The 57,671-nt window shown below is 36.7% G+C and carries 58 protein-coding genes, 1 tRNA gene and 2 pseudogenes; 34 read left to right on the top strand and 27 right to left on the bottom strand.

The annotated features are described in order from the left end of the window. The first annotated feature begins 6 nt into the window (after nt 1–6). From PN497_RS22045 to PN497_RS22005, 9 genes are all read left to right on the top strand, one after another. Nucleotides 7–684, top strand: coding sequence for a Uma2 family endonuclease (locus tag PN497_RS22045; protein ID WP_096570995.1), 678 nt, complete (start codon nt 7–9; stop codon nt 682–684). Between the two features lie 168 nt (nt 685–852). Continuing rightward, nucleotides 853–2,829, top strand: coding sequence for a DUF262 domain-containing protein (locus tag PN497_RS22040; protein WP_096570993.1), 1,977 nt, complete (start codon nt 853–855; stop codon nt 2,827–2,829). Nucleotides 2,830–2,993: 164 nt separating this feature from the next. After that, nucleotides 2,994–3,212: a hypothetical protein gene (locus PN497_RS22035; RefSeq protein WP_096570991.1), complete on the top strand. Its 219-nt coding sequence runs from the start codon at nt 2,994–2,996 to the stop codon at nt 3,210–3,212. Next, complete coding sequence (locus PN497_RS22030; RefSeq protein WP_272110864.1) at nt 3,209–3,412, top strand: ParE family toxin-like protein; 204 nt, start codon at nt 3,209–3,211, stop codon at nt 3,410–3,412. Before PN497_RS22035 ends, PN497_RS22030 begins: the two co-directional genes overlap by 4 nt. 181 nt (nt 3,413–3,593) lie before the next feature. Next, nucleotides 3,594–3,818: a DUF433 domain-containing protein gene (locus tag PN497_RS22025; RefSeq protein ID WP_096570989.1), complete on the top strand. Its 225-nt coding sequence runs from the start codon at nt 3,594–3,596 to the stop codon at nt 3,816–3,818. Beyond that, a complete protein-coding gene (locus tag PN497_RS22020; protein WP_096570987.1) occupies nt 3,815–4,147 on the top strand; it encodes a DUF5615 family PIN-like protein in 333 nt (110 codons plus the stop codon). Before PN497_RS22025 ends, PN497_RS22020 begins: the two co-directional genes overlap by 4 nt. A gap of 142 nt (nt 4,148–4,289) precedes the next feature. Beyond that, nucleotides 4,290–4,544, top strand: coding sequence for a BrnA antitoxin family protein (locus PN497_RS22015; RefSeq protein WP_096570985.1), 255 nt, complete (start codon nt 4,290–4,292; stop codon nt 4,542–4,544). A 35-nt stretch (nt 4,545–4,579) separates the two neighbouring features. Further along, nucleotides 4,580–4,906, top strand: coding sequence for a DUF433 domain-containing protein (locus PN497_RS22010; protein WP_096570983.1), 327 nt, complete (start codon nt 4,580–4,582; stop codon nt 4,904–4,906). A gap of 3 nt (nt 4,907–4,909) precedes the next feature. Then, complete coding sequence (locus PN497_RS22005) at nt 4,910–5,251, top strand: DUF5615 family PIN-like protein (RefSeq protein WP_096570981.1); 342 nt, start codon at nt 4,910–4,912, stop codon at nt 5,249–5,251. A 141-nt stretch (nt 5,252–5,392) separates the two neighbouring features. On the opposite strand, the gene ndhD1 is transcribed toward PN497_RS22005, so the two are convergent. The 4 genes from ndhD1 to ndhC form a co-directional block, all read right to left on the bottom strand. Continuing rightward, on the bottom strand, nt 5,393–6,967 hold the full coding sequence (gene ndhD1, locus PN497_RS22000; protein WP_096570979.1) for a photosynthetic/respiratory NAD(P)H-quinone oxidoreductase subunit D1: 1,575 nt from the start codon (nt 6,965–6,967) through the stop codon (nt 5,393–5,395). 1,020 nt (nt 6,968–7,987) lie between these two features. Continuing rightward, nucleotides 7,988–8,500 carry an NAD(P)H-quinone oxidoreductase subunit J gene (locus PN497_RS21995; RefSeq protein WP_096570977.1) on the bottom strand — a complete coding sequence of 171 codons (513 nt, stop codon included), beginning with the start codon at nt 8,498–8,500 and terminating at the stop codon, nt 7,988–7,990. Next, nucleotides 8,493–9,227: a photosynthetic/respiratory NAD(P)H-quinone oxidoreductase subunit K gene (gene ndhK / locus PN497_RS21990; RefSeq protein WP_096570975.1), complete on the bottom strand. Its 735-nt coding sequence runs from the start codon at nt 9,225–9,227 to the stop codon at nt 8,493–8,495. The genes PN497_RS21995 and ndhK overlap by 8 nt, the downstream gene beginning before the upstream one ends. Continuing rightward, entirely contained in the window at nt 9,218–9,580 is a 363-nt protein-coding gene (ndhC, locus tag PN497_RS21985; RefSeq protein WP_096570973.1) for a photosynthetic/respiratory NAD(P)H-quinone oxidoreductase subunit C, read from the bottom strand. The genes ndhK and ndhC overlap by 10 nt, the downstream gene beginning before the upstream one ends. A 201-nt stretch (nt 9,581–9,781) precedes the next feature. Here ndhC and PN497_RS21980 point away from each other — a divergent pair, with 201 nt between their 5' ends. The 6 genes from PN497_RS21980 (at nt 9,782) to PN497_RS21955 (ending at nt 12,185) form a co-directional block, all read left to right on the top strand. Then, on the top strand, nt 9,782–10,126 hold the full coding sequence (locus PN497_RS21980; protein ID WP_096570971.1) for a rubredoxin: 345 nt from the start codon (nt 9,782–9,784) through the stop codon (nt 10,124–10,126). 234 nt (nt 10,127–10,360) lie between these two features. After that, a complete protein-coding gene (locus PN497_RS21975; protein ID WP_096570969.1) occupies nt 10,361–11,386 on the top strand; it encodes a photosynthesis system II assembly factor Ycf48 in 1,026 nt (341 codons plus the stop codon). Between the two features lie 96 nt (nt 11,387–11,482). Further along, entirely contained in the window at nt 11,483–11,731 is a 249-nt protein-coding gene (gene psbE, locus PN497_RS21970) for a cytochrome b559 subunit alpha (protein ID WP_096570967.1), read from the top strand. Nucleotides 11,732–11,740: 9 nt separating this feature from the next. Then, nucleotides 11,741–11,878: a cytochrome b559 subunit beta gene (gene psbF / locus PN497_RS21965; protein WP_096570965.1), complete on the top strand. Its 138-nt coding sequence runs from the start codon at nt 11,741–11,743 to the stop codon at nt 11,876–11,878. A gap of 9 nt (nt 11,879–11,887) precedes the next feature. Next, a complete protein-coding gene (locus tag PN497_RS21960; RefSeq protein WP_197704893.1) occupies nt 11,888–12,007 on the top strand; it encodes a photosystem II reaction center protein L in 120 nt (39 codons plus the stop codon). A gap of 58 nt (nt 12,008–12,065) precedes the next feature. Continuing rightward, complete coding sequence (locus PN497_RS21955; RefSeq protein ID WP_013190555.1) at nt 12,066–12,185, top strand: photosystem II reaction center protein J; 120 nt, start codon at nt 12,066–12,068, stop codon at nt 12,183–12,185. Nucleotides 12,186–12,222: 37 nt separating this feature from the next. Here the strand turns inward: PN497_RS21955 and PN497_RS21950 are convergent, their stop codons facing one another. Continuing rightward, nucleotides 12,223–12,381 carry a hypothetical protein gene (locus tag PN497_RS21950; RefSeq protein WP_193944103.1) on the bottom strand — a complete coding sequence of 53 codons (159 nt, stop codon included), beginning with the start codon at nt 12,379–12,381 and terminating at the stop codon, nt 12,223–12,225. 88 nt (nt 12,382–12,469) lie between these two features. Here PN497_RS21950 and PN497_RS21945 point away from each other — a divergent pair, with 88 nt between their 5' ends. Continuing rightward, complete coding sequence (locus PN497_RS21945) at nt 12,470–13,648, top strand: MFS transporter (RefSeq protein ID WP_096570963.1); 1,179 nt, start codon at nt 12,470–12,472, stop codon at nt 13,646–13,648. A 99-nt stretch (nt 13,649–13,747) separates the two neighbouring features. Here PN497_RS21945 and PN497_RS21940 read toward each other — a convergent pair whose 3' ends face one another. The 3 genes from PN497_RS21940 to PN497_RS21930 form a co-directional block, all read right to left on the bottom strand. Continuing rightward, nucleotides 13,748–14,224 (bottom strand): YsnF/AvaK domain-containing protein, encoded by a 477-nt coding sequence (locus PN497_RS21940; protein WP_228051976.1) that lies wholly within the window; start codon nt 14,222–14,224, stop codon nt 13,748–13,750. 204 nt (nt 14,225–14,428) lie between these two features. After that, complete coding sequence (locus PN497_RS21935; RefSeq protein ID WP_096570959.1) at nt 14,429–15,337, bottom strand: DUF2382 domain-containing protein; 909 nt, start codon at nt 15,335–15,337, stop codon at nt 14,429–14,431. A gap of 225 nt (nt 15,338–15,562) precedes the next feature. Further along, complete coding sequence (locus PN497_RS21930) at nt 15,563–16,387, bottom strand: DUF2382 domain-containing protein (RefSeq protein ID WP_096570957.1); 825 nt, start codon at nt 16,385–16,387, stop codon at nt 15,563–15,565. A 544-nt stretch (nt 16,388–16,931) separates the two neighbouring features. On the opposite strand from PN497_RS21930, the gene PN497_RS21925 reads away from it, so the two are divergent. Both PN497_RS21925 and PN497_RS21920 read left to right on the top strand, forming a co-directional pair. Next, nucleotides 16,932–17,231, top strand: a complete 300-nt coding sequence (locus tag PN497_RS21925; protein ID WP_236104115.1) for a hypothetical protein — start codon at nt 16,932–16,934, stop codon at nt 17,229–17,231. A gap of 311 nt (nt 17,232–17,542) precedes the next feature. Next, a complete protein-coding gene (locus tag PN497_RS21920) occupies nt 17,543–18,307 on the top strand; it encodes a DUF4231 domain-containing protein (RefSeq protein ID WP_096570956.1) in 765 nt (254 codons plus the stop codon). 94 nt (nt 18,308–18,401) lie between these two features. Here PN497_RS21920 and PN497_RS21915 read toward each other — a convergent pair whose 3' ends face one another. The 6 genes from PN497_RS21915 to alr form a co-directional block, all read right to left on the bottom strand. Then, nucleotides 18,402–21,389 carry a hybrid sensor histidine kinase/response regulator gene (locus PN497_RS21915; RefSeq protein WP_096570954.1) on the bottom strand — a complete coding sequence of 996 codons (2,988 nt, stop codon included), beginning with the start codon at nt 21,387–21,389 and terminating at the stop codon, nt 18,402–18,404. Nucleotides 21,390–21,418: 29 nt separating this feature from the next. Beyond that, nucleotides 21,419–23,701, bottom strand: coding sequence for a methyl-accepting chemotaxis protein (locus tag PN497_RS21910; RefSeq protein ID WP_096570952.1), 2,283 nt, complete (start codon nt 23,699–23,701; stop codon nt 21,419–21,421). 78 nt (nt 23,702–23,779) lie between these two features. Continuing rightward, nucleotides 23,780–24,277, bottom strand: a complete 498-nt coding sequence (locus PN497_RS21905; RefSeq protein WP_096570950.1) for a chemotaxis protein CheW — start codon at nt 24,275–24,277, stop codon at nt 23,780–23,782. A 331-nt stretch (nt 24,278–24,608) separates the two neighbouring features. Beyond that, complete coding sequence (locus PN497_RS21900) at nt 24,609–25,658, bottom strand: response regulator (RefSeq protein WP_096570948.1); 1,050 nt, start codon at nt 25,656–25,658, stop codon at nt 24,609–24,611. Nucleotides 25,659–26,235: 577 nt separating this feature from the next. Then, nucleotides 26,236–26,317: transfer RNA gene (locus PN497_RS21895), tRNA-Leu, on the bottom strand. A 127-nt stretch (nt 26,318–26,444) separates the two neighbouring features. Then, nucleotides 26,445–27,632 (bottom strand): alanine racemase, encoded by a 1,188-nt coding sequence (gene alr / locus PN497_RS21890; protein ID WP_096570946.1) that lies wholly within the window; start codon nt 27,630–27,632, stop codon nt 26,445–26,447. Between the two features lie 355 nt (nt 27,633–27,987). Between alr and PN497_RS21885 the strand changes: the two genes are divergently transcribed. The 3 genes from PN497_RS21885 (at nt 27,988) to PN497_RS21875 (ending at nt 31,125) form a co-directional block, all read left to right on the top strand. Continuing rightward, nucleotides 27,988–28,485, top strand: a complete 498-nt coding sequence (locus PN497_RS21885) for an HNH endonuclease (RefSeq protein ID WP_096570942.1) — start codon at nt 27,988–27,990, stop codon at nt 28,483–28,485. Between the two features lie 713 nt (nt 28,486–29,198). Continuing rightward, nucleotides 29,199–30,497, top strand: a complete 1,299-nt coding sequence (locus PN497_RS21880) for a DHH family phosphoesterase (protein ID WP_096570940.1) — start codon at nt 29,199–29,201, stop codon at nt 30,495–30,497. 160 nt (nt 30,498–30,657) lie between these two features. Continuing rightward, the gene (locus PN497_RS21875) at nt 30,658–31,125 is read left to right on the top strand and encodes a DUF29 domain-containing protein (RefSeq protein WP_096570938.1); all 468 of its coding nucleotides are present in this window, start codon (nt 30,658–30,660) and stop codon (nt 31,123–31,125) included. 197 nt (nt 31,126–31,322) lie between these two features. Here the strand turns inward: PN497_RS21875 and arsS are convergent, their stop codons facing one another. Continuing rightward, nucleotides 31,323–32,312, bottom strand: coding sequence for an arsenosugar biosynthesis radical SAM (seleno)protein ArsS (gene arsS, locus PN497_RS21870; protein ID WP_096570936.1), 990 nt, complete (start codon nt 32,310–32,312; stop codon nt 31,323–31,325). Nucleotides 32,313–32,484: 172 nt separating this feature from the next. After that, nucleotides 32,485–33,453, bottom strand: coding sequence for an arsenosugar biosynthesis arsenite methyltransferase ArsM (gene arsM, locus PN497_RS21865; protein ID WP_096570934.1), 969 nt, complete (start codon nt 33,451–33,453; stop codon nt 32,485–32,487). A gap of 118 nt (nt 33,454–33,571) precedes the next feature. On the opposite strand from arsM, the gene sixA reads away from it, so the two are divergent. The 8 genes from sixA to PN497_RS21825 all read left to right on the top strand — a co-directional run bounded on the left by sixA (nt 33,572) and on the right by PN497_RS21825 (nt 40,913). Beyond that, nucleotides 33,572–34,066: a phosphohistidine phosphatase SixA gene (gene sixA / locus PN497_RS21860; protein ID WP_096570932.1), complete on the top strand. Its 495-nt coding sequence runs from the start codon at nt 33,572–33,574 to the stop codon at nt 34,064–34,066. A 112-nt stretch (nt 34,067–34,178) separates the two neighbouring features. Next, entirely contained in the window at nt 34,179–35,315 is a 1,137-nt protein-coding gene (locus PN497_RS21855; RefSeq protein WP_096570930.1) for a citrate synthase, read from the top strand. A 625-nt stretch (nt 35,316–35,940) separates the two neighbouring features. Then, nucleotides 35,941–37,059, top strand: a complete 1,119-nt coding sequence (nuoH, locus tag PN497_RS21850) for an NADH-quinone oxidoreductase subunit NuoH (RefSeq protein ID WP_096570928.1) — start codon at nt 35,941–35,943, stop codon at nt 37,057–37,059. 103 nt (nt 37,060–37,162) lie between these two features. After that, nucleotides 37,163–37,747, top strand: coding sequence for an NAD(P)H-quinone oxidoreductase subunit I (gene ndhI / locus PN497_RS21845; protein ID WP_096572790.1), 585 nt, complete (start codon nt 37,163–37,165; stop codon nt 37,745–37,747). A gap of 129 nt (nt 37,748–37,876) precedes the next feature. Then, nucleotides 37,877–38,482: an NADH-quinone oxidoreductase subunit J gene (locus PN497_RS21840; protein ID WP_096570926.1), complete on the top strand. Its 606-nt coding sequence runs from the start codon at nt 37,877–37,879 to the stop codon at nt 38,480–38,482. Between the two features lie 141 nt (nt 38,483–38,623). Continuing rightward, complete coding sequence (gene nuoK / locus PN497_RS21835) at nt 38,624–38,929, top strand: NADH-quinone oxidoreductase subunit NuoK (RefSeq protein ID WP_006199065.1); 306 nt, start codon at nt 38,624–38,626, stop codon at nt 38,927–38,929. Between the two features lie 6 nt (nt 38,930–38,935). Beyond that, entirely contained in the window at nt 38,936–39,859 is a 924-nt protein-coding gene (locus PN497_RS21830; protein WP_096570924.1) for an NAD(+) kinase, read from the top strand. A gap of 268 nt (nt 39,860–40,127) precedes the next feature. Continuing rightward, nucleotides 40,128–40,913: a GNAT family N-acetyltransferase gene (locus PN497_RS21825; RefSeq protein WP_096570922.1), complete on the top strand. Its 786-nt coding sequence runs from the start codon at nt 40,128–40,130 to the stop codon at nt 40,911–40,913. 183 nt (nt 40,914–41,096) lie between these two features. Here the strand turns inward: PN497_RS21825 and PN497_RS21820 are convergent, their stop codons facing one another. After that, nucleotides 41,097–41,855, bottom strand: coding sequence for a Uma2 family endonuclease (locus tag PN497_RS21820; protein WP_096570920.1), 759 nt, complete (start codon nt 41,853–41,855; stop codon nt 41,097–41,099). A 216-nt stretch (nt 41,856–42,071) separates the two neighbouring features. Next, entirely contained in the window at nt 42,072–42,797 is a 726-nt protein-coding gene (gene sfsA, locus PN497_RS21815; RefSeq protein WP_096570918.1) for a DNA/RNA nuclease SfsA, read from the bottom strand. Nucleotides 42,798–43,245: 448 nt separating this feature from the next. Between sfsA and PN497_RS21810 the strand changes: the two genes are divergently transcribed. Together PN497_RS21810 and PN497_RS21805 are read left to right on the top strand one after the other, a co-directional pair. Next, nucleotides 43,246–43,914 carry a 2OG-Fe dioxygenase family protein gene (locus PN497_RS21810; RefSeq protein ID WP_096570916.1) on the top strand — a complete coding sequence of 223 codons (669 nt, stop codon included), beginning with the start codon at nt 43,246–43,248 and terminating at the stop codon, nt 43,912–43,914. Nucleotides 43,915–44,132: 218 nt separating this feature from the next. Beyond that, on the top strand, nt 44,133–45,398 hold the full coding sequence (locus PN497_RS21805; protein ID WP_096570914.1) for a tetratricopeptide repeat protein: 1,266 nt from the start codon (nt 44,133–44,135) through the stop codon (nt 45,396–45,398). A 119-nt stretch (nt 45,399–45,517) separates the two neighbouring features. On the opposite strand, the gene PN497_RS21800 is transcribed toward PN497_RS21805, so the two are convergent. Beyond that, the gene (locus PN497_RS21800; protein WP_096570912.1) at nt 45,518–47,623 is read right to left on the bottom strand and encodes a serine/threonine-protein kinase; all 2,106 of its coding nucleotides are present in this window, start codon (nt 47,621–47,623) and stop codon (nt 45,518–45,520) included. Nucleotides 47,624–47,979: 356 nt separating this feature from the next. Further along, entirely contained in the window at nt 47,980–48,486 is a 507-nt protein-coding gene (locus PN497_RS21795) for a 2TM domain-containing protein (RefSeq protein WP_096572789.1), read from the bottom strand. Nucleotides 48,487–48,753: 267 nt separating this feature from the next. Here PN497_RS21795 and PN497_RS21790 point away from each other — a divergent pair, with 267 nt between their 5' ends. Next, nucleotides 48,754–49,140, top strand: coding sequence for a hypothetical protein (locus PN497_RS21790; protein WP_096570910.1), 387 nt, complete (start codon nt 48,754–48,756; stop codon nt 49,138–49,140). A 16-nt stretch (nt 49,141–49,156) separates the two neighbouring features. Here the strand turns inward: PN497_RS21790 and PN497_RS21785 are convergent, their stop codons facing one another. The 5 genes and pseudogenes from PN497_RS21785 to PN497_RS21760 all read right to left on the bottom strand — a co-directional run. Beyond that, nucleotides 49,157–49,822, bottom strand: coding sequence for a L,D-transpeptidase (locus PN497_RS21785; protein WP_272110858.1), 666 nt, complete (start codon nt 49,820–49,822; stop codon nt 49,157–49,159). A 346-nt stretch (nt 49,823–50,168) separates the two neighbouring features. Continuing rightward, nucleotides 50,169–50,498 (bottom strand): hypothetical protein, encoded by a 330-nt coding sequence (locus tag PN497_RS21780; protein ID WP_272110857.1) that lies wholly within the window; start codon nt 50,496–50,498, stop codon nt 50,169–50,171. Between the two features lie 84 nt (nt 50,499–50,582). Continuing rightward, a complete protein-coding gene (locus PN497_RS25810) occupies nt 50,583–52,016 on the bottom strand; it encodes a protein kinase domain-containing protein (protein ID WP_096570906.1) in 1,434 nt (477 codons plus the stop codon). Nucleotides 52,017–52,028: 12 nt separating this feature from the next. Next, nucleotides 52,029–53,252, bottom strand: coding sequence for an FHA domain-containing protein (locus tag PN497_RS21765; protein ID WP_096570904.1), 1,224 nt, complete (start codon nt 53,250–53,252; stop codon nt 52,029–52,031). A gap of 251 nt (nt 53,253–53,503) precedes the next feature. Then, nucleotides 53,504–54,604: pseudogene (locus PN497_RS21760) on the bottom strand (nickel-dependent hydrogenase large subunit); the annotation flags it as partial. A 141-nt stretch (nt 54,605–54,745) separates the two neighbouring features. Here PN497_RS21760 and PN497_RS21755 point away from each other — a divergent pair. Then, nucleotides 54,746–56,225, top strand: a pseudogene (locus tag PN497_RS21755) (site-specific integrase). 265 nt (nt 56,226–56,490) lie between these two features. Then, nucleotides 56,491–57,000, top strand: a complete 510-nt coding sequence (locus PN497_RS21750) for a hypothetical protein (protein WP_272110855.1) — start codon at nt 56,491–56,493, stop codon at nt 56,998–57,000. 74 nt (nt 57,001–57,074) lie between these two features. Here the strand turns inward: PN497_RS21750 and PN497_RS21745 are convergent, their stop codons facing one another. Both PN497_RS21745 and PN497_RS21740 read right to left on the bottom strand, forming a co-directional pair. Beyond that, on the bottom strand, nt 57,075–57,470 hold the full coding sequence (locus PN497_RS21745) for a pepsin/retropepsin-like aspartic protease family protein (RefSeq protein ID WP_096570902.1): 396 nt from the start codon (nt 57,468–57,470) through the stop codon (nt 57,075–57,077). Beyond that, the coding region (locus PN497_RS21740; RefSeq protein WP_272110854.1) for a hypothetical protein at nt 57,463–57,671 on the bottom strand (209 nt) is incomplete at its 5' end. The genes PN497_RS21740 and PN497_RS21745, both read right to left, overlap by 8 nt.

Below are 57,671 nucleotides of genomic sequence, written 5' to 3'. Positions count from 1 at the left end.
AAAGTTATGGTTACTCAACCTCTACCCTTAAATACATCAGAGGTAATCTACCCAGACAGTGATGGACAACCAATGGCTAATAATACAGAACAGTTTCGTTGGATATTAGTTATTCAACAAAATTTAGACTGGTTATTTGCAGATAACCCTGATGTTTTTGTGGCTGGTGATTTATTTTGGTATCCCATTGAAGGGAAAAATTATATAGTCAATGCACCTGATGTTATGGTTGTATTTGGACGACCAAAAGGTAAACGCGGTTCTTATTTACAATGGCAAGAAAATAATATTGCGCCCCAGGTAGTTTTTGAAATTCTTTCTCCTAGCAATTCTCAAACCGAAATGGAGAGGAAATTGATATTTTATGAAAGATATGGAGTAGAAGAATATTATATTTATAATCCTCAAAATAATCAGTTGAGAGGATGGTTAAGAACGGAAGATGGTTTAGATGTCATTTCAGAAATGGAAAATTGGGTTAGTCCCAAGTTAGGAATTAAGTTTGATTTATCAGGGGAAGAATTACAAATTTATCGTCCCGATGGTAATAAGTTTTCTTCATATCTGGAAATTTCTCAACTTTTGGAACAAGCAGAAACAGCATTAGCCGCAGAAAGGAGAAAAACGCAACTTTTAGCTGAAAAGTTAAGGGCTTTAGGTGTGAATCCTGATGAAATAGAGTGATAATGAAAAACAAACATAGTCGGTTTTAACCGACTTTTGTTTTTAGACAGGGAATTTAATTTATTCCCTGGCAGAAATGTTTAATTTTGTTACGCTATCTTGTGCTATTTATAGAGGATTATTTTATACTAAGAGGATAAATGTTGAGTAAGTTAGGTTACATTAACCATGCAAGCATCAGAAACCAAGCTACAAGAGATCATTGAAGGTAATAAACAGTATGTTGTCCCGTTGTTTCAGAGAGCTTATAGCTGGAAAAAATTTCAGTGGGAAGCTTTATGGAATGATATTTTAGAACTATATCGTAGTGATAATCGTCGTCCTCATTTTATGGGTTCTATCGTCACTATGCCAACTTCTACTATACCTGAAGGCGTAAGTAAATATTCATTAATTGATGGACAACAACGTTTAACTACTATTTTTATCTTATTGTGTGCTTTGCGAGATAAAGCTAAAAATATTAATGATGAGTTATCCGCAGAAATTCATAATACTATTATTGTTAATCCATATAAAAAAGGCTTAGATTATTATAAACTTCAACCCACACAGGTAGATAGAAAATCTTTTCATAGTTTAATTAATGGACAAGATCATGTAAATCATTCTGGTATTACGGAATGTTATGTATTTTTTGATAAGAAGATTAGACAAAGTAATTTAGATTTTTCTGATCTCAAAAAAGTAATTTGTAGTTATTTATCTGTCGTTAGTGTTGTTTTAAGTACAGAAGATAATCCTTATTTAGTCTTTGAAAGTCTCAATGCCAAAGGTGAACCTTTAACACAAGCTGATTTAATTCGTAATTATTTCTTCTTGAGAATTAATACGGAAAATCAAGACAATGCCTATAATAAATATTGGCTACCAATGCAAGAAACTCTAAATGATAATTTAACAGAGTTTATCAGGCATTATTTAACAAAAGATGGTGTAGAAATTAAGAAAGATGAAGTTTATTTTGAGATTAAAGATAGAATGAGTACGAGTGATGCTCTGTCTTATTTAAAAAATTTATATAAATTTTCAGAATATTATGCAAAACTTTTAGATCCAGTCAAGGAAAATAATTTAAAAATTCGTCGGTTGCTAGAAAAAATAAACCGTTTAGAAGTAGCTACTGTTTATCCTTTTTTACTTAATTGTTATCATGATTATGATGAAAATAAACTTTCAGAATTAGAATTTATTGATGTTTTGCAGATTTTAGAAAATTTCATTATTCGCCGATTTGTTTGTAATGTGCAAACAAGGGGATTAAATAGAATCTTTTCCGTGCTATATTCTCAAGTGAGCAAAGAAAGTAATTTAGCTCATGCTAATTTTGTGGAAAGATTAAAACTAGATTTACAAAATCGTGATTATCCCAAAGATACAGAATTTCAGAAAAGTTTATTGGATGTTAAATTATACGGTGCTGGGCGCTCTAAAAAAGGTAGATTAATTTTAGAATCTATTGAAGAATCTTTTAATCATAAAGAACAGGTCATTTTAGATGGTCTGGAGATTGAACATATTATGCCACAAACTATAAATAAATGGTGGCAAGAACATTTAGGAGAAGATTGGGGAATAACTCATGATTTACTACTTCATTCTTTGGGTAATCTAACTATTACCGCTTACAATGGTGAATTATATAATTTGGAATTTGCCGATAAAAAAGAAATATTGATTAATAGTCATTTAGAAATCAATAAATACTTTGAAAATAAAGAAAATTGGAAAAGAGAGGATATAGAAAAAAGAAGTTTAGATTTAGCTGAGATAGTTTTACAAATTTGGCCTTACTTTGGTAATGAAAATCTTATCATTCCATCCAAAAGTAAATTAACTGGCACAACTCCCAAACAACTAAAAATTTTTGGTAAAGAATATCCTGTTAAAAGTTGGCGTGATGTTTTAGAAACAACGTTAAATGTGATAGCTGATTTAGAAGCTGATAAATTTGAATATATTATTGAGCAATTTCCGCGTTTTATTAGTAAAGATGAAAAAGATTTTCGAGATACAAGAAAATTAGATAATGGGGTGTTTGTCAATGTGAACTTATCAGCTAGAGATATTAATACTTTTTGTATTAAAGCTATCGAAACGGCGGAAATTTCTACGGAAGAATGGCAAGTAGAAACTACTAATTAATTTATGTTATGTATCATTTTCGCCAACTCTTCCTTTCCTTCTTTACGTCTTTGCATGAGATAAAAAAAGAGCGATCTGCTTGCAGCAGCGCTTCGCTATCGCACCGACAACCTTTAACCAAGGTACAATAATTAACAACACTTATTGACACCAGCTTACTAGCTATGACTCAACTACTAGAAAAAGCCATTGCACAAATAAAACAACTTCCTGAAACCGAACAAGATAGAATTGCCTTACTCATCCTTGAAGAAATAGAAGACGAAAGCCGATGGGATCAAGCATTTGCAAAATCTCATGATGTACTTGCTCAACTTGCAGCAGTAGCATTAGCAGAAGATCAAGCAGGTAAAACTTTAGAATTAGATCCAGAAAACCTGTGAAGTCGAAAACAACAATTCAATTTCGTAACTTATACGCTGATCTTCCACCACAGGTTAGACAACCAGCACGTACAGCTTATAAACAATTTAGAGAAGATCCTTGGCATCCTAGCCTACGTTTCAAGTCAGTGCATCCCAACTTACCTATTTATTCTGCTCGTGTGAGTAAAAATTATCGTGCTGTAGGTGTACGAAACTAAAGCGGTATCATCTGGTTTTGGATTGGTACTCATGCAGATTATGACAAGCTATTATCTCAGTTATAATTCCCGTAAAAACCCTTATTTTCCTTCTTTGCGCCTTTGCGTCTTTGCGTGAGATAAAAAAGAGCGATCGCCTCTAACGCTAAAATAGAAAACAAAACCTACCCCTTTAAACAATATGCAGTATCAAAATATAATTACCATTGAACCAGGAAAACGAGGAGGTAAACCTTGTATTCGGGGGATGAGAATTACAGTATATGACGTTCTATCATACCTTGCATCTGGCATGACTTATGAGGAAATACTGCATGATTTTCCTTATTTAACACAAGAAGATATTTTAGCTTGTCTTAGCTATGCAGCAGATAGAGAAAGACAAATGTTGATGGTGCAAGCATGAAGTTATTATTTGATCATAATCTATCACCCCGGTTAGTAGATAAACTCGCTGCTATTTACCCCAACTCTCAGCACGTTTTTCTCTTAGGTTTAGATCAAGCGGATGATAGAATTCTGTGGGAATTTGCAAAACAAAATAAATTTATAATTGTTACCAGAGATGCAGATTTTAATGAATTAAGTATACTGCGTGGATATCCACCTAAAGTAATTTGGGTGAGACGTGGTAATTGTTCAACAAATCAAATAGAGGAAATTTTGCAATTACATTTAGAGGATATCCAAGCCTTTGCAGAAAATTCAGATTTAGGAGTTTTGACACTTTATTAAATTAAGTTAATATGATTTTGCGTGAAACAAAAAAAGAGCGAATCGCTAAAATTTTTCCATAACTTAAAATATCTCTCTTCTGACAATATGTAATAATGTGCATACAATAGAATTAGATAGCATAGCAGCGTAAAGATAAATTATGGAATCAGAATATGATTTTAGCCAAGGAAAAAGGGGAGCAATAGAACCAACAGCACCCGGAAAAACCAGAATTACTATTCGTTTAGATGATGAAATACTCGCATGGTTTCGAGATCAAGTTCATCAAGCAGGTGGTGGCAACTACCAAACATTAATTAACGATGCTTTAAAAGAATATATCCAACAGCGTCGTGAACCTTTAGAAGATACATTAAGGCGAGTATTACGAGAAGAATTAAAACGGATAGGCTAATGATTTCACAGCAATAAATTAATTACTTAAAAAATATGACAAACCAAGACTTAGAAACCCAACTCCTAGCACTAACCCCAACCGAAAAAGCACAAGCCATACAAATATTAACTAAAACCTTAAATCAAACTACATATCCCATTACCAAAACCCCTGGAGTTTGCGGTGGTGAAGCGTGTATTGCTAACACGCGTATTCCTATTTGGTTATTAGTAGAATCTCGACGTTTAGGTATTAGTGAAGCACAACTTTTAGATGATTATCCTCATTTAACTGCTGTTGATTTAGTCAATGCTTGGGCTTATGCAAATGCACATTCTGAAGAAATTGAAACAGCAATTCAAAAAAATGAGGCAGCGTAAATTGTGGTACGTCTTTATGCAGATGAACAATTTCCCCGCGTAGTCAGCGAATTATTACGCAATTTTGGTCATGATGTATTAACAGTGCAAGAAGCAGGGAAAGCTAATCAAAGTATTCCTGATGAAGAAGTTTTAAATTTTGCTATTCAAGAAGAAAGGGCGATTTTAACACTAAATCGCTATGATTTTATTCGACTACACCGCTTACAACCAAATCATTCAGGTATTATTGTTTGTACAAATGATAGTGATAGAAACAGAATGTCACAACGCCTTCATGAAGCTATTTCTCAAGCAGGAAATCTAGCAGGAAAACTAATTAGAGTAGTTCGTCCTTCTATATAAACCCTAACCTTTCCTTCTTTGCGTCTTTGCACCTTTGCGTGAGATAAAAAAATTAAGTATTTTCAATAATTTTCAATAGTAGAATTGACATAAAAAAGGGCAGGTCTTAAACCCACCCTAATGATAAATTGTAACTCAGAACTATTCACCAATCACAGGCGCACTTAAAGAAACCTGTTCCACCGCTTTCTTAGCAGCTAAAGTTGGAACAGAATCCCGTAATCTTGCCGTCAATTGTACAGTAGTAGAATCGTACATTTGAGTTAGCAGTTTGGGATAAAAACCAATCCCAATAATAGGAACTAACAAACAAGCAATGATAAACACTTCACGAGGTTCAGCATCAATTAAAGCTTGGTGAGAAACTAACTCTTCGTTTTCTTGTCCGTAGAAAATTTCTCGCAACATTGACAGCAAATAAATTGGGGTTAAAATCACACCAATTGCCATCAAGAAAATAACGATGACTTTAAATGTAGGGTTATAAGCATCGCTAGTGGCAAAACCCACAAACACCATTAATTCTGCTACAAAACCACTCATTCCCGGCAACGCTAAAGAAGCCATTGAACAAGTAGTAAACATCGCAAAAATCTTCTTCATCCGCTTACCAACACCACCCATTTCATCTAACATCAGGGTGTGTGTCCGGTCATAAGTTGCACCAACCAAGAAAAATAAACTTGCACCTATTAACCCGTGAGAAACCATTTGTAAAACTGCACCACTTAAACCTAAATCGGTAAAAGAGGCTATCCCAATGGTAACAAAGCCCATGTGAGATATTGAAGAGTAGGCAATTTTCCGCTTCAGGTTACGTTGGGCAAAAGACGTTAAAGCCGCATAGATAATATTGACTACCCCCAAAATTACCAACACCGGGGCAAAATAAGCATGGGCATCAGGCAACATTTGGGCATTCATGCGAATTAAGGCATAACCGCCCATTTTCAGCAGAATACCTGCTAATAACATATGCACAGGTGCGGTAGCTTCCCCGTGGGCATCTGGTAGCCAAGTGTGCAGAGGGATGATAGGTAACTTAACAGCGTAAGCAATTAAGAAACCAGCGTATAGTAAAAGTTGTAAATTGAGGGCGTAGTCTTTGAGGGCGAGTGACTGCATATCAAAGGTGACATTATCACCATAAAACGCCATCGTCAAAGAACCGAGAAGAATAAACAGCGAACCGCCGGCGGTGTAGAGAATAAACTTCGTCGCTGCATAATGGCGTTTTTTACCACCCCAAATAGCCAGCAGTAGGTAAACCGGAATTAACTCCAATTCCCACACCAGGAAGAATAAAAGCATATCCTGGACTGCAAACACGGCAATTTGGCCACCGTACATGGCTAAAAGTAAAAAGTAAAATAGCCTGGGTTTGAAGGTAACAGGCCATGCTGCCAAAGCCGCTAAAGTGGTAATAAAACCCGTCAAAATAATCAGAGGCATGGATAAACCATCAGCCCCCACGGACCACTTCAAATCTATTTGTGGTAGCCAAGAATAACTTTCTACCAATTGTAAGTCAGGGTTAGAGAAATCATAACCCAAGTAGAAAGCGGCAATGATGAGGGCAAAATCAATCAAACCGACAATTAAGGCATACCAACGGATGGTTTTACCTTCCTTATCGGGGATGATAGGAATGAGCAGTGACGCGGCTATTGGTAAAAGAATAATCGTCGTCAACCACGGGAAATTAGTTATATTCATCACAATTTGTCTAGGATTAAAATCATCTTTGGCAAAAAGTCCTAGTTATTAATTAACAGCTTTTTACCAAATTTCCCTTTATTGTTAGGTTGATTTAATTAAATTGGCAATTTCTCATGCTACCAGATGCCCCGGCAGAGGATATTTACCGGCTGGGTTGTATCTGGTAGGTAAATTGCCCGCCAATTGGCTCTGATTGAGCTATGATGGCATCTGTTTTACATTAAATGGCAATTTTCTCAAAAAGTCCAAATTCTTTACAATTCTCAAATTTATCAATGGGTATTGACAAGATGAGAGGATTTACAAAATTTTATTTTTATTTTTATTGCAATTTTTATTTTTTTAAGTTTATCTGTGTTAATAATCAGAGATTATTTGTCAGAATCAGGATATCCAGTATTACAGGATTTGCAGGATGTTTGATATATCAAGAATAATTGAACGCAGATGACCACAGATAAACGCAGATGATAGAAGATAAATTAATGGATTTCCTGCTTTTTTATGAACAATAAATTATGGTACAGGAGCTTGTTTAGGATGTTTCCCCGCATAATAGACAACAACCTTTAATTGTTCCTCATCAGGAACATAAAATACCCTATCACCACTTGTAACGTCATACTCCCAAGCACCTTGATAAAGTACCCTTTAAGAGGATGTTTGAAAAGTCTAACTTGGGCGATTAGAAATCACATCTACACAGACAAAACCTGCCTACGCAGGTTTCAAATCCTTAATTTTTCGTTAGTCCACGCAGGTGGACTTTGCTTGTGTAGTAGTGAATTATATTCGCCGAAAAATTTTAAGACAACCTCTTGTTTATTAGCCTCAAACCTTCAATATATCTAGCTTTTGTCTTTATTCAGCAACCCCTACCTAAGATTATTCATAGTTTCGCTAAGTCTCTGATTAACTTAAACTCCAGTTGATAGCACCTCATGATTTTTGCTAACCCCAAAAAAAACAATACCCCTCTCCACCATTGGAAAGGGGTAAACCACAGATTAGCACTACCTAATAAGCGTCTTGCAACTCATAGAAATCAGGCGAGATGTAATCCTTACGTAAAGGCCAACCTACCCAATCTTCCGGCATCAAAATCCGCTTCAAATTAGGATGACCTTCATAGATAATCCCAAACATATCGTAGGACTCGCGCTCTTGCCAGTCAGCAGTGCGCCAAATCCAATACACTGAAGGAACAACGGGATTTTCTCTAGGCAAAAACACCTTAATTCTTACCTCTGCTGGCTTATCAGCATTATCACTCACCTTGATCAAGTGATAAACACTAACTAAATCTTGTCCTGGTCCTAAATCAATACCGCCTTGAAATTGGAGACAATTAAACCCATAAGCATACAAAGCTGTAGCGGTAGGAAGTAAAAACTCAGGTGCAACCTTAATAATTTCTACACCATTGACATCAGCTGCCAAAGATTCGTGGTCAAAACCATTTTCTGTTAACCACTGGGAAACCTGACCCGCAGGAACTATTTTAGATTCTTGAGATTCTGCATCAGCCACGCTTTTCTTTCTCCTTCTGTTTAGATGTCAACAACGCAGGTGGTACAGGCATACCAATCGCTTCTGTTAATTCCTTGGGTGGGTTGTAGCGAGTTTCTGATTGTAAATACTTACCAGTTAAAATTTCGGGAACTGGCTTCATATTGTGGGTGGTACTGTAATAGCGGTGGGTTTGTTTGATTTGACCCCGTTCTTGCATCGAATCATTAGCAATTTTCTTCCGCAATTTAATAATTGCATCAATAATCGCTTCTGGACGGGGAGGACAACCAGGTAAGTACACATCTACAGGAATCAGCTTATCAACTCCGCGTACTGCACTGGGAGAGTCAACGCTGAACATACCCCCTGTAATGGTACAAGCACCCATAGCGATTACATACTTGGGTTCGGGCATTTGTTCATAAAGACGCACCAATTGAGGAGCCATCTTCATGGTAATTGTTCCAGCAGTGATGATTAAATCGGCTTGACGGGGGCTAGAACGGGGAATTAGACCAAAACGGTCAAAGTCAAAACGAGAGCCAATTAAAGCCGCAAATTCAATAAAGCAGCAAGCTGTACCAAACAACAAAGGCCACAAACTAGAAAGCCGCGCCCAGTTGTAAAGGTCATCAACTGTCGTTAAAATCACGTTTTCTGACAGTTCTTGAGTTACCGTAGGACGCTCAATGGGGTTAATAATTCGTTCTTTGTCCTGGGTGGTTAGATTAGAATTTACGACCATTCCAATGCTCCTTTACGCCATGCGTAAACTAACGCGATTACGAGAATCGCAATAAAAATCAATGCTTCAATAAATGCCAATAGTCCTAAACGGTGGAAGGCTACCGCCCAAGGGTATAGGAAAACAGTCTCCACGTCAAAGACAACAAAGACTAAGGCAAACATATAGTAGCGAATGTTGAACTGAATCCAGGCTCCGCCAAAGGGTTCCATACCGGATTCATAGGTGGTGCGCCGTTCAGGGCTGTAGCTACTAGGTCTCAGAAGTTTGGACGCTGATAGCGCCAGGGCTGGAACTAGGCTGCAAAGGATCAAGAAGCCTAGAAGATATTCGTAACCGCTAAGGACAAACACAATAAATATCTACTGATTACTGATTATGGTGGAAATCAAGCTGTAACTTCTTTTTACATTATATCTTTCCAGGTATTTTGAAATCTGGGAAACAGACAGAGTGGAGTATTTGATTCAGTTTGAGGATTGATAGAAAAGTTTAACAATTATGTCATAATTTGTAACGTATCTTTAAGATTTCCCCTCTAGGAGAATCTAGCCATGAGTGAACAAGCTGAAGAAGCTCTTGAGACTCAGGCGTTAGACCGCTATGAGTGTCGCGCCTGCGGTTATGTATATGAACCACAGAAGGGAGACGATAAATATGATATCCCAGCGGGAACAGCGTTTGCAGAACTGCCAATCAATTGGAAGTGTCCAGTTTGCACTGCCAAGAAGGTAGCTTTTGCTAATATCGGTCCTGCGGGTACGGCATCTGGTTTCAAAGAAAACTTAGGTTATGGCTTGGGTGTAAATAAACTGACACCAGCGCAAAAGAATATCTTAATATTTGGTGCTTTAGCCCTTGGCTTCTTGTTTTTTATCAGTCTTTACGGACTACAATAATATCCCTTTTGGGGACTGGTGATTGGGGACTGGTGATTGGTGATTGGTGACTGGTGACTGGTGAATGGGGAAGAAAATTTTAGATTTTAGACCCCAGATTTTAGATTGGAGTTAACAAAAACAATCCAAAATCCAAAATAAAAAACTCCTGCCTCCTACCTCCTGACTCCTAACTCCTGACTCCTAACTCCTGACTCCTGTTCCCTTGATTCACACAAACACTAAAAAATACTGATGCAATCAATTTTCAAAAGGTGGCAAGGTATATTTGCCGCGTTAATAGTAGTCTTAGCTTGTATAGGTTGTAGCAAAGTTCCCTCTACAACTTTTAATCCTTGGGAAGTTATCAGTGTACCAACCGAGGAAAAACTGTTTGATATTGCTTTTACTGATGACCCCAATCATGGTTATTTAGTAGGCAGTAATGCCACTCTGTTGGAAACTAAAGATGGTGGTAGAACTTGGCAACGTTTAGAACTGGCTGTAGATGAGCCAAGATCCCGTTTTGACTCAGTAAGTTTTGCCGGTCAAGAAGGTTGGATCGTGGGTGAACCTTCTTTGTTGCTGCATACCAGTGATGGTGGGAAATCTTGGTCTAGCTTACCTTTGAGTCAAAAATTACCCGGTAGTCCCATTTTGGTGACTGCACTGGGTAAAGGTACAGCCGAAATGGCCACTGATGTGGGCGCGATTTATAAAACTACCGATGGTGGTCTAAACTGGAAAGCACAGGTAGAAACTGCTGTGGGTGTGGTGCGGAACTTAGAGCGATCGCCCGATGGTAAATATATTGCTGTTTCTGCGAAAGGTAGTTTTTACTCTGTTTGGGAACCAGGAATGGCAGCTTGGGAACCCCATAACCGTAATAGTTCCCGTCGTTTAGAAAATATGGGTTTTGCTGATAACGGCCAGTTGTGGTTATTAGCAAGAGGTGGTCAAGTGCAATTTAGTGATCCAGCTAAATCAGATGAATGGTTAGATGTAGAATATCCAGAGTTATCAACTAGCTGGGGTTTATTAGATTTAGCCTATCGCACACCTGATGAAATTTGGATTGGTGGTGGTAGCGGTAACTTGCTACGCAGTACCGACGGTGGCCAAACTTGGGAAAAAGACCGTGATGTGGAAGAAGTCGCTGCTAATCTGTACAAAATTGTATTTTTTAGCCCCGATCAAGGTTTTATCATCGGTGATCACGGCGTTTTGCTCAAATATAACCCCACCAATGCAGAAACAGCCAATCAAGCTGAGGCCGCTTAGGTGATAACCTTTTCTGAGAAGAAAGTTGCAACTTGTAACTGTTTCTAAACTTTGTAGGATAATAGACTCAATAGTAGTTTTTGCGAAGGTAGTTAAATGTCAGGTACCACTGGAGAGCGTCCATTTTCGGACATTGTTACCAGTATTCGTTACTGGGTAATTCACAGCATCACCATCCCAGCTTTATTTATTGCTGGTTGGTTATTTGTCAGCACCGGTCTGGCTTACGATGTTTTTGGTACACCCCGTCCTAACGAGTATTTCACTCAAGTACGTCAAGAAGTACCCATCGTTAGCAACCGTTACGAAGCTAAGAAACAAGTAGAAACATTTATCCAAAAGTAATTTGAGATCATGGCTACCGGCAATAACGTCAATCAACCTGTTACTTATCCTATTTTTACTGTCAGATGGCTGGCGGTTCACACTTTAGGCGTACCTACTGTCTTCTTTTTAGGTGCGATCGCAGCAATGCAGTTTATTCAACGTTAGGAGCAAATCATGGAAAGAACGCCTAATCCTAATCAACAACCGGTTGAACTAAACCGTACTTCTTTGTACCTGGGACTGTTATTAATTTTCGTTCTCGGTATTTTGTTCTCCAGTTACTTCTTTAACTAACTGGAATCGTCATCATTATTAACTTTCTGTTGATTTGTTGTTAAGGGAGGAGAAAACCATGTCTGGAAGTGGGAGAATTCCCCTGTGGGTTGTGGCTACAATCGCAGGGTTGGGTGTAATTACTGTTGTAGGTATTTTCTTTTATGGAGCCTACGCTGGAATCGGTTCTTCATTGTAATGACAACCTGATACGTTTTTCTGTTTAATAAGCAACATTAAATAACCGCCTGTCTCTTGAGGATGGGCGGTTTTAAGGTGACTGGGGACTGGGGACTGGTGACTGGGCAAAAATATCTATCTCCTACCTTCTGCCTACTGCCTTCTGCCTCCTGACTCCTGACCCCTGACTCCTGACTCCTGTAAGGGCGAAGCATTCGGGCGAACAATTATCAATTTTTGTTCCAGGTTATTTTCCGAATGCTTCGCCCCTACGACTCCTGACTCCTGAATTCTTACTTATTTATGAATCGTCATTTTTGGATCACTGCTTTAATTGTCTTTGTTAATTCCCTCAGTTTGACAATTTTAATTCCTATTATTTACCTCTATGGTAAACAATTTGAACTGAGTGATTTTCACACCAGTTTATTATTTTCTATTTACTCAATATCTCAGTTTTTCGCAACTCCAGTAATTGGTAAATTATCTGATAGATTTGGACGTAAGCCTTTATTAATTATCAGTTTAGCAGGTACTGTAATTGCTAACTTTATAGCTGGCAATGCGACAGTAGCCTGGTTGCTATTTTTTGCCAGATTTTTAGATGGTATTACAGGTGGTAATGTTTCTGTTGCTCAAGCTGTGATTTCTGATATTACCAGTCCAAAAAATCGCGCCCAAGCTTTTGGTATTTATGGGGCGGCGATGGGATTAGGGTTTGTTTTAGGACCTGCTATCAGTTTGTTGGCACAGCAGATTTCTTTAGGGACTGCGTTTTTAGCTTCTGGTGCAGTGGCGTTTATCGCTTTATTAATAACAGCTTTATTTTTACCAGAAACTCTGCAAAAACAATCTCAAAAACCTAAAAACATTTTTGATTTAGGTTTAGGAAATTTAATTAAAGGTTTAGTAATGCCAGGAGTGGGCATTTTACTATTAATTAACTTTCTGATTGGTACAACTTTTACAATGTTTACTTATGCTTTTCAACCTTACTTTATTAAAGTGCTAAATCAAAATAGTCAATCATTGACTCTTTTATTTTTAACTTTTGGTACGCTAGGCGTGATTATGCAAACTTGGGGAATTTCTATACTAAAAGAAAAATTTGATGTCGTCAAAATATTATTTTTAGGTTTGTTTTTCCGCAGTTTGTCATTTTTCTTGATGCCAATTTGGGCTAATATTAATTATTTTGTCGTAGTTGGTATATTATTTTCAATCTTCAATTCTCTGGTGCAACCGATGATTAGCACATTAATTTCTCTCAATGCTAAACCAGAAGATCAGGGAACTGCATTAGGATTGAATGCTTCTTATTTAAGTATTTCTAATGGTATTGGTCCTGTAATTGCGGGAATGATTGTACAGCAATCTCAGCCGTTAACTTATGGCTATCCTTTATATTTAGCAGGAATATTCACGTTTGTAGTTTTAGCTTTTGCAATCTATAATCGTCAAAGATATACACCAATTAATTGATAATTGATAATTGATAATTGATTGATATTTTTAATTATTAATTAATTAGTTAATTAGTTAATTAATTAATTAAAAAGGTGGGTAATACCCACCATAAAATTAAATATGAGAAGAATGAGAACAACGGTTAAACCATTCTTGATACTTTTGCTGTTGGGATTGATTTTCTACAGAAATTGTGATTTTGACTTGTTGACAACCATGATCTTTTTCTTGAGCGATCGCATTTAAAAGCAAACTAGCAATTTTTGGGGAAATAAACTCTCCACTCACCGTTAAACCTCTATCCAAACTAGAATCTTTTGATATTTCCTTATTTATTAACTCAAGACCAGGAATCTCCCCGTGACTTAAATCAATTTCTGCTAATTGTTGGTGTTGTGGACTAACTTGTTCAACAATTAATTTTTCCCGTCTCACAGGAACTTGGATCATCTCAGTTTCGATTTCCTTACGAACAATCACCTCTCCTACCTTTTGTTTATTATGATCAACAAACAACCTTTCTTCCAAGAGAGGGATAATCTTTTCTTCCTTTGTGTCCTTCGTGTCTACCCTTCGGGAAATGCTTTGCATAACGTGGTTCATTAAATACAATCAATATTATTTCAATAGTTAAGATAGAAGGATTCAAAATTCAAAATCCAGATCCAGAATAAATTAAGACTTTGATTATCTTGATGTATTTGATAAAATCTTGAATCTCTTGATTCCTGATTTTACAATTATTCTAACTCCTGAATCCTGAATCCTAAATCCTGACTCCTGAATACTTACTAATTATCGTTCTTCAATCGGGAGATTAGGAGCATTCACATCTAACTCTTCCCGACGAACTGTGTCTTGAGTTTCCACAGTATCTTGCTCAACGACTTTTTTCACTCTCACTTCTTCCCGCACAAAAGCCTCTTTTCTAACTTCCGGGATTTCTTCGTGGATTTCCATGCGAGCAACTTCACCTTCATGGAAGTCAGCTTCACGGGAAGAAACTGTTCTACCAGCATTTTCAGGGGTGACACGCTCAATAACAACGTGTTCTCTTTCAACGGGTACTGATACTCGTGCAGTTTCAGTTTCTACGTGCTTACCAACAGTTACATCCCCCACTTTGCGGCGATGTTTATTAGCAATAAGCCGTTCTTGATACAGTTTTAGAGTTTGATGATCTTGCTCATTTAATCCAAATAACTCCGGTTCATTTTCGTAGCGGTAAGTATCACGGGTGTAAGTTGGTGTAGTTCTGGTTGTGGAGGTTGTTGCTACTTCTCTGGAATCTACGGGCGTTGGTGATTCTACTGAACCTGATGTTTCTAACGGTGTGGTACGATAGTCGGGTTTACGATATACACCACGCACCCGTTCTTCATAGTCGTAATCTCCTGCTAAACGTTCGTTAAATTCAGGTAAATCTTCTGCCTGTTCTTTTGTTAAACCAAGAGCATAAACGCGATCATTATTATAGTCGATGCGAGTACGACCAATAGGTAGTAAAACTTTTTTACCAAAAATCCAGAAGCCTAAGTCAACTACTAAATAGCGAAAATGTCCATTTTCATCAACTAACGCATCATGGACTGTACCGATTTTTTCATCATTTCTTTCTGTATATACTCCTAATCCCTTAATGTCTTTGTCTTCAAAAGTAGTGCGGTACTGAGGGTCAAAATCTTCTAATTTGTAAAGAACCATTATATTTTTCCTCAACGGTTAATAGTGTTTCTGAATTTCTTACCTTCAAGAATATTAATTGATGCTGATATTTCCATCTTTCTCACGAATGAATCGCCAGAAAATCTAATTATCAAAAGTCAGATATTTGGTGGAAATGAAAAATACCCAATACCCAGATCCTGGACTTCTTGAAGAAGTCGGGGATCTAAACCCCTACTATCTCCCGATTCCTGATTCATGAATTTATGCACGATTTTCATTGATATTTAATTCACCGGAAGTATTTACATCTAATTCTTCCCGGCGAATCGTGTCTTCTGCTTCCACAATATCCCGATCTACTACTTTTCTGACTCGCACTTCTTCACGAACAAATGCTTCTTTATGAATTTCTGGAGTTTCTTGATAAACATCTATATGTACTACTTCCCCTGCTTGAAATTTAATTTCGTTGGGGTCTACTATTGTACCTATCTCTGGTGTTTGAACTCTATCAATAACAACTCGTTCTTTTTCAATAGGTACTGTCACCCGTGCAGTTTCAGTTTCAATGTGTTTACCAACTGCTACTTCTCCTGTTTTCACCCGATGTTTGTTAGCAATTAGACGTTCTTCATAAAGTCTGAGAGTTTGATGATATTGCTCATTTAAACCATATAAAGTTGGTTCTTGTTCGTAGTTGTAAGTTTCCAGTTCATAAGTTATGGTACCAAGGTGAGAACGATAGATAGAGCGTACCAATTCTTCAAATGATTGATCAACAATGATGTTTTCCCGGTACTCTGGTAAGTGTTCTACTTGCTGTTTGCTCAGTCCATCGACATAGACACGCCCAGCGGGATAATTGATGCGAGCTAGTCCAATGGGTAGTAATATTTTCTTGCCAACAGTATCTAAACTTGTATCAATTACTAAATATCTAAACCTGCCATTTTCATCGACTAAAGCATCAGCAACTGCACCTACTTCTGTTCCTCCTTCGGTATAGAGATTCAAGGTTTTAATATCATCTCCGCCAAAGGTTTCTCTATAGTTTGGATCAAATTCTTCTAGTTTGTAAAGAGGCATATTCTATGTCCATTTTTTTGAATATCTATTCACAACATTAGACGTAATTTGACTATTTTTCCTCTTGCTGATGACTGACTTCTAGCGATATATACTATGGTTTATATCTCATACTGGGAGGGAAATTTTAGGCAATTTTTAGTAGTGATGTTGCTGATGGAAATATAACTAATGATAGATAAAAAATTGATTGAGTAATTTTTTTCTTTCTCATTTCTCGTTCCCATACTCTGTATGGGAATGAATTCTCAAGGCTCTACCTTGATCAATATCACGAAAATGTTACAAAAGAGTCAGAGACTCTTGATAGCATTCCCAGTCTGAGACTGGGAACGAGGAAATATTTTGAGAAGATCAATTTTCAATTTTTAATATACCCCTACCAACTGTGTATAATTTTGCTGCCGCCAATGGTAAATTCTTCTTCACTATTATAAATAAGCGGTTTTACTGTCACCTAATAATACCCAAACATTATAAGGCAATTAGTCTAAATATTTACATTTTTTCTCTATCATCTATATCTGGCAAGAATACAGGATTTATGAAAATTACAAAACAGCAAATTTTAACAATTCATACTTTCTGCGTCTCTGCGTCTCTGCATGAGATAAATTCATATCAATACTCAACACGAAAAACTAATAATATTGAAGAAACTCCTTCCGGATCTGATGATTCATTAATCGCTAAAAATTTGCAAAAAGAACAATATATTGGTATTGCCATTTTATTAGTAGGATTAATCACTATTATCGGATTTTTTAGTCGTAGATTTGAATATGCTTTAATTTTTGCTCTGACTATCACCATGATATTAATGGTTTTCTTTCTCACAGTTTAAAAATATGTGCAATTACTTCATGAATATTTTAATTTGTTTTTTCAACCTCTTGTTGATGAAAACCGATGGAAGATTGCTGAATACTTACAAAGGTATAAATCAAATGTATGGATTTTACAAAACTTTAAATTTTTCATCAAAATATTTTTATTTTTGTTAACTAGCCGTATGACAACCTTGTATTTAATGCTACTTTGGTGTAAGATAATTAATTGTTTGCAAAATGACCTATTTTCAGGCTTTTCACTCAATTTTTAATTGAGTTAGAAAATACTTATACATTCCATCCATTTTCTTCGCCAGGTGAAAAAATGCTCTTGTTCTTAAAGCTGATTGATTATCTATTAGCAGCTGTTTTTATCAGTGCGGCTTTCATCATTTATTTCGATTCTAGTAATCAACAGTATGTACTAGCTGGAGTTGGAGCTTTAGCTATTGCAATTTTTTTGTTTCTCCTCAACAGAAACTCAGTTAATAATGCTAGAAAAGAAGCTCAAAAAGCAGAACTAGCAAAAAAAGCTGAACTATACACCTCTTTATTACAGAATAGTAATTCCTTGGAAAACAATACCATAGTTCCTGCCAGAGCCAAAGCTTTAGAGTATTGCCAAGATTTGATTGATGATTACAAAAGCACTAGAAATTTAGCAAGAAATCTTTACTATATCCTGCAAATTTCTACTGTAATTTTGTCTGGTGTCACCCCAATTTTAGTATTGGTGGATAAGTTAGAAAGCGGACAACCTTGGCTGAAATGGCTACCAGTCATTTGTCCGGCCGTAGCTTCCATTGTCGCTAGTATTGTCACCTCTTTCCCATTTCAAAAAAATTGGGTTGCAGCTAACGCAACTGTTGAATTGTTAGAAGCAGAACAAGAAAAATTTGTCTTGGGAATTACACCAGCTTACCGTTGTTATGATGTTTCTGGAGAAGCAGAACAACAACAAAGAGTAAGTCAAGCAGTCGAATTATTTATTAACCAAGTAAATAATATTCACCTGCAACAAGTTCAACAAGCAGAACAACAACAGGAGAAGAAGAAAGAAGAAGTCTCCGCTGAAGGAACTAACGAATAAACAGGTTCTTAAGATAAACCCAAAACTGAATAACCTCTTTAATATTGAATCCTAATACTCAGATACCGGACTTCTTTAAAAAGTCCGGTAGCTTTCAATTATTATCTGTTTCTGTCATTCTAAAAATCATATCTTCTAATGTTCTCAATAAATCTTGTTCATTATAAGGTTTAGAAAAATACGCCCGCGCTCCTAACTGCATTGCTAGTTGACGATGTTTATTACTACTACGAGAAGTCAACATGGCAACGGGAATACTTTTTAAATCAACATGAGATTTTACCCGTTCTAAAAAGCTATAACCATCAAGACGGGGCATTTCAATATCACAAATTACTGCTTGCACTTTTAACCCACTTTCTAACTTTTCCCAAGCATCTTGACCATCTTTAGCTTGTTCAACCTGATACCCTCCTTTTTCCAAAGTTAAGGCTAAATAACGTCGTACATTAATGGAGTCATCGACAATTAAAATCATGCCTTTTTGATGAGTAGGTCTAGCTATGGGTTTCGGTTTTTGTGGTTTGAGAAAAGCTGTTTTTAATTTAGTGGTAGGTAATTGATTAGTTTTATGAGGACGTTGATTGTTTGTTACCCAAGATACTAATTCATTAGTATTTACTAATGGTACTACTCGACCATCACCAAGCATTGTACAGTTACTAAAACCATCAGGTAAAGGTATATTTCCTTCCACTTGACGAATTGCTACTTCTTGTTCACCCCAACAACGATCTATTTGTACAGCTATTGGTTGATGATCATGTTTGATAATTAACACACTACTAGCATTTATTCCCGTTGGACTTTCTATTTCTAAATGATGATAGTGAGAACAATTAAATTCAAAATAATTACCCAAACGCATTAAAGGTAACATGGTATCTTGCCATTTGAGAAATTCTCCACCATCCATTGAAAAAACTTGCTTATTATCTAATAAAAAGATTTCCGCAACTACATCTGTAGGAAATGCTAAAACCATGCGATGATGTGGACTGGTGGCAGTATCGCTTTCTACTAATAAAACTCTTGCAACTGAAAGAGTAAATGGCACTGATAAAGTAAAAGTTGTACCAATTCTTGCTTGTGTATCAACTTGAATATCACCCCGAACTGATTGTAAGTTATTGCGAACTACATCCATTCCCACACCACGGCCAGATAAAGCTGTCACTTTTTCAGAAGTGGTAAAACCAGGTTCAAAAATTAGTGATAATAGTTCATCTTCACTCGCAGTAGCTATTAATGTGGTATCCAAACCCATAGCTACAGCACGTTGACGAATTTTTTCTATAGAAATACCTCTACCATCATCACTGATAGTAATAATTGTCCGATCGCTGCGATGAAATCCTTTAATTTCTATCAATCCTTGTTCTGGTTTTCCTAAACTCCGACGGGTAGCAGGATCTTCAATTCCATGATCAAAAGCATTACGTAATAAGTGCATTAAAGGTTCATTCAAAGCTTCTAAAATACTACGTTCAATTAAAGTTTTCCCCCCTTCAATTTTTAATTGAACATTTTTACCATATTCAACATTTAAATCTCTAATTGCTCTGGGAAAACGTTCAACTAAATCAGATAAAGGACGCATTCGCACTTGCGTTAATTTTCTCTGGACTTGCTTAGATGTTTTATTCAACTTCCGAGCAATTTGATCTGTATCATCAATACTGAGTTGAATATCACTGGCAACTTCTGCTACCTGAACAATAGTTTCCATCACATCCTGAGAAAGCAAGTTTAATTTTTGATAGCGATTTAATGTTTCTGTTTCTCTCATCGTCTCTGCTGATGTTGATACTCCAGAATTTACATCTTCGCTAATGATTTTTTCATAAACTGCACGCACTTGTTGATTTTCTTGATGCAAAGTTTGCACTCGTTGGCCTAGTCCTAAAACCAATTTACGTAATCTTTCTAATTGGGAATTTAAACCATTACGCTGTATGATAATTTCCCCAAATAAATCATTAATTTCTTCTAATTGTTTACTAGGAACTCTAACTGTATTTTCATGAATTTCTTTATCTTTAGTAACTCCAATGATTTCGCTTTTGCGTTCAATATGTTTATAGTCTAAGGATGTATTTTCTTGAGTAAATGCTACATTTGGATCAGGAAACTCGACAGCATTGATTTCTGGGGGTAATTCTATTTCTAAATCTGCAAAATCAGGAATTACTACTTCTGCTACTAATTCTGCTACTAAGGTATTCTCTTGATTTTCTGTAGGGATATTGCTAGTATTAACCTGTGGGGGAATAGGATTAACAACTACTTCCCCTAACTCACCTAGCTCAATATTTGCTGGTATTCTATCCCGTTGATTTGTTAATACTAAAGCTTGCGATCGCCTCCATGCTTGCAATGCTAACTGAGCAATTTCCACACAGCGATCGGGATGATTTGCTAAATGTTCACGCACTGAATCACAAAGCTGAGTAAAAGCAGGTAACTCCAACATTTCACCCAAACCACCAAACTCTGTAGCCATCACTTCTACTTGTGAATATAAATCATTTGTAGAACTATTTGCTGATAAAGATTCTAAAGTTTGTTCTAAAGTTTGCAGACATTCTTCTACTTCCGTTTCAAACAGCAAAGGAATAATTTCTTGACCATCTTCTGGTGAGAGCATGGTAGTAATATCCTCTGGAGAAGGATCACCCAAACGCTCATGCAGTTCATCAAAAATCGGATAACAAAAAGTTCTTAACCATTTATCATCTAGAGATTTTCTATCTGATAATAATTCTACAATTTGCCGTAACCAATCAACTCCAGATAACAATAAACTCTGTAAATGAGTATCAATTTTTAAAGATTTTTTCCGAGTTTTTAAAACCTTAAAAGAATCTTCCAAACGATGAGCCAAATTACTCAAAACTTTAAAACTCATCATCGCCGCACCACCTTTAATAGAATGGGCAGCTCGCATAGCAGCATTAATCTTATCTACATCTAGATGTTTACTTGTATCTATTTCCAGTACGATACTTTCTAAGGTATTCAAATAATCAGTTGCTTCCTCCAAAAACTGCATTTGAATTTCTAGTTCTTTATCTGTAGTCATAGATTATTTTTCCTTATTTATTTTTTAAATTAATTGACTTTAAAAGTCTCAACCTTTTGTTCTAATTGCTGGGAAATCTCCGCAGTTTTTTGTAAAGATGTAGAAATGTGTCGGCAAGACTCGCTATTGCTTTGTGAAATAGCCAGCACATTTTTCATTAATTGGTTAATCACCTGTGATGTTTCTACCTGAGAAACTGAAGCAGTAGCAATTGACTTAACAAAAGCATCTATTTGTTGGGAAATATCTACAATTTCGCTTAAACTCTGCTTCGCATCTGCGGCAATTTGCGTACTTTGAATCACCTGATTTGTCCCCACCTCCATAGCTTTCACAACTTCATCTGTATCTCGTTTAATTTGCTCGACAATTTGCTCAATTTCTTGAGTAGCAGCCGCACTGCGTGTTGCTAATTCCCCTACCTCTTCCGCAACAACAGCAAAACCTTGACCTTCTTCTCCTGCACGTGCCGCTTCAATACCGGCATTAATCGCCAACAAATTAGTTTGAATCGCAATTTGGTTAATTAAAGACACCACACGAGAAATTTGTTGAGAAGATTCTCCCAAATGCCTAACTTTTTTGGCAGTTTCGCCCACGGTTTCTTGCAAAGATAAAATATTTTCTACTGTCAAATCCATTGCTTTTCCACTTTTGTTAGCATTGTGGTTAGCATGATTAGCAATAGCAGTAATTTCTTGAGCGCCATCTGCTAAAGCTTGGATAGATTTGGTCATTTGCTCAACTGTTACTAAGGTGCGGTTTATTTCTTCAATTTGTGTAGTTGCTGATTCTGCTAAGTATTTAATATAGTCTTGATTTGAGCCAATATCTCTATTAATTTCACTCGCATTCTGTTTGACTTGGGTAACAATATCTCGGAGGCTTTCTAAAATAGAATTGAACACATTAGCAATAGTACCAATTTCCCCATCTTGCACCTTCGCCTGTACTTTGAAATCACCTCTAGTCGCATTTTTAACCTGACTAATTAATTGCAAAAGTTGTAAATGCAGAGTATCTTGTTGCTGCTTTTGTTCCTCAGATATAGATTCTTTGATAGATTCTTGATTCACCTGAATATAATCTTTACCATCAGCAGGTAATTCTTCAGGTAATTCGGCAATTTTCTGATCTTCCAGAGGATTCTCAATTTTATTAGTGAGGTTTTCTACTGCTACTAATTCAGCCGAATTTTGCTTGATGATACTCTTTGCTAACCAAGCAACCAGCAATGTCATCACTAATGCTATTAATGTTGTGATATTAACAATCAGCTTGAGAAATTGTCTTTGCGGTCCAAAAGCAATTCCAGCATTTTCAGCCAGAATTAATTGCCACTTGAGATCCGGTAAACCTTCTAATTTTTTTAGCGGTGCATAACTAACCAATTGTGGCGTTTGATGAATGGTTCTCACTCCTGTAGAATTTTCGACATTTTCACTGTTCAGCAAGTCAGCTAAACCAGGATATATTACTGTAGCTTTTTGACCTAATAACTCCCTCTGAAGACTGAGAAAAAATTTCCCCTCATGATCAACTAAATAATAATCTTTGTTATTATCTACCTGATCTTTTATTGCTTCTATTAACCCTTGCATGGATATGCGTGTTCTCACTACAGCAATCACTTTTCCTGTAGCTACATCTTTCACAGGAGCAGCAATATAAATCACTACTACATTATTTTGTAATCTTTCTGGTTGACTAATAACAGGAGCATTCTTTTGTATAACATCTTGAAAATATTTCAGGTTTTGTTCTTGACTACTGGTTGCACCTTGAGATTGAATAATCACTCTTCCATTCAAGTCAAAAACCGCCAGATGATCATAACCTTGATAAGCTGTAATGAACCGATTTAATACTGTTTGTTTTTCGGCAAGAGTGGTACTTTTACTAACTTCAGCATTAGTCAAAAATGGCAAAGTTGAGAGAATTTGAATATCTCCATATCTTGCCAACAGAAACAGATTAATAATATCACCTAAACTAATTAATTTATTTTCTTGAGTTTTGATAATTTGCTTACTAATCACATTGCTACCAAAGCTATAAGCAATTATGCCAATTCCCAATACCGGTAAGGTACCGATAGCAATGGAAAAAATTAATGCTTTTGCTCTTAATTTCACTTGCTGTAAATATTTATTAATTATATTTTTCCCAAAATACTTATGAGTAGTTGTTATATGTTCCTGTTCAACAACTTCTTTAACTTCTTTTCTCTTATCTGTCATGGGCGATAATGTCTTAATAGATGCTTTTTTATTGGGATCACCAGTCTGAGCAGTGTCAGTTTTATGAAACATAAATGAATACCCCTAAATTAATACCCCTGACTCTATGTAATAATAACAACAAAAAATGATTTTTCTGAGCTTGATTAACTAATCACTGCCCCCATGAGAATAATTTACAATATTATGTGCATCTAATACCAACAATATTTCTTCTTTTTGTTCCACGCAGCCACATAAATAAGGCACTAAACTAGCCGCCACTTGTCCCACAGGAGAATGAATATCATCAGCCATCAATTTAGTCGTACCTTTAATTTCTTGCACAACTAAACCTAAAAGCTTTGATTCCACTTTGGTCACGATAATATTATACTTTCTCAGGCGATGATCTAAACCTTCTAAATTAAACATTTTTGGCAAATCAATTACCCAAATTACCCGACTACGCCAATTCATCAATCCTAATATACAGGCTGGCATATTAGGCATAGATGTTACAGCTTCAATAGGTACAATAATTGCTTCTTGGGTGTGAGCGACGGATAATACAGCTGTAGTTTGTTGATTGATTTGAAATTGAAGATAGCTATCTCCCAAAGAGTTTTGAATAGTTTGATAATACACGGTTTGTTTAGAATTGCTCATGACTGTAATTCAAATATTTGTTGGCAAAATTCTCAAAAATTTATGACTTACGCAATATTAAACTAAAAACCTGATTCTTGAGTAGGGTTAATTCATGAATTACCCCTACTTTCGTTCTGTTTTGCGTAATTACTGAACTTGAAAAGTTCTATCAGGTTCAATATTGAAAGATATTATGCATTATGAATAATAAGAATTTCAATATTCTTCTGACTTCTGTAAAGACTTTCCCCATTCACAAATTCTCATTCTTAGGGTGAAAGCTTTTAGTCAAGTGTGGCGTAGCCATTGGCTGATTACTGATAGCTCAATACTTACGAAAAGTATTAAATTAACCAATGTATTTAGATACCATTTTCAGCAAATCTGATCTTGTAAAAGGCTTAGTTAAATAGCCAGATGACCTGACAATTTTCGCCTTCGCTTTATCCACAAATCCGGTTCTACCAGTAACCATAATAATGGGTGTATTTTTAAATGCTGAATGCTTCCGTAATAATGAACATAGTTCATAACCATCTAAATTAGGCATTTCTACATCTAGTAAAATTAAGTCTGGTTTGCTTCTAATGATTTGCATTAAAGCTTTAATTGGATCATTAATCATGACAACAGAAAATGTTTTTTCATCTAAAAAATGTCTAATAGAATTCAGCACTGCTTGGCTATCATCAATACAGGCAATTGTATATAATTGCTCACTCAAAACAGATGGCAAATTGTTATGAAAATTCCTTTCAACAGTGGCGAATTTTGCTGATTTATCCTCTAATTCATCTTCTGTTTTTGGTGCAGATGTTGTTTGTTTTGTTAAACTGCTATTAGATAATTTTTTTGACTGAATTTGTTGACGATAACGTAACTGTTTTTGACACTGTTCTACTATTAATTGCAAATCCAGATGACAGTATTTTGGTAGTTCATTTAAGGAATTATCAGGATTAAGTTTATAGTTACCTTCTCTTAAAGAAATAAAAGACTCTAGCACTTCTTTGGACAGTTCTTCTATTAACATCCCTGCTTGTTGATGGGTAATATAATTTTCATTTACTAGCCAGCAAATCGCATGATAGTCAGCGTTTGGTATCAATTGACGGTTATTGCCATACTGATATATCAAACCCATCTGTTCATAAGTTACATTGTTAAAAGTAGGAATTTCCTGATTTAAACGTTGTAAGTGACTCTCCAGACGTTCAAATAGTTTATCTGAATAAGTAGCGTAAGTTAATTTACCTTCTTCTAAATAAATTGACCAAGAAACTAATCCAGTAAATACACTTAAACAACCTGTTATTTTTTTTGTGCTTAACTGTGCCAACAAAGACAGGGGATGTAGTTTGTTAAACAACCTGTAGCTACCTAGAGGAGTTGTCATCATTTTGCTTTAGCTAAATTAAAGACTTGTGATTTGAATTTGCATAGCAGATACATCACAATTGAAACCAAGTATAAAACATCAAAGATTTAGTAGTCATAAATACAAAGCCAGATGTTTTATTTTGTATGAACTCTCAAAAATAACAGAGTTACAGCAGATTGCAGATCAATCAGGTACAGAATCAAAAGTGAAACATAAACAGAAAGAGAGTTTTACTCCTGACTCCTGCTGTATTTAAAGATTATCAAATCTTAGTCAATTTGTAAGTTTTCCATCACTTACTGACAGATACTGCGATAATCAAATATTTTGGGTGAATCACGCCAAACATATTCACAATCAAATTATAAAAAATTATTAACTTTATTAAATACTGTAATTTACCGCAAATAGCTTTTTAGCTTGCTGTTCACGGTATACTCAACCAATCTCTCTGTATTTATCAGCAAATACAAGTTTTACCCAGCTTTCTTGTTGTTTACACTCTGCTGAATCCAAGCCATTATTTTAATCATGCTGATTTTTCAACTTCGATATCAGCGCCAACAGAAGTTTTTTATGATCAATTTTTTTAAAATGCGGATGAAAGGACTTGAACCTTCACACCTTGCGGTACTAGAACCTAAATCTAGCGCGTCTGCCAATTCCGCCACATCCGCATCAGGATACTATAATAGCATAACAAATTAGTAATGGCAAGAGGGAATTGGTGATTGGTGATTGGGAAACATAAAATTGATTACCCAGTCCCCAGTCCCCAGTCCCCAGTCCCCAGTCCCCAGTCCCCTACATCACAGCAACACGGGGTAGACGATGCTTGAAGCCGCAAAGAATTTCCCACGAAATGGTATTTAATTGATTTGCCCAATCATCAGCTGTGATTTTTTCTCTTCCTTGTTCTCCCAATAAGGAGACTATTTCCCCTTCCTGGACATCGGGTATGGAACTGACATCTATCATGAGTTGATCCATTGTAATCGCGCCAATTTGCTGCAAACGCTGGCCACGCAGTAAAACTTGCATTTGTTGGGAAAGACTGCGGGGAACTCCATCCGCATAACCAATACCCACTACTGCAATCCGCATTTCTCTGGGTGCGATAAACTTATGACCATAGCTCACACCAGTTCCCGCAGCAATTGTTTTTACATGGGTAATTCTGGCTTTGAGTTGTAAAACCGGTCGCAGTTTGATTTGATTTTGCAGGTGGGGAGCAGGATAAAGTCCATAAATGGCTAAACCTGCACGCACCATATCATAATGTAATCTCGGATCTGCCAGGGTAGCGGCTGAATTGGCTAAGTGCAAACTGGGAATTGTGATACCTCTGGCTTTGATTTGGGCGATCGCTTCCTCAAATCGTCTATGCTGTTCTTCCATGATCGCCGGATCAGGACTATCTGCTGTAGCTAGGTGAGAATAAATACTGTCAATATTTAGATGTGGTAATCTTTGTACTAATTGCACAAAATCACCTGCTTGCTGCCAATCAGTACCTAATCTCGACATTCCTGTATCTAATTTGATGTGTACAGGTAAGGGAGAATTATATTTAATTGCTTCTAATGTGTTGGAAAATATTAAAGCTTGTTTAGGGCTGCAAAGTGTAGGTTGCAGTTTCCAATGAGCGATCGCATGAATTTGTTCTGCTGTATTGGTTGCTCCTAAAATTAAAATCGGTGCTTTTATTCCACCTTCCCGTAATTGAATCCCTTCGGGAACTGTCGCTACCCCCAACCAACTCGCACCCGCTTCTAACACAGTTTTAGCAACGGTTACCGCCCCATGTCCATAGGCATCAGCTTTTACCACTGCCATTAACTGTGTACGTGGTGATAAAAATCTTACTAATTGCTTGACATTATCGGACAACGCCCCTAAATCAATTTCCACCCAAGCACGTTGAGAAAACCAAGCGTAAGTATTGCACTCCTGACTATCAGCAAAACTAGGGGTTTGTTTGCTACTAAACATTCCTCTTCACTCCTATCACACCACTGCAAAGCTTCCAGACGCTCCGACTGTGCTAATTTTTGCCCCTTAAAGCCATATCAATTTAATCAGCAAAGTGTACCGTTGATCCGGGAGTTTGTACAAGTAGTCAGGAGTCAGAATAATTTTAGATTTTAGATTTTAGATTTTAGATTTTAGATTGGAATTGACAAAAACAATCCAAAATCCAAAATCCTTTCATTGTATCCCCAGTCACCAGTCCCCAGTCCCCAATCACCTGCAACCAAATTATTAAGGAAGTATAAATTATTCTCATCTCCCCAGAAAGGTATATTTGTGTTAAAATATCTAAAACTAATACCTTGAGCTAATATCAATGGGGAAGGTTTTAGTCCTAAACGCCTCCTACGAACCGCTCAACATCACGAGTTGGCGACGTGCCATAGTTTTGTTGATAAAAGGCAAGGCAGAACACGTAGAACACAACGGCAAATTCCTCTACTCGGATTTTCCTCTGCCAACCGTAATCCGGTTGCGTCATTACGTGCGTGTTCCCTATAAAGAAATTCCTCTGACGCGCCGAAATATATTGCATCGAGATGGGCATACTTGTCAATACTGTGGCTACACAGGTGATGAGTTGACCCTAGATCATGTAATGCCGCGATCGCGTGGAGGAGGTGACACCTGGGAAAACATCGTTACTGCCTGTGTACGCTGCAACGTCAAAAAAGGCTGTCGTACACCTCAAGAAGCCCGGATGCCTTTGCGCCATCCACCCCGTCAACCATACAGTAGCCTCTATTTTGAGGTGACAAAACATCTCAAGAGTGGACTTCATCAGGAGTGGCAAAAATATGTGATAGGACTTTGACATTAACACAGAAATAATTGAGACAGCAGGGGAATGAGTCTTCACCTGTAGGTGTTGCTGTTTGACCTTGGTCAACACAGTATACCACAAGTTGAGGGTTAAATTTGCCCTTGGTGAGTGTTTTTTTTGCAGCTTTTCAGGGGCATTCCCCAAAGCTGGAAGGATTGTTTGTTTAAATTCCAGCGAGACAACACAAACACAGATTTACTATTATACCTCATTTTTTGAGGCATGGATCATTGTCACTATAAATTATTCCCAATCATCACAAAATTAAGCTTGAAGGTATATTTTTGAGGAAAATAGTTGTTAATGGCTGAGAAAACATAATAAATATATTTAGATAGTAAGTATTGTAAAATTCCGAAACTGTGTATACTAAAAAACGTTACAATACCCAAACTGAGATAAATATTGAAGTTAAAATCAGCTTTTAAGAAAAAGTTGCTGGGTTATAAGAAAAAGCGCAGCGAGTATTTTTCCGTCCTGAAAGACCTAGACCTGTACCAAATTTTTTTAATCTAAAATCTCAAATCTCAAATCTCAAATCTCAAATCTCAAATTCCCGGTCAGCAATCCCTGACTAGTGGGCTTGACAAAACATAGACAAACATGATGCCGTGCCAAAGCTGTAGATTTCTGTCAAGATCTTAATGTGTGGACGAGCCAGAGCATAACTGGTGGAAGCCACCAAGCTGAAAACTAAATTCCCTATGTACTTGAATTCTCCCGTTACTCAATTTGAGGGCTTTTCATTGACCACAGAGCCGAATGGGGAGGAAGTAGAAATAGAGAGAGATGCTCTTGAACTTCCACCACTTACCCGGCCTTCCTTGCCAGCAGCAAATGGGGCAGCAGCAAATGGTGATGGAGGTATCTATTTAGCTCAACGTGGCAATTCCCTGGCGATTCAGAAGTCAGAAGAGTTACAAAAAACCCTGCTCAACCATAGACATGAGCGCCATCTGGTAATTCTACAAGATTTTCCTGACCCTGATGCTCTTTCTTGTGCTTGGGCTTACCAACTAATTGCCCAACAATACGATATCAAATGTGAAATAATTTATGCTGGCACTCTCAGCCATCAGGAGAATATTGCCTTGGTTAAGCTAACTACTTTACCTGCTCAACGCTGGACAATGCAAACCCTAAAAAGTAAAGATTTGTTATCTTATCAAGGGTTTGTGTTGATTGATAATCAGGGAACTACATCTCAATTACTAGCAGCAGTACAACAGGCTGGACTTCCCCTAGTCGTGCTGGTTGATCATCATAGCTTGCAAGGAGAACTGAAAGCTGAGTTTACCGATGTTCGTCCTTATGTACGAGCAACTGCCACAATCTTTACACAGTATTTACAATCGGGTTTACTCACATTAGATAGCAGTCTGAGCCAGCACGTAAAATGTGCAACTGCTTTAATGCACGGTTTGCGCTCAGACACCAATCGGTTAATGCAAGCGCAAGAAGAAGATTTTATGGCAGCTGCTTACCTGAGCAGGTTTTATGATGCTCAGTTGCTCAATGCCATTTTACAAGCCAATCGTTCTAAGCGTGTAATGGATGTGATCGAGCGATCGCTCAAAAATCGCATTGTCCAAAATAACTTTTCCATAGCTGGTGTAGGTTATTTACGCTACGACGACCGAGATGCTATACCCCAAGCAGCTGATTTTCTGGTGACAGAAGAAAACGTGCATACTGCTGTAGTGTACGGCATAGTTCACGATGAAGATGACGAACTAGAAGTAGTCATAGGTTCTCTGAGAACCACAAAACTTACCTTAGATCCTGACGAATTTATCAAAGAAGCCTTTGGACAAGATAGCACAGGACGGTTTTTTGGTGGTGGACGCACTGGTGCAGGTGGCTTTGAGATTCCGATGGGATTCTTATCTGGCGGTAACGAAAATTCTGCTTATGCGAAAATGAAATGGGAAGTTTTTGATGCTCAAATTAAGCAGAAATTATTGAAATTGGTAAATCCTAAAGATAACCCAATTCAGTCTTAATTACCCTGTTTCGGTAAAAATCCCCTCATTCCCCATCCGTTGTGAGGTTGGGGGTAAATAAGGCAGGAGTAAAACTGGCTTTGTGTATAGGTTTTAATTGAGATTGCGTACCTCATTGATATGCAATCTTATTTATCATCATTAAAATGTGAGCAATTCTATGATGAAATATCTTTACGAACAGGATTTTCAAGTTTGGATTGATACAACAATTCAGAATTTACAAAAACGTGAATTTGAATCACTAGATATAGAGAATTTGATTGAGGAATTAACAAACTTGGGGAAATCAGAAAAGAATGCTCTTAAAAGTAATCTAATGATTCTATTAGCTCATTTGCTGAAATTAAAAGTTCAATTTGATGCTCCAGATACCATGAAAATGAGTTGGTACAACTCAGTTATTGAACACCGTCAGCGAGTTTTGAACAATTTACAAGATACCCCATCTCTCAAAAATTTTCTTCCTGAAGCAATTGAGCAAGCATATCCTCAATCTCGAAAATTAGCTATTAAAGAAGGTAAATTAGCTGCTTTTGGGGTTCGTGTTCCTGATGAGATTGAATATCCTCATACTTGTCCATTTTCCCTAGAGCAAATATTAAATGAAGATTTTTATGGTTTGTAACTGTATAGTTAAGTGTACAATAAGAAAAAACCGCGAACCAAGATAGTTGGTGTCACGGCTTTCGGTATGGTGTGAGGAGCTTAACTAACTCCATCATAGATCACCAAATCAAGAATGGGGATACTCGTATCAATTTTGGTAACAGAATTTTTTTAGTAACAGGTTATTTGAGGATTTAGCTATCAGCTATCAGTGATTCATTCTACTAAAGCACCACCACAACTAGAACCACATCCAGCAGTACAACCATAACAATAATCAGCAGTTTGTACTTCTTTGATGACATCTAAACTACCAAGTTCTAATAATTTACTAATTGTCAAAGTTTCACCATTTTGAGTTCTTGCTGGTAAATTCATCATTTGGTTAAAATCGCAATCATAAACATTACCCAAATAATCAACAGAAATTTCCTCACGACACATTAAATTATCAACGGTGTCAGGGTTAAAATGTGATTCTAAAAACTGCAAATATTGTTTATAAAGATGTTTACGTTCTAAATATAACTTAGTTCTTCCTACAGGTAAGTTAGTAATAGTCAATAAGTTATTAAAGACAATATCAAAATGTTCTTGTAAGAAATTTTTATAAGCTAGTTGAAGATTTTTTTGATCTGGAGTTAAAGAAAAATTTTCATCCTTTGGTAACTGAGGATTATAAACCAAATCTAAAATTAAATTTGCATCTTGACCATAACCCAATTTATTTAACCATTGTAAAGCTTGAATAGACTGAACAAAAACACCATGACCCCGCATTTTATCCACATTATCAGCTAAATAACAGGGAAGAGAAGCAACAACACGCACTTGATTTTTAGCTAAAAAGTCAGGAATATCTGCAAAACCTTCCACAAAAAAGATTGTTAAATTTGATCTAACAATTACTTGTTTACCTGCTTTTCTCGCAGCTTCCACCAATGGTTTAAAACCATAATTCATCTCTGGTGCGCCCCCAGTCAAATCAACAATTTTAATTTCAGGAAATTTATGAATAAAATCAATTAAATCTTGACAAACTGCTGGGGAAAGTTCCTCAGTTCTTTTAGGACTTGCTTCCACATGACAATGAGAACAAGCAAGATTACAACGTTTACCGAGATTGACTTGTAAAACCTGAATTTTTTGCTTAACTAAAGCTGAATTAAGTTGTTTGTGAAAAGGAGTAACCGCTATTTTTACCATCATTAATACCTAAAAAACCTCATATTAAAACTTTCCGATGATTGCGTAGGGGTGATTCATGAATTACCCCTACTTTTTTTTCTCTGCGTTCTGTGTCTCTCTGTGGTTCGATACTCTGAAAAATCATCAAACACCAAACCACAAAACAGAGAATATAATTATAAAAAATTCCCTAACAACAACCACCACCATCATAATACCAAGTAGAATCAGTAATCATGATTTCTTCTGGTTTCAAATTTCCCAATTTAGCAGCCGTTTTATCACAAACTGCGGCGGGAATACCCCTTTGTAAAATATGTCCTGCTCCATCATCAAAAAATAATTCTGAACCTGCATAAATCGCTGTTTTACCTGTGAAAATACAAGCACCGTCTTCAGGAATTTGCACCTTAAAAGAAACGGAATCAAGACTTTCCAAAAGTAGATTTTCTTCCAGGTTATAAGTTTGTTTATCTAATAATCTATAGGGACGACGGGCGCGAATTTCTATTTGTCCAAATCCAGCATTGATAATTAATTGTGTATATTCTTCATAAGTGAGCGCACCGGATAAACACATTGCCCTTAATCTTTCATCTTGTCGTAAATGTTGGGGAATAGGACGGGTAGCAATGGGGTCACTCATTTGTAATCTGCCACTGGGTTTTAAAACTCGATATGCTGCTTTTAAAGCGCGGGTTAAATCAGCAGGTTCAAAGATATTAAAAAGACAATTTTGGGCGACTATATCAACAGAGGCATCATTGACAGGTAAATTAAAAGCATCCCCGGCAATAATTTCCACAAAACTAGGATCAAACCAAGGATTTTCTTGGGCAGCAATTTCTAAATTTCTTGTCGCAGCTTCTCGCATTTCTGCTACTGGTTCAACTGCGATGACAGCACCAGGACGACGGGAAAAATAAGCAAATTGTAAAGCTTCTAAACCACCACCAACACCAACATATAATACTGTAGGTTGGTTTGCTAATTCGTTAGTATGAACGGTAGTTCCGCAGCCATAATTCATTTCCTGCATGACTAAAGGAATTTTTAATCCTGGTAGTTGCAGGGGTGTACTTTGGACACAACAAAGTCCTACTTCTGGTGTTTGAGCAACTTCGCTGTAAAATTGGGCTGCGGTTTCTAAATAGGTCATTGCTGTTTTTTGGGTTTAACTTTGTATATATTGATTCTGCATATTAATATATTGACATATATTCTGAGGAAATTTTAATGATTTTTACAGTGATTACGGTGATTACCGTAGAAAATTTATGGAACTATATTTAATCCGTCACGGTATCGCCGAAGAACATCAACTAGGGCTAAAAGATGAAGCGCGATCGCTCACCCAAGAAGGCAGACAAAAAACCGCAAAAGTAGCCCAAAGATTAATAAGACTTGGTTTTAAATTTGATTTAATCCTCACTAGTCCCCTAGTCCGCGCCCAACAAACAGCAGAAATACTCATGGCAGCCGGATTAAGTTCTCAGTTAGAAACCTCAGATCATCTCAGCTTTGAAGGCGATCTTCAATGGTGGCTAAGAGACTGGTTAGAACCGAGAAAATATCCTCAAAATACCCAACTAGCACTGGTGGGACATGAACCCTGTTTAACTAATTGGGCTGAAATTCTCCTTTGGGGTGAAGCAAAAGAACAACTCGTCCTTAAAAAAGCAGGTATGATCGGAATAAAAGTACCAGATGATGGTTCTCCTGTGGGTCGTAGTCAAATGTTCTGGTTGACACCTCCCAAGTACCTACTATAACAGTTTTTCGAGCTTTCGCATAAAATAGTTGTTAAATCGGCAACTGTTATAGTGAAAAGAATCTCTGGTAAGTTAGCGTGTTCAGATATTTCACAAAGCAAGTGGTGTAGCCATGACGGTGTGCGAATATAAGCCTGGTTTAGAAGGCATTCCCGCAGCCCAGTCTAGCATTAGTCATGTAGACGGGCAAAAGGGAATACTAGAGTATCGGGGCATTCGGATCGAAGAATTAGCAGAAAAAAGTACCTTCCTAGAAACTGCTTATCTTTTAATCTGGGGAAAATTGCCCAGCAAAGAAGAATTGACAGCTTTTGAGAGTGAAGTTAACGCTCACAGACGGATAAAATATCGTATTCGGGACATGATGAAATGTTTTCCCGAAAGTGGTCATCCAATGGATGCTCTCCAAGCCTCTGCTGCTGCCTTGGGTTTATTTTATTCTCGTCGTGACTTACATAATCCTGTCTACATTCGTAATTCTGTAGTCCGGTTAGTAGCCACAATTCCCACAATGGTAGCAGCGTTCCAGTTGATGCGGAAAGGAAATGATCCTGTAAAACCAAGGGATGACTTAGATTATGCCGCCAACTTCTTGTATATGCTCAATGAAAAAGAACCTGACCCCCTAGCAGCGCGGATTTTTGATATCTGCTTAATTCTGCACGTTGAGCATACAATGAATGCTTCTACCTTTAGTGCGCGAGTCACAGCTTCCACCTTAACCGATCCCTATGCAGTTGTAGCTAGTGCAGTAGGGACATTAGGCGGACCATTGCACGGTGGAGCAAACGAAGAAGTAATACAGATGTTAGAAGAAATCGGATCTGTAGATAACGTTCGCCCCTATATCGAAGATCGTCTACAAAGAAAAGCCAAAATCATGGGATTTGGACACCGCGTGTATAAGGTAAAAGATCCTAGAGCCACAATATTACAACGTTTAGCGGTGCAATTGTTCGAGAAATTCGGCTACGACAAGTTTTATGAAATTGCCCAGGAAGTAGAAAGGGTAATGGCCGAAAAAGTTGGCAGTAAAGGAATTTATCCTAATGTTGACTTTTATTCTGGTTTAGTGTATAGGAAAATGGGAATTCCCACAGATTTGTTTACACCAGTATTTGCGATCGCCCGTGTTGCAGGTTGGTTAGCACACTGGAAAGAACAACTTGAAGAAAACCGGATTTTCCGACCCACTCAAGTCTATAACGGTCTTCACGAAGTTCCTTATACTCCCATTGAGCAGCGTTAACTACCTGGGAAGGTGACAGGTAAAAGTTGACAGGTGACAGGTGACAGTTATGAGGTATTTTCCTGGGAATAGGTGATAAATACCCAATTTTAGATTTGAGATTCTAGATTGATGCTCTCAAGTGGACAGATTGATAAGTGTCATCTGTCAGCTTGATGAGGTTGACAATCAAAAATCTCGAATTTACATGGATAATCTGGAATTGGCATTGTCATCACAACCTGCTGTACAGGAAAATCAGACAATTTGCATAGAATAGAAAACCGTTACCAATTTGGGGACGGTAACTTTGTCTTGTCAGAGTCTTGTCAGAAGAATAGGTGACAGGTGACAGGTGACAGTAAGAAGAGAACAGGAAGAGGAGTAGGAAAGAGGTTTTTCCCAATCACCAATCCCTAATCACCAATCTCAATCTCAACCATAAGCAGAAGTTGTCATCTGGGATCAAAAGGGTAAAACCATCAAAGGATATACTAAACTCAGGAATTAGCAACAAATCTACAATTCTACAATCACGCATCATCTCAATAGAGATTCTTCAACAGTAAATTTACAGATATTAAATTAAATAATATTTGTGAATTTACTATGAGTAGACGAATTGACGAATTACAGAGTAGCAAACATGAATGCAGGAATTGACCTTCAAGGAACTTTTATTGAATCCGTCAAGGATTTGGGCATACCAGCAGGGGCAGCCAAAGCCCTGTGGATGCCATTACCAATGATCCTGATGCTGATTGGGGCAACAGTAGGTGTACTGGTTGCAACCTGGCTAGAACGGAAAATTTCTGCGGCCGCACAGCAACGGATTGGTCCTGAATATCAAGGTCCATTTGGTTTGTTAGTGCCTGTAGCCGATGGTCTCAAGCTGATCTTTAAAGAAGATATCGTACCAGCCAAAGCAGATCCCTGGTTGTTTACCATTGGTCCAATAATAGTTGTAATTCCGGTATTTTTATCATTTTTGATTGTTCCCTTTGGGGAGAATATCGTGATTACTAACGTCGGTATGGGCGTATTTTTGTGGATTGCATTATCCAGTATTCAGCCCATAGGCTTATTAATGGCTGGTTACGCATCTAATAATAAATACTCCCTGTTAGGGGGTTTGCGGGCAGCAGCACAATCAATCAGTTATGAAATACCATTGGCGTTGAGTGTATTAGCGATCGCCATGATGTCTAACAGCCTCAGCACCATTGACATCGTAAACCAACAATCTAACTTCGGGATTTTGGGTTGGAACGTTTGGAGACAACCACTAGGTTTCATCATCTTCTGGATCGCCGCCCTAGCAGAATGCGAACGTCTACCCTTTGACTTACCCGAAGCGGAAGAAGAACTGGTAGCAGGATATCAAACCGAATACGCAGGGATGAAATTCGGTTTATTTTACTTAGGTTCATACATCAACCTGATCCTGTCTTCCCTACTCGTAGCAATTTTATATTTGGGCGGTTGGCATTTTCCCATTCCCGTCAGCTTGATAGGTGACTTTTTGGGAATGAGTGAAACCAACCCCATCTTACAAGTAATCACAGCTGCTTTAGGTATCACAATGACCGTACTTAAAGCGTATTTTCTCGTATTTCTTGCCATCCTGATTCGTTGGACAGTACCACGGGTACGGATTGACCAACTGCTAGATTTAGGATGGAAGTTCTTACTACCAGTTGGCTTGGTTAACCTGTTATTAACCGCAGCACTAAAACTGGCCTTTCCCGTCGCTTTCGGTGGTTAAAGAGATTTTAGATTTTAGATTTTAGATTTTAGATTTTGGATTGAATCTTAAATCTAAAATCCAAAATCCAAAATCCAAAATTGTTAGAGAAGAGACACAAAAAATGCTAAAGTTCCTCAAACAAGTTGGTGATTACGCCAAAGAAGCAGTACAATCAGCGCGTTATATCGGACAAGGGTTATCCGTCACCTTTGACCACATGCAACGCCGCCCTGTTACCGTACAATACCCTTATGAAAAACTGATTCCTGGTGAACGGTTTCGGGGTAGGATTCACTATGAATTTGACAAGTGTATTGCTTGTGAAGTGTGTGTGCGTGTTTGTCCCATTAACCTCCCTGTAGTTGACTGGGAAATGGACAAAGCCACCAAGAAGAAAAAACTCAAACACTACAGTATAGATTTCGGAGTTTGTATTTTCTGTGGTAACTGCGTGGAATACTGTCCCACAAACTGTTTATCCATGACAGAAGAATACGAACTTTCTACTTACGATCGCCACGAATTGAACTACGATAGCGTAGCATTAGGACGCTTGCCCTACAAGGTGACAGACGATCCAATGGTGACACCACTGCGCGAACTGGTTTATCTACCTAAAGGCGTACTTGAACCCCATGGAGTCCCCGCAGATGCTCCCCGTGCTGGTTCTCGTCCAGAAGACTTAGTTGAAAGTGGTAATGGGTAAGCAAATTTTAGATTTTAGATTTTAGATTTTAGATTGTAACTAACTAAATACAATCCAAAATCCAAAATCCAAAATCCAAAATTGAACCACCGATCAGCATTTATCAAAACATCAAGAGGATCGAAAAAAGTGAATTTAGCCGAAGGAGTACAATCTGTTTCATTTGGCATATTAGGTGTAATGATGATTGGCGCAGCACTAGGAGTAGTGTTGTTTTCCAACATCGTTTATTCCGCCTTTTTGCTGGGTGGTGTATTCATCAGCATGGCCGGACTTTACCTATTGCTAAATGGTGATTTTGTCGCAGCAGCACAAATTCTGATTTATGTGGGTGCGATCAACGTCTTGATTTTGTTTGCCATTATGTTGGTAAACAAACGTCAGGATTTTTACCCTTTACCCAGTGCTGGTTTACGGAAAATCATTACCGGTGTAGTTAGTCTGGGACTATTTGCCCTATTAAGTACAATGGTACTGGCAACACCTTGGGCTAATACCTCTACATCCCCAGCAGCTAAAAATTCCATAGTTTTAATAGGTGAGCATTTCTTCACGGACTTTTTGCTCCCCTTTGAATTAGCTTCCGTATTGTTGCTAATGGCAATGGTAGGAGCAATTATTTTGGCACGTCGGGAATATTTACCAGATCAAGTTACCCCTTCCGAACTGCCACAAACCATCTTAACCTTGCCAGAACGCCCCAGAGAATTGGTATCTAGTGGCACTGAGGACTAGGGTACTGGTGACTGGTGACTGGTGACTGGTGACTGGGAATATGAATTTACCCAATGCCCAATTACCAATTACCAATTACCAATCACCAATTACCAATTACCAATCACCAATTACCAATTACCAATTACCAATTACCAAACTATGCAACTTCAATACTTCTTACTACTTGCAGCAGCTTTATTTTGCATTGGCATCTATGGTTTAATTACCAGCCGTAACGCCGTCCGTGTACTCATGTCAATTGAGTTACTGTTAAATGCTGTTAATCTAAATTTAATGGCATTTTCCAATTTTCTCGACTCAACATTAATTAAAGGTCAGGTTTTCACTGTTTTTGTGATTACTGTGGCAGCTGCGGAAGCGGCGGTAGGGTTAGCGATTGTACTGGCTATTTATCGTAACCGTGATACCGTTGACATGGAGCAGTTTAATCTCCTCAAGTGGTAACAGTACGTGCAATTAAAGCAGGTAATCATAGCTTACAAAGCGCGAGACTCCCAAAGTAAACGCTGGGCTGAACTCTGCGCTAAACAATTAGAAGACCGCCAATGTCAAGTTTTGGTTGGACCTAGTGGACCCAAAGACAACCCCTATCCAGTGTTTTTGGCATCTGCCAGCCAACCAATTGATTTAGCTTTAGTCCTTGGTGGTGATGGTACGGTTTTAACCAGTGCTAGACATTTAGCCCCGGCTGGTATCCCCATTTTGGGGGTAAATGTGGGTGGCCATTTGGGGTTTTTAACTGAGTCAATGGATGAGTTTCAAGAACCGGAACGAGTTTGGGATCGGTTATTTGAAGATCGCTATGCTCTCCAACGCCGAATGATGTTACAAGCGGCTATTTATGAGGGTCATCGGACAAATTTAGAACCAGTTACAGAACATTACCTCGCCTTAAATGAGTTTTGTATTAAACCCGCTTCTGCTGATAGGATGATCACCTCGATTCTGGAAATGGAAATTGATGGTGAGGTGGTTGATCAATATGTGGGTGATGGGTTAATTATTTCTACTCCTACAGGTTCTACAGGTTACACGGTTTCGGCTAATGGTCCAATTATGCACGATGGGATGGAGGCTATTACCATCACTCCTATTTGTCCGATGAGTCTTTCTAGTCGTCCCCTAGTTTTACCTCCTGGTTCTGTGGTCAGTGTTTGGCCGTTTGGGGATTATGATTTAACTACAAAATTATGGATGGATGGGGTGTTGGCTACTTCCATTTGGCCTAATCATCGTGTTGATGTGCGGATGGCTGACTGTCGTGCTAAATTTATCGTTTTGCGGGCTAATAATTCCTATTATCAAACTCTGCGAGAAAAGTTACTTTGGGCTGGTACTAGGGTTCGCTACACTAATCATGGTCAGCACAATTAAAAATAAGTATTCAGCCATCAGCTATCAGCCGTCGGCTTTTGAGGCTAAAAGTCAATTCACCTGAAAAAACTCAATACCAAGATCCCAGGTTTCTTGTAGAAGTCCGGGATCTATTACTATTTAGGGCTTTTGTTATTGACAAAAAAAATAAATTGTGTAATTACAAAATTTGTATTCTATTGCCAGATTTTAGTGATCAAAATGTTCATAATTAGATATTAAATCCTCTTAGAATTTTTCACAAATTTAAGTATTAACCTGGATGTAAATGTATTACAATCCTATCACTTCATCTTTTTCATCTGTACAGTTTACTGATTTTCCGGTCTTGGAAAGTGAAAAGTATATCCTGCGACTGGCTAAAACTGATGCAGAGTTAGAATCTATTTTTCGCTTACGGTTTCAGGTTTTTAATCAAGAGTTGGATTTGGGTTTTTCTAGTTCTAATTTTTCTCAAATGGATCGGGATAAGTTTGATTATTTTTGTGATCATTTATTGCTGATTTGTAAAAGGACTGGTGCAACTATTGGTACTTATAGAATGCAAACTTATACAATGGCTGCAAAAAATTTAGGTTTTGATGCTGCTGATATATTTAATCTTGCTCAAATTCCTGATTTTATATTGCAGTCTTCTGTAGAAATTGGTCGTGCTTGCATAGCTCAAGAATATCGCAATAGTTATACACTTTTATTACTTTGGCAAGGTTTAGCTAATTATTTAATTTATACTGGTAATCAATATTTTTTCGGTTGTGCATCTTTGTTAACTCAATGTCATAAACAAGCTGTTTGTGCTTATAATTATTTTCTCTATAATCATTGTTTACATTCTCATATTTTAGTGAATCCTCATCCAGAATATTCCATAGAAATTAATTCTAATTGTCCAGATATCTATAATGTAGAAATTCCGAAAATTTTACAAGCTTATTTGAGTATTGGTGCAAAAATTTGTAGTCTTCCTGCTATTGATAGACAGTTTAAAACTATTGATTTTTTAATTATCTCTAATATTGGGGATTGGGGATTGGGTATGGCTGATTTAGCGTAAGCATTCAGCCATCAGCAAGCCCTATGTATCTGATACCAATTTTATTTGAGGTTGCCCTATTCCGTAGGGGCAATTCATGAATTACCCCTACAATGTATAATTTGACAAAAATCTGATTATGGCAGTAAAATCTAAAATTGCCGGTTAATTGTTCATTGTTAATTGTCCATTATTTAATTTGGGTTACTCTCCGATAAGTTGCTTTGGTTCTAAACCTGTTAACTGTGTGACTTGTTCTATAGGCATTCCATTATTTAACAAATTAACTGCCACTTGTCTTAATTTATTTTCAGCTTGTTCAGCCCGTTGTTTTTCTTGTTCAGCAAGTTCTAAAGAAGTAGGAAATAACTCACCGATCTTATTTGCCCAGCGTAACCAAGTGGCATTGACACCGCGATAATTACCCTGCCAACGTACTAAACTTAAACCTAAAACTGTACTTACTAACTGATTTTTTTCATTAAAAGCAATCGGTTCATACACACCGGTATTGATATGAAAACCTGCAAAATCATCTGGGTTAAAAGGATCAAACCAAAAATATTCAGAAACACGCATTTGATTTTGATAAATCAGTTTTTTCTCATTTTTATCATTTTTAGCTGTGCTTTCTGAAAGTAATTCAATTACTACATCTGGTGATTTTCCTTCTTCCCAAACTACCCAAGAAAGACGCTCTTTTTTGGGAACTCCTAAGACGGTAAAGAAGTCTGGACCACGAAAATCCTGATTTTTTAATTGCGCTAAACTGTAGTAGACAAACATATTGCCCCCTACATATCCATCAGTCCTTTGATCTAGCCAAGGCTGAATGGTATCAATTAAAATATCCAATTGTAATTTATGTCTTTGTGTCTCCATCGGAATACCGTCATCATAAGGAAGTTCTGCCTGGGTGGGTGGCATTTCCACAGTGGTTTCAGTCGCAAGAGTTTCTAACATATAGCAATCTGATATGATGACTTAGATCATTCACGTTTCCTGCTGTTTGTTGTTTTTATCCAACAAAAACTGCTGATCAAAAATAGGAAGTTTATCTTTGCTGTTTGTGGAAACGTGAGGAACAATCTTTGTATTCATATTAGCATTCTCTTGAAAGAAAGTTTGTGTGTAAATAATGATGCACTTTGCTTTCATTTTTGGCTGGCTGATAAATGCTTAAATTTTCAGTTCTGCTAACCCCAAATAACGGATACCTTCAGGAGAAATATCAAACCGACAAGGGAGAACTTCTAAACCTTGTTTAATTGCTTCCCGTAACAATTTACCATATACAGGATCTGTGCTATCTCCTGGGGCAAATTGTGTACAATCTCCGCGATTGATAAAATACAACATTACTGCCCGACTTTGGGGTAAAACTTCGATTAATTCCCGCAAATGTTTTTGTCCTCTGGTGGTTTCTGTATCGGGAAACAGGGCTAAAGTTCCCTGCGACCAAGTTGTATTTTTTACTTCTAAATAAATGGGGCGTTGTCCTTCTTTTCCGGTCAGGTAAAAATCTATCCGGCTTTTTTTATCTTTTCCATAAACAACTTCACCTTTAACTTGTGTATATTCACTTAATTCTGGGAAAAGATGTTTCTCTAAAGCCTGTTTCACAACTCGATTAGGTAAAGCAGTATTGACACCGACCCAAGTTGGTGCTAAATCATCTACTTGAATCAATTCCAGTGTATAAGCTAATTTGCGGTTAGGATTATCACTTTTAGATAACTGTACAGGACTACCTACTTTGGAAACTCCTGTCATGGGTCCTGTATTGGGACAGTGTGCTGTTACAACCTCCCCGGAGTCCAGTTGAATATCAGCAAAAAAACGCTTGTAGCGTTTGAGTAAAATACCAGTGTATAATTTAGGGTACTGATACAGCCAGTTATTCATTCTGCTAGGTAAATTATAAATTTGAATTAATAGTAAATATACGATAAAAGAGGTTAGCAGGAGGAATGAGAGCTTTGAAAATATTGGGAAAATATTTTTGTTCCCAGATGAGTAACTATATAATGGAACAGGGAATAGGGAATAGGGAATAGGGAATAGGGAATAGGGAATAGGGAATAGGGAATAGGGAATAGGGAATAGGGAATAGGAAAGTGAGTAGCTAGAGTTCTTGTTAAATATTCCAACTTAATAAATTTTGTAGTCACATTTACAACAATTACTAAATAATTGCTTATAATAGATATTACATACCTCTCATGTAAAAAATGGGAGGAATTTAAAAATCCAGTTCGCATTCAGCTATTAGCGGTCAGCAGTCAGCTAAAACTACCTGGAAAATGGAGTTTTTGCTGGCTGAATAATTATAAAATGCAAGGAGAAAAATCCTATGCAACAAGTATCTTCTGTAACGGGGTTAGAATATGCTTTTCTGTTTACTCTGAGAAAGGTAAATTCTATTAATAATCAAGGTTTCCAGCCATTTTTTGAGAACTTACCTGTTGATCCTTATATTAAGGGCAAATATCGCTCTAGAAGGTTATCAAGAGTAATGGTTGCTGAGAATAAGTTAATTAAACTTTCTCATGGATATTTGTGCCAAAGTCGAGAGTATAATCCTTTATTGGGTGATGTCAAAAGAGAGTTCGCAGAATTAGAAGATGGACTGATAGAACTGGAAATTTTTAAGAATTTGGTTTTAGCATTTATTGATTCTTGCAAACTCCATCCAGAAGCAGAAATTGGTATTCATCAAATCAGAACTACTTGTTCACCAGGTCATTTAGGAAATCCCGCACCTGAAGGTATTCATCAAGATGGAACTGATTTTATTGGCATTTTTTCTGTTGGTAGGAACAATATTCAAGGTGGAGAAACACATTTATATACTGCTAAAAAAGAGAAACCAGTTTTTCATAAAATACTCCAGCCCGGAGAACTGCTTTTAGTTAATGATCATGAGTTTTTCCACTTTACTAGCCCGATTAAGTCTGAAAATCCAGCACCGGGAACTAGGGATGTTTTCGTGTTGACTTCTCCTAGTTTAATTCAACCTTAAAAAACGTAATACTCAAATCCCCGATCTCTTAAATAAGTCGGGGATATATCCACTTTATATTTGATGATAAGTATGTCGAAAAACCACATTTTCCGTAGGGGTTGAGGATTGCTAAACCCCTACAAAACGACAACAACAAAAATTTGTGATATAATAAAATTTGTGATATAATATTGTTTTAAATCAATTTAAATCGAGTTCATAGAAAAAACTAAATTATGACTTCTGAATTTTACAATCGCGGCTTAGAAAAAGCGAAACAAAAAAACTATGCTGGTGCTATTGAAGATTTTAACCAAGCTATACAGCTAGATCCTTACTTTAGTACAGCTTACATAGAAAGGGGTTTAGCTTATTATAAATCAGGTGCGACTTTACAAGCAGTTTTTGATTATAATGAAGCTATTAAGCTGGATGGAGAAAATGCCAAAGCTTATTATTTTCGGGCGTTAGCAAAATTAACTTTAAAAAATCTTCCTGGTGCTTTAGAAGATGTAGAAAAAGCGATTCAGCTTAAATTTAATGATGCTGGTGCTTATGATTTACGGGGGATAGTGCAGCGCAAACAAGGAAATATTCCAGAGGCGATCGCTAATTTTAAAAAAGCAGCAGAATTATATTTAGCACAAAAAGATAAAGAAAATGCGTGTCTTTGTTTAGAGAAGATTAAACAACTACAACCCAAAGCTGAACCAAAACCAAATCAAGAAATCAATAAATCAGCAGCAATTATATCTACTCAAGATTATTTCACACAATTATTAGAAAAGGCAGAAAAGGGAGATACAAAATCGGCGATCGCTGATTTAAATTGGATATTAAAAGCTGATGCTCAAGATGCCCAAGCTTATTGCTGTCGTGGGGTGGTACTTTGTAAAATGGGTCAATATCGAGAGGCGATCGCAGATTTTAATCAAGCAATAAATTTAAATTTTCAAGATGCTATTGTTTATCGGAATCGGGGAAAAGCTCGTTCTCAAATAGGAGATTATCAAGGGGCTTTAGCTGATATCAATCAAGCCTTGAAAATACAACCCCAAGACAATTTAGTATATATTGCTAGAGGTAATGTCTATCAATCAATGGGCAATTATTTAGCAGCAATTCAAGATTATTCTCAAGCAATACAAATGAATCCTGAGCATCCGTTAGCTTACTATAATCGTGGTATTGCCTACACTTGTTTAGAAGAAATGCCCAATGCTGTGGAAGATTACCAAAAAGCAGCTAGTATCTATTGTGAACAAGAAGACTGGGAGAATTATCAACTAGTTTTAAATAGTCTGCAAAAAATTCAATCATCTATCCCAGCAACCAACAAAGCCACCTATAATTTATTACGTCAAAGACTATTACGCATGGTTGGAGGACATTGGGAAATAGCCGCAAGATTAATTGAGCAAAAGCAAGATTTTTATCCAGGTATGTCGGAGGAGTGGTATTTACAAACAGTAATTGATGATTTGGAAAGAGATAGACGATAACAATTGATAATGGACAATTGACAATTGACAATTACATCTTTTTCTCATTAAAAGGAAAGGTTTTAAACTTGGCATCAAACAATTATCAATTATCAATTATCAATTACCCAGTTCCTACATTATTGTGAAAAACGCCAAATCTTAATTTTATTATCCTCTCCACTGCTAACTAAAGTTTTGCCATCAGCACTAAAAACCAAAGATGTGACGGTATTAGTATGTCCAGCAATAGAGGAAATTTCCTCACCTGTAGCCACATCCCATAGTTTAATATTAGGTTTAATATTAGGTTTAATAGTTGGATGACATTCTATACAATCTCGATTACCACTAACAAGAGTTTTACCATCTGGACTAAAAGCTAAAGATGTGACATTATAATCTTGTTTATTTATAGTGCGAATTTCCGTTTTTGTATTGAGATTCCACAGTTTAATTTTGCGATCGCGACTAGCACTAGCGAGAATTTTACCATCTGGACTAAAAGCTAAAGATGTCACAGTTTGGGAATTAGGAGTTAATGAATGAATTGATTTTTCTGGTGATTTTTCTGGTGATTTTTCTTGGGTGATATTCCACAGTTTAATACTTTTATCAAAACTACCACTTGCTAAAGTAAAACCATCAGGACTAATAGCCAGAGAACGTACCCAATAACTATGATCTTTGAGAGTAATAATTAGCTTTCCTGTTGCTAAATTCCAAACTTTAATAGTTGTGTCATCACTAGCACTAACCAAAGTTTTCCCATCCTTACTAATAGCCAAAGCATGAACTGAATCAGTATGACTAATTAAGGTATGAATTAACTGACCTGTTGCTAAATTCCAAACTTTAATTGTTTTGTCATCACTACCACTGACCAAAATTTTACCATCAGGACTAATAGCCACGACATTGATTTTTTGTGTATGTCCTTGCAGTGAATAAATCTCTTGACCTGTGGTAATATTCCATAGTTTAATAATGCGATTACCAGCACTAGCAATAGTTTGAGCATCTGGAGTAATAGCTACAGAGGAAATTGATTCATTTGGTTCTGTGATAGTTTTCAATAAAGAAATTTTTTCTAAAGACTCCTGTGGTGGTTGTTGAACAATAGTATCACTCTTAGTTTGACTTTTCCTATTTTGCAGGGGACTCCAGCGAGAAAAAAGAGTTGTTTGTAGTTGGTGAAAGTGTCTATAACCAAATTCTCCCAACCCTAAAAATACTATTGTTCCTACTATTAAAATTGAATTTCTCAGCAAAATATATTTTTGAGGATAAACATTAGCTTTCTTTGCTGGTGCTGATAATAAAGAATTACTAGCTGGTGCTAGTAGATGTGTGTACTGTTTACTTAAATCTCTAATCACTTCATCAGCAGATTGATAGCGATTCCGAATATCTATTTGTAGTAACTTATCAATAATTATTGCTAACTCATAACTGAGAGGAGAATGCAAATAAGATTGCCAATTATTTAACCAACTATATCCATGTTCCATCCATAACTGAAAAGGAGAAATTCCCGTTAATAAATGAAAGCAGGTAGCACCCAAACTAAATAAATCACTAGCAGGGTACGCTTTACCATCTCTGATTTGTTCAATGGCAGAATAACCATGTGAACCTATAGAAGTTCCATGTTTTTTCTGCACTTTAGCTGTTAATTGTTTAGAAGAACCAAAATCAATGAGAGTTAATCTTCCGTCACTTTTGCGGCGGATAATATTTTCCGGTTTGATATCTCGGTGAATAACTCCACGACTGTGAATAAATTTGAGAATAGGCAACAAATCTAACAAAATAGATTGAATATCCCAATCTTTGTAGTTTTTCCGTAATTGCAACTCCTGTAATAAATTTTGTCCATCAATAAACTGTTGTACCAAATACAGACAGTTATCTTGTTCAAAATAAGCTAAGAGAGTGGGAATTTGTGGATGTTCTCCCAGTTCTCTCAGTCGTTTTGCTTCTTCACAAAACAACTCCATTGCTTTTTTTTGTGACCAAGTTCCTTGAAATTTTGGTGCTAACTGTTTAACGACACAACAATCATTTAATTTATCTGTATCTTCTGATAAATAGGTTCTGCCAAAACCTCCTTCATCGGAAAGCACCCGAATCACACGGAAACGATTTCTTAAAAGTGGTACTAAGGGAGTATTGCAAGTTTGACAAAACTCTTTTCCTTCTGGATTTTGAGGATTTTTGCAATCAGGATTTAAGCAGCATATCATGATCAAAGAAGAGTGACTGCATGATAAATAATGCTAAGTTATTTCCGCATTTTCCCTTGATTTCATGGCTTCTTGCTGACTGAAATGGTAGATCAACCTGGTGAGGGATTGAGGAATTACTTATTATATTCCAAGTTTTTAAAATGTCTTCTGTTTTCCTGAAGATGGGAAAACCACAAGAGCCATTATTTATATCTTTTGATCATACCGCAAGCTCAATCAAAAATCATGTCAAATTGCCATGACAATCTTTGATTTATATGTTATTGATTTCTGAGACCAATACTACTAAATGCAGTAATCACTCACCAATTACCCATTACCCATTACCCATTACCCATTACCTATTACCAATTTTAATGTGTTTGTAATGCTTTAAACCATTTATTTAGAACTGTATTGATAGTTTGTTTAATTTGATGCTTACGATTCCATTTTTGGAAAGCAGCTTCATAGTCTTCACCTTTGCTTTGAAAGGTGTTCCAAATATCAAGTACAATGGTGAGTCCAGAGAATAGTAAAATGTATAGTGACCAAGAAAGACCAGCACCACCAACCAAATCTACAAGTATGAAAAAACTATTAACAATTGTATAATTACCCAGACGCTTTTTAAATTTACCTTGGCGGTAAAGATCAAAAGCTTTGCGTTGTTGTACTTCGCTTTGTTGGACTATCCAATCACATTCTGCTTGTTTAACTGCTTCTGGTGAAATTTGTAACTCGGCAGCAATTTCGATAATTTGCTGATATGAAAATTCTTGATCACGATCATCGGTTTGACGAGCGATCGCTAATTGTAGAATTTGCTGCACCTGTTCTTGACTGTAGGAACGGGGGTTGTTAGATTCAAATACCGTCATAATTTTTGCTCTGATAAGAATTTTCATAATTTGCACTACTTCTACAGTAGCAAATCTAGATGGTAGATGGTAATTGGTGACTGGTGACTGGTGATAGGGTTATTAACTTCCCCTACCGCCCTATCACCTCATCTTCCCACCCAGCGACAGAAGTAGTCATTTGAGGGCAACTTTGGGGTTAAAAGCTGCAAAGATGTAGATTTACCCAGGAATTTAAGGTAATATTAAGAGGTAATATTAAATATTATTGCCAAGTTACCTGATACCATGTTTGATATATTGCCCTTTAGATTTGAGTTAGATAAAATTGCGATCGCTGGAGCTTGTTTATGGTCTTTAGCTTTATATTTAGCTTTAGCATCCACCAGAGAATGGGTAATAGATCAATTAAATCGCTGGTTTAATTTTGCCGAAAGATTCCTTTACACCAGTGAAACAGAATTTGAAAAAACCCGCAAAGCCAGAGAATCACAAAACGCTTTTTACGCTTCACTTTTTAGCATTGTACCTTTTTTCATCTTTGGTGCATTATCTAACTGGGGTTTAGAAATTAGTTTAGGTGAGAGTTGGGGAATTAGCACAGGTATACTCGCCTGTATGGGTGCGGGTATTTATGAACTAGGGCGTAGAGATGGGGAAGCTGGTGACAGGTGACAGAAAATAAGATTCTTTAGGGAACTACAATTACAGGTGTTCCTACTTTCACTATTTCATATAGTTTTAGCACATCCTCATTATACAAACGAACACAACCGTGAGAAACTGCTTTTCCTATTGAATCTCTCTGATAAGTACCGTGAAATCCAATTTCGTCTTTTCCATCACTCCAAAACCCAATCCAACGTTCTCCTAGAGGATTCTGCGAACCTGGAGGAATAATCTGTTTATTCTCAACAAAAGGGTTTTCCCAAGCTGGATTTTCAATCATATTCAGCACTTTAAATTTGCCTACAGGTGTTTCCCACTGGGGTTGACCAATTGCCACCGGGTAACTCGCTTGTAGAATATCTCCACGATATACGTAAAGTCTTCGTTCTTTCAGAACGAGCAGTAAATGAATATTTTCTTCTGTAGTATCAGGAATAGTTAGCGGAACAGGAGACACTGACCTGATTAGTAACCGCTTCCTACGTATAGATTTTCTAGGAAGGTCTGGTTGCGCCTGGGGATAATTTATACTTAGAGTAGAATTTGGCTGAGTATTATTGATATTGTTGCTTTCCTGCTGATTAACTTCTGTTTGAGCATTAGCAATTGATTGCAGCCCAAAAAATGTTAATATCACAGTCAAAGTCAACTTGAAAATAATACGCTTATCAAAACTATTATTCATCATTATTCTTTATTAAAGAAAATATACAACCAAGCTTTTTTAGTGGTTTAAATAACTTTAATTTATAGAAATGACTCAGAATTTAGTTATTGTCTGAACTCTGAATTTTCAGGAGCTAAATTACTAAATAGGGGTTGCTGAGAAAGTCTTGTCGTGGAGACGGGGAATAGGGAATAGTTTCAGCTATCTGTCATCCCCAAATTTTTTGATTATTTAGCAACCCCTAAATAAGCTGTTGTGCATTTAATTTGTATAAGTGGAACAGGCAAGATACCTGTTCTACAAGAGTTCAGAATATTAGGATTATACAATTTAGCTGTGTAACAGCTTATGACGAAATAAGTAATTTTTAGCCTCTTCCTCTAACTGGTTTTGCTGAAGGTTTTGGTGAAGAAGTTGCTTCTGGAGTAGGTTCTGGAGTAGGTGAAGAAGTTGCTTCTGGAGTAGGTTCTGGAGTAGGTGAAGAAGTTACTTCTGGAGTAGGTTCTGGAGTAGGTGAAGAAGTTACTTCTGGAGTAGGTTCTGGAGTAGGTGAAGAAGTTACTTCTGGAGTAGGAGTAGGTTGTATTTGTCCCAAAGTCATTTTTGGGAGAATAGCAACACTAAAATAGACAGTGAAAAAAATTAAGGAAGCTAGAGTAAAAATAAATTTCCGTTGCTTGGCAGATTTTTGATTCATTTTTCTTGTCAAGGTTGATTTATGACAAATAATAACTAAGTTTCAGCATTAATTATGAATAGATAAATACCATCTTTATATTTACTAGCGATTGCAGGATATATTACTTTCTAACAAATCTCCATTTTGCCAAATTCCACTCTTCAAAGATCCATCAGAGAACTGAAATATTCCTTGACCATCACATTTACCATCTCGGAAATGTCCTCTATATTCACTACCATCTTTCCACCTAAGTTTTCCTAAACCATTAAATTTATCATTTATAAATTGACCAATATAGTATTCATAAGAACTCGTATTTACAGGATATACAAACCTTCCACAACCATAACGCTTACTATTTTTGAACTCACCATCATATCTACTACCGTTAGTAAATATCATAGTTCCCTTGCCAACAAATAGATTATTTTGATCTAAAGAACCGTAATATTTACTACCATCTTCAAAAGTAGAATTTGGGGTAGCTGATAAACTGGGAACAGATACTTGAGAACCGCAAGGTAGTTGAACAGAATTTTCGGTTAACACGGTATTTGCCGCATTTTTTTGAATAGAATCAGCTACAAGTGTTATAGTAAGAGTTATAAATATTCCTACTGTAATACCTACTCCAGCTATAATTTTTCTATTATTAGATAGCCATGTCCATTTATGTACCGTTTCTGATCTGACTGGAGACAAAGCAAGCAATACCTCTAAAACCTCTGCTGCTGTTTGGTATCGCTTGCTAAAGTTGTAAGCCACCATTTTGGTTAAAATATCAGCTAGTCTATTGCTGACATTAGCCTCATTTCGCCAAATGATTTCTCCACTGTTAGGATCTTCTAGAAAATTCCGAGGCAACTTACCAGTTAAAGCTTGAATACCAATAACTCCGACTGCATAAATATCACTACATAATTTTGGCTTAGAATTAGCCTGTTCATTTGGCATATAACCGTTAGAACCAATAATTATAGTCGAAGTCACTTGTCCTGTAGCATCAGTCGTCAAACCTTTAATTTCTTTGACTGACCCAAAATCAATTAGCATAATCTTTCCGTCTTTACGGCGACGCATCAAGTTTTGGGGTTTAATATCACGATGAATAATATTCTGTTGATGAACAACTTTTAAAACTTGTAGAATTTCCTGCAATAGTTTAATAACTTGACTTTCACTCCAAGGACTACCAGGAATTATTTCTGTGGATAAATCATAGCCATCTATAAATTCTTGCACTAGATAAAATTCGCCATTTTCCTCAAAGTACGCCAATAATTTAGGTATTTGGTTGCTAAGTTTTCCTAAACGGTATAAGGTTGCTGCTTCGTTCTCAAATAGCCGTCTAGCAACTATTAAAACTTCTGGTTGGGGATTTTTTGGTTTCAGGTGTTTTACCACACATTTGGGATGAGTAGGTAAATCTAAATCTTCACAGAGATAGTTGTCACCAAACGCGCCGCTTCCCAAACTATTTAAGATTCTATAGCGTTGGCGTAGAACTGTATTTATAAGTTGATTAGCATCCATTTTATCCTACAATTATGATTGTTCGTCAGCATTTACTAAATCTAGAGTTTTTCCAGAACTGCATTTGAAAACTCTGTTTGTTACTTCTTTACTATCATCAACTTGAACTTCGTAAAATTCGACTATTTCCTTGTTATCTTTATTTTTATCGTTATTTTGTCTGTCAATATAATTAAAATCACTATCAGAAACTAACCTTTTTCTAAGATTTATTATTTGAGGTTTCCATATAACTGTAGTACCATTATATTTAGTTTTAGCATATAAATATATGTTTTTAGATGTTTTCTCAGCATCAAGAGGTATAGGTTTTAATTCTCGGTTAACAATAAACCAGCCTTGAGTTTTTGATATGTTATCTAGACCAGTAAAGCTAAAGGCAACTTTTACAGGATTAGGACAATTCTCATTTTTTAGATTTAATTTTAGGTAAGGGTAATCACGTTTTTCTTGTCTAATTTCTTCAATCGGTTTATCTGTCTGTTTTATAACTTGTTCCTCATGTACTTTTAAGTGTTCAGTATCCTGCATTTCTTTATCATTTTTCACTGTATTCTGTTGTTTTTTTTTATTCATTTCTATCTTTTCTTTGTATTTATTAGCATTTTCTACTTGAATTTCTCCACTTTTTTTATCTATTATATAACCAGACAAATTAATAAATGCACTGATAATTGTTGCTATTCCTCCTATGATTGCTACAATGATTGTAGGTTCTTTCCGAGAAAATCGGGTTTCATTTAAATGGGAATTAAGCTTGGTGGTATGACTTGTATTAGAACTGGAGCTAACTTCGTTCAAATTTAAATTTTGAGGGGCTGGAATTGAATGAGTGTTTGCAGGTAATATTCCTGAATAATCTGTTGATGGGAGTTGGTAAATTTGAATATCAATAATTTGTAAACGTTGCTTTCCTAAAAAAATTATACTATTAATTAGCAATTCAAACTCTTTACCAGAATCAATATTCTGTCCATTAAGATTAGAAATATTTTGAGGATTTAAACTTTTGATAAAAAACTTTTGTTGTTCTTCGTTAAAAGAAATTTTAATATGTTGAGCAGATACACTATTATTATTTATTACCAGATCACATACCTGAGAGTCGCGTCCAATAATTATATCTCCATTATGGTTATTATTTATTACCTGTCCTTTGGAAATTTGCTGATTCTTTAATTTGCCAGATTCTTCCCATTGGAAGGTAATTGCCCATTGTATAATAATTGGGTTCATAATTTTGAATTTGCTTGTAAATTATACTACTTAATCCAATTCCTCTTATGAGGATTTTATTCACAAAAATAATAAGATGTGCCTAATAAATTATTTGTATTATGTGTTACTATCGTGAATATTTTTGGCTGAATTAACAACAATTTAAATAATCAAAAATGTTTAATCAATAACAAAAAATATCTGACGTTTCTAACATTTCTAAGTAGGTGGGAAAAACCCACCCTATAAAACATAACTCAAAACATAAATTAAGCAGTGCGAAAACGGGCTAATTCTTTTCCTGTTTTAGCATCATGGGCGTGAACAGTACACACCAAACATGAATCAAAAGAACGGGCAACATGGCCAACTTCTACAGGATCATTAGGATCAGCAATAGGTGTACCTATTAACGCTTCTTCCACAGGTCCACGTTTACCAGCACCGTCACGGGGTCCAATATTCCAAGTTCCGGGGGCAATAACTTGGTATTGTTTAATCTTACCTTGTTCTATTTCTACCCAATGACATAAAGCGCCCCTTGCTGCTTCTGTTGCACCCCAACCTTTACCGTCTTTTTCTTGGGGTTTAATATACCAGGGTTCGTTTAATTTGAACTCCTTCAAACAACGTTCCGCTTGACGATATAATTTGACTAATTCGTGAACTCTCGCTAGTTGTCTGAGGTGAACATTAGCACCGCCCATTTTTTTGAAGACATCTAAAATAAATGGGTCATAATGTTGCCATGACTCTCCATGTTTTCCACCTGCAACTAATTGACGTGCTAAAGGTCCAGCTTCTAATCTTCCTAAGTCTTGGTGTAAAACTGCACTTGACCAAGAATATGCACCTTCAAAATCTTTTTGGTTGTTGATAGTTGGGGACGTTTTGCGATCGCTCGGATGCCAATCTTGAGTACCTTCATTATACCAAGAATGGGTTAAATTTTCCCGTGCAAAAGCCTGATCCATCAATCTATGAGTATCTTTACAACCATCGTAAACACCGCTTTTCATAATTACCGCAGCGTTACGTCCTTCAATGGTAGGTTTATTATATCTATCCTCATGGGGTAAATATCCCCAAGTGACAAATTTACCCACACCTACACCATATCTATCTAACCCGATATCTAGACCCATACGCCAGTATAAACCTAAGTCAGATTCTCGGTGTTTGATATCTTCATTTAACCATTTTTGGAAATCCTCATAAGATTGAATTTCCTCATATCTTTCTAAAGAACATCCTAACCAAACTGGTTCTAACCAATTGGTGCGGAAATATTCTAAAATCCCCCAAGCACGGGTAATATCAGTTAAGGTGGGGGCGCACATCACACCACCAGGAACCATATAACTGCTATGGGAACTGGTGATATGCTGAAAATGTTACTAAAGAACTTATTTTTTCAGGTAATTTTGCTCAGTTATAACATTTTATTTTCACTATTTCAGCTTTTATAAATAAGTGAATATTTAGGGAATAAGTCAGTAAAATCAGGGAAATTGCTATCGCCAAAAGTTACGGAAACCTATCCCCCATCTCTACATGAGGATGCAAATACAGACTCCGGGGACTGGTTCGCAGATATGTTTGCAGATTTTGTATAGATTTTGAACCGCAGAACACTACAGACGGTAGGTATAGGGAATGGCGAAAATAAAAGCAACAGAATTACAGTATCAAGCAGTTTTTGAACAGAAGTTAATTGAAGCTAATAGTAATTTAAAAAGAGAGAGAATTAAAGTTAGTATTAAACAAACTGGCAATTCTCTGCAATTACGAGCTACATTACCTTTAAAACCAGGTGATCTCAGTGTAGGTAAACAGAAAAAACAGTATGATTTATCTCTAGGAATACCCGCAAATTTAGAGGGTTTAAAAACAGCCATTGAGGAAAGTTACGAGTTAGGTAAATTAATTGCTCGTCATACTTTTCAATGGAATGAGAAGTATTTAGGAATTAAATCGAGAGAGAAACAAGAAGTTAAAACTATTGGGGAATTATTAGATACATTTGCAGAGAAATATTATCAAACCCGTCAAAAAACTATTACCAGTGAAAATACTTTTGCTAACTATATATCTGTGATTAAAAGAAATTTTGATTTAACAACTTTAGCTACTAAAGAAAATTTTGAGGAAGTGATTAATTCAGTTAATGGTAATAAAAAAAATGAATTAATTGCGGTAAGTTCAGTTTTGATAAAAACTTTTAATTTAGGATTTCAATTGGATGTAAAACGAGATCATGTCACTCCTGCTTATCGAGAAATACCAGATGATGAAAAAATTATATCTGGTTTTTATCTGTTTGAAAAATTCGCCCTCAACCGCAAAAATACAAATATTACTGATGAAATAGACACCTGGGAAATGTGGCGTTGGGTATATGGAATGTTGGCGACTTATGGATTAAGACCAAGGGAATTATTTGTACAACCTGATATTAATTGGTGGATGTCTCCTCAAAATATAGATCATACTTGGAAGGTGAATAAAAATACCAAAACTGGATATAGAGAAGTTATTCCTTTTGTGACTGAATGGGTGGAATTATTTGATTTAAAAAATCCCAAACCATTAAATATTTTAGCAAGAAAGGTTGAAAAAATTGCTTCTGTACAAAATATTAATTGGATGCGGAGAGATATATCCAGATGGTTTAGAAAAGTGGGAATTGAATTTCAACCTTATGATTTACGTCACGCTTGTGCAATTAGAGCGCATCTTCAGGGAATACCAATTAAAGCAGCAGCAGATAATTTAGGTCATACTGTTGATGAACATACAAAGACTTATCAAAGATGGTTTGGGATTGAAAACCGGAAAAAAGCCTTTGGTGAGGTAATTAGTCAACGGTCGTTAATTGAGTTGCAGAAGGATGAAATTTTGGCGTTAAGGATGGAGAATGAAAGATTAAGGTTGGAGGTGGAAAGGTTGAGATTGTTGGAGATGTCTAATAGACATCTCCGAAATATATAACGAAAAAAAACTTCACACAAAATTTGTATAAATCTTGTTGGTGTTAAATTTTTACACGTTGTAAATGAATTTTTAACTATTCAGCGATACTTTCAAGTAACATAGTATATTCACCTGACTTTTATTTCCCTTTGTATCACGCACAATAATTTGTTGTTAAGCGTAAAGCCTTATCTGACTAGATAGACTAGGGTGATAGAGGGAAAGTTTCTGTTTAATAAATAGTTATGCCAACTTTCAACTGCTAATTCTGGGGGGTTTCTCTGTGAGAAATATTTTTACTACATTGCAAGCTCTGCTGAAAACTGTTTTGCTAGTTTCTGCTCTAACCACTATTCCGTCGACCGCAAGTTTTGCCCGTGCTGAATACTCGAACAACCAAACTTATGCACAAATAGCTCAAGTTGATCCATATACTAGTCAGATTCGTGATCAGTTAATTCGGGCTGCTTTAGCTGCTGGTTTTAGCGGCTACACACTGACTCATGATCCATTTATTGGCAATCTGGGGCGTGGTGGCTACGACGACATCACAATAAATTTGAGAAGCGGTGTTAGCTATGCAATTGTAGGCGTTTGTGATAGCGACTGCCGAGACATTGACTTGAAGCTTTATGACGATAACGGTAATCTTATCGTATCTGATACTGAAAATGACGATACCCCCTTTGTTTGGGTTACACCACGTTGGAATGCCAGGTTCACAATCCGAGTAATTATGCCTAGTTGTTCAAATGCTCCATGTCGATATGGTATTGGGGCTTTTGGTAAATAGATTTGTGTAGAGAAGCATTGGTGAGAGCCGTAGATTAGAAGTTCTTCTCAAGAATGATACATAAAGTGCGATCGCTAATCACCTCGGATAATTTTAATCGTGCATTGCGATCGCTCAAAACAAACATCAAATTCTCGAAAAAAGTTCGTTTGCCCAAGGATTAAGGGTACATGAGAGGCTTCTACCCAGGCAAATGCTAGACGAACGGGTTCAAGATTCCCAATTTGAACTTGTACAAATAACCCCCGTGCTTCAACTTTTGCAAGATTTCCAGCCAATGGCAAACGGACAGTTTGATTATCCCAAATTGCACCTAATTTTAACCCAATGTCATAAGGTAGGAGATTGGCCCTAGACCCAGTATCCAGCAATGCATTTGCGGAAACAGAAGAGTTTGCATAACTCAAAATGATCGGAATTGTGGGTAATGCTTCATCATCATTAAAGGAAAATTCCACTGTACTAGCCATCAGTAGATGCCTCTTGGTGATCCTGAATCATCTGCATCAGGATATTTGCAGCTTCCGTTGAGTCGTAGGGCGACCAAATTGGATACTCTGAGGCAGAAAAGATTACTTGTAATTCAGCATTTGGGATTTGTTTTGCTAGGAGTTTCAAGAGTGATAATTTATCTGACTGACTCAGATTATTGACTAGAGGAATTAACTCAG

The sequence above is a fragment of the Sphaerospermopsis kisseleviana CS-549 genome (assembly GCF_028329225.1).
In the GTDB taxonomy this organism is placed as follows: Bacteria; Cyanobacteriota; Cyanobacteriia; order Cyanobacteriales; family Nostocaceae; genus Sphaerospermopsis; species Sphaerospermopsis kisseleviana.
Note: the sequence above shows the minus strand (reverse complement) of the source record. Positions and strands in the feature narration are given on the sequence as shown.

Coding starts and splice junctions, on each gene's coding strand:
- PN497_RS22045 (WP_096570995.1), top strand. CDS start 7: ATGGTTACTCAACCTCTACCCTTAAATACATCAGAGGTAATCTACCCA.
- PN497_RS22040 (WP_096570993.1), top strand. CDS start 853: ATGCAAGCATCAGAAACCAAGCTACAAGAGATCATTGAAGGTAATAAA.
- PN497_RS22035 (WP_096570991.1), top strand. CDS start 2,994: ATGACTCAACTACTAGAAAAAGCCATTGCACAAATAAAACAACTTCCT.
- PN497_RS22025 (WP_096570989.1), top strand. CDS start 3,594: ATGCAGTATCAAAATATAATTACCATTGAACCAGGAAAACGAGGAGGT.
- PN497_RS22020 (WP_096570987.1), top strand. CDS start 3,815: ATGAAGTTATTATTTGATCATAATCTATCACCCCGGTTAGTAGATAAA.
- PN497_RS22015 (WP_096570985.1), top strand. CDS start 4,290: ATGGAATCAGAATATGATTTTAGCCAAGGAAAAAGGGGAGCAATAGAA.
- PN497_RS22010 (WP_096570983.1), top strand. CDS start 4,580: ATGACAAACCAAGACTTAGAAACCCAACTCCTAGCACTAACCCCAACC.
- ndhD1 (WP_096570979.1), bottom strand. CDS start 6,967: ATGAATATAACTAATTTCCCGTGGTTGACGACGATTATTCTTTTACCA.
- ndhK (WP_096570975.1), bottom strand. CDS start 9,227: ATGGTCGTAAATTCTAATCTAACCACCCAGGACAAAGAACGAATTATT.
- PN497_RS21980 (WP_096570971.1), top strand. CDS start 9,782: ATGAGTGAACAAGCTGAAGAAGCTCTTGAGACTCAGGCGTTAGACCGC.
- PN497_RS21975 (WP_096570969.1), top strand. CDS start 10,361: ATGCAATCAATTTTCAAAAGGTGGCAAGGTATATTTGCCGCGTTAATA.
- psbE (WP_096570967.1), top strand. CDS start 11,483: ATGTCAGGTACCACTGGAGAGCGTCCATTTTCGGACATTGTTACCAGT.
- psbF (WP_096570965.1), top strand. CDS start 11,741: ATGGCTACCGGCAATAACGTCAATCAACCTGTTACTTATCCTATTTTT.
- PN497_RS21960 (WP_197704893.1), top strand. CDS start 11,888: ATGGAAAGAACGCCTAATCCTAATCAACAACCGGTTGAACTAAACCGT.
- PN497_RS21955 (WP_013190555.1), top strand. CDS start 12,066: ATGTCTGGAAGTGGGAGAATTCCCCTGTGGGTTGTGGCTACAATCGCA.
- PN497_RS21950 (WP_193944103.1), bottom strand. CDS start 12,381: ATGCTTCGCCCTTACAGGAGTCAGGAGTCAGGGGTCAGGAGTCAGGAG.
- PN497_RS21945 (WP_096570963.1), top strand. CDS start 12,470: ATGAATCGTCATTTTTGGATCACTGCTTTAATTGTCTTTGTTAATTCC.
- PN497_RS21940 (WP_228051976.1), bottom strand. CDS start 14,224: ATGCAAAGCATTTCCCGAAGGGTAGACACGAAGGACACAAAGGAAGAA.
- PN497_RS21935 (WP_096570959.1), bottom strand. CDS start 15,337: ATGGTTCTTTACAAATTAGAAGATTTTGACCCTCAGTACCGCACTACT.
- PN497_RS21930 (WP_096570957.1), bottom strand. CDS start 16,387: ATGCCTCTTTACAAACTAGAAGAATTTGATCCAAACTATAGAGAAACC.
- PN497_RS21925 (WP_236104115.1), top strand. CDS start 16,932: ATGAAAATTACAAAACAGCAAATTTTAACAATTCATACTTTCTGCGTC.
- PN497_RS21920 (WP_096570956.1), top strand. CDS start 17,543: ATGCTCTTGTTCTTAAAGCTGATTGATTATCTATTAGCAGCTGTTTTT.
- PN497_RS21915 (WP_096570954.1), bottom strand. CDS start 21,389: ATGACTACAGATAAAGAACTAGAAATTCAAATGCAGTTTTTGGAGGAA.
- PN497_RS21910 (WP_096570952.1), bottom strand. CDS start 23,701: ATGTTTCATAAAACTGACACTGCTCAGACTGGTGATCCCAATAAAAAA.
- PN497_RS21905 (WP_096570950.1), bottom strand. CDS start 24,277: ATGAGCAATTCTAAACAAACCGTGTATTATCAAACTATTCAAAACTCT.
- PN497_RS21900 (WP_096570948.1), bottom strand. CDS start 25,658: ATGATGACAACTCCTCTAGGTAGCTACAGGTTGTTTAACAAACTACAT.
- alr (WP_096570946.1), bottom strand. CDS start 27,632: ATGTTTAGTAGCAAACAAACCCCTAGTTTTGCTGATAGTCAGGAGTGC.
- PN497_RS21885 (WP_096570942.1), top strand. CDS start 27,988: ATGGGGAAGGTTTTAGTCCTAAACGCCTCCTACGAACCGCTCAACATC.
- PN497_RS21880 (WP_096570940.1), top strand. CDS start 29,199: ATGTACTTGAATTCTCCCGTTACTCAATTTGAGGGCTTTTCATTGACC.
- PN497_RS21875 (WP_096570938.1), top strand. CDS start 30,658: ATGATGAAATATCTTTACGAACAGGATTTTCAAGTTTGGATTGATACA.
- arsS (WP_096570936.1), bottom strand. CDS start 32,312: ATGGTAAAAATAGCGGTTACTCCTTTTCACAAACAACTTAATTCAGCT.
- arsM (WP_096570934.1), bottom strand. CDS start 33,453: ATGACCTATTTAGAAACCGCAGCCCAATTTTACAGCGAAGTTGCTCAA.
- sixA (WP_096570932.1), top strand. CDS start 33,572: ATGGAACTATATTTAATCCGTCACGGTATCGCCGAAGAACATCAACTA.
- PN497_RS21855 (WP_096570930.1), top strand. CDS start 34,179: ATGACGGTGTGCGAATATAAGCCTGGTTTAGAAGGCATTCCCGCAGCC.
- nuoH (WP_096570928.1), top strand. CDS start 35,941: ATGAATGCAGGAATTGACCTTCAAGGAACTTTTATTGAATCCGTCAAG.
- ndhI (WP_096572790.1), top strand. CDS start 37,163: ATGCTAAAGTTCCTCAAACAAGTTGGTGATTACGCCAAAGAAGCAGTA.
- nuoK (WP_006199065.1), top strand. CDS start 38,624: ATGCAACTTCAATACTTCTTACTACTTGCAGCAGCTTTATTTTGCATT.
- PN497_RS21825 (WP_096570922.1), top strand. CDS start 40,128: ATGTATTACAATCCTATCACTTCATCTTTTTCATCTGTACAGTTTACT.
- PN497_RS21820 (WP_096570920.1), bottom strand. CDS start 41,855: ATGTTAGAAACTCTTGCGACTGAAACCACTGTGGAAATGCCACCCACC.
- sfsA (WP_096570918.1), bottom strand. CDS start 42,797: ATGAATAACTGGCTGTATCAGTACCCTAAATTATACACTGGTATTTTA.
- PN497_RS21810 (WP_096570916.1), top strand. CDS start 43,246: ATGCAACAAGTATCTTCTGTAACGGGGTTAGAATATGCTTTTCTGTTT.
- PN497_RS21805 (WP_096570914.1), top strand. CDS start 44,133: ATGACTTCTGAATTTTACAATCGCGGCTTAGAAAAAGCGAAACAAAAA.
- PN497_RS21800 (WP_096570912.1), bottom strand. CDS start 47,623: ATGATATGCTGCTTAAATCCTGATTGCAAAAATCCTCAAAATCCAGAA.
- PN497_RS21795 (WP_096572789.1), bottom strand. CDS start 48,486: ATGACGGTATTTGAATCTAACAACCCCCGTTCCTACAGTCAAGAACAG.
- PN497_RS21790 (WP_096570910.1), top strand. CDS start 48,754: ATGTTTGATATATTGCCCTTTAGATTTGAGTTAGATAAAATTGCGATC.
- PN497_RS21785 (WP_272110858.1), bottom strand. CDS start 49,822: ATGATGAATAATAGTTTTGATAAGCGTATTATTTTCAAGTTGACTTTG.
- PN497_RS21780 (WP_272110857.1), bottom strand. CDS start 50,498: ATGAATCAAAAATCTGCCAAGCAACGGAAATTTATTTTTACTCTAGCT.
- PN497_RS25810 (WP_096570906.1), bottom strand. CDS start 52,016: ATGGATGCTAATCAACTTATAAATACAGTTCTACGCCAACGCTATAGA.
- PN497_RS21765 (WP_096570904.1), bottom strand. CDS start 53,252: ATGAACCCAATTATTATACAATGGGCAATTACCTTCCAATGGGAAGAA.
- PN497_RS21745 (WP_096570902.1), bottom strand. CDS start 57,470: ATGGCTAGTACAGTGGAATTTTCCTTTAATGATGATGAAGCATTACCC.